This window comes from Pseudomonas sp. NPDC086251, from assembly GCF_044746405.1.
Lineage (GTDB): Bacteria > Pseudomonadota > Gammaproteobacteria > Pseudomonadales > Pseudomonadaceae > Aquipseudomonas.
In genome coordinates this window covers 1-56261 of sequence record NZ_JBIVBY010000020.1, presented here as the reverse complement: position 1 = coordinate 56261, position 56261 = coordinate 1, and the positions used below count along the sequence as shown (strand labels likewise).

Below are 56261 nucleotides of genomic sequence, written 5' to 3'. Positions count from 1 at the left end.
GTGCGCTGTACGTGCCGCAAGTCGGGATCATCAATCCGAGCGAAATGTCGCCGACCAACTCCATTGAGGCTGCGGTCTGGGTCGCACTGGGTGGTCGCGGCACGCTGATCGGCCCGTTGCTCGGCGCCGGTGTCGTGAACGGCATGAAGAGCTGGTTCACCGTGGCGTTCCCGGAATACTGGCTGTTCTTCCTCGGCGCGCTGTTCATCGTCGTGACCCTGTACCTGCCCAAAGGCGTGATCGGTCTGCTGAAGAAAAGGGGCGAACAATGAGAATCACACCCACGGCGGAATTCATGCTCGAACCAGCCTTTTTCCCAGTCGAACCCAACAAGGACGCCGGCACCAGCCGCGATACGATCGGTCTCGGCCAACGCGCCGGCCCCGGCCTGAACACCCGCCACGGCACCATCCTGACGCTTGAAGACATCAGCGTCAGCTTCGACGGTTTCAAGGCGCTGAACAATTTGAACCTGTACATCGGCGTCGGTGAACTGCGTTGCATCATCGGCCCTAACGGCGCGGGCAAAACCACGTTGATGGACGTGATCACCGGCAAGACTCGCCCCAGTCACGGCAAGGCCTGGTTCGGCGAAACCCTGGATTTGACGCAGATGAGCGAAGTACAAATCGCCCAGGCCGGCATCGGTCGCAAGTTCCAGAAGCCGACGGTGTTTGAAGCGTTGAGCGTGTTCGAAAACCTCGAACTGGCGCAGAAAACCGACAAGTCGGTGTGGGCCAGCCTGCGAGCTCGCCTGACGGGCGAACAACACGATCGCATCGCCGAAGTGTTGGAGACCATTCGCCTGACCACCTCGGTCAATCGTCCGGCAGGGTTGTTGTCTCACGGGCAAAAGCAGTTTCTGGAAATCGGCATGTTGCTGATGCAAGACCCGCAACTGCTGCTGCTCGACGAACCGGTGGCGGGCATGACCGACGCCGAAACCGAATTCACCGCCGAGTTGTTCAAAAGCCTGGCCGGCAAGCATTCGCTGATGGTGGTGGAACACGACATGGGCTTCGTCGGCGCCATCGCCGACCACGTCACCGTATTGCACCAGGGCAGCGTGCTGGCCGAAGGGTCGCTGGAACAGGTGCAGGACAACGAGCGCGTGATCGAGGTCTACCTCGGAAGATAATTTAGCTCCCGTAGGAGCGAGGCTTGCCCGCGAAGCTTTTAGCGGCCTTGAGGTCCCCTTCGCGGGCAAGCCTCGCTCCTACAAGGGATTGAGGAGATTTTGAAGATGCTGCACGTTCAGAAGCTGCACCAGTACTACGGCGGTAGTCACATCCTGCGTGGCCTGACGTTCGAGGTGAAGGTCGGTGAAGTCACTTGCCTGCTCGGGCGCAACGGCGTGGGCAAGACCACCCTGCTCAAATGCCTGATGGGTTTGCTGCCAGCGAAAGAAGGCGCGGTGAACTGGGAAGGCAAACCGATCACCACGTTCAAACCGCACCAACGGGTGCATGCCGGGATCGCCTACGTGCCTCAGGGGCGGGAAATCTTCGGCCGGCTGACGGTGGAAGAAAACCTGCTGATGGGTCTTTCGCGGTTTCCCGGTTCAGAAGCCAAGGAAGTCCCGGCGTTCATCTACGAGCTGTTCCCGGTGTTGCTGCAAATGAAGCAACGACGCGGCGGCGATTTGTCCGGTGGCCAGCAACAGCAACTGGCCATCGGACGAGCGCTGGCCAGTCGTCCACGCCTGCTGATTCTCGACGAGCCCACCGAAGGCATCCAGCCGTCGGTGATCAAGGAGATCGGCGCGGTGATCAAGAAGCTTGCGGCCCGTGGCGACATGGCGATTTTGCTGGTGGAGCAGTTCTACGATTTCGCCGCCGAACTGGCCGATCAGTACCTGGTGATGTCCCGCGGCGAAATCGTGCAGCAGGGTCGCGGCGAAAATATGGAAGCCGAGGGTGTACGCGGTCTGGTTACGATCTAATCTGTAGCGTCCTAACGATAATTAGAAACCATGAATCTACCCATTGCCACTGCCCTGTTTACCCCGAGCTGGCACGCCGAGCTGGAACTCGGCTACGCGCGTTTCGGCGACAGCACGCGCCCGGTCCAGCGTCGGCATAAAGGCCCGTTGCGTGTGCAAAAGCACCTGTATGCCGAAGGGCCTGAAGTCTGCCAACACATCATCGTGCACCCGCCGGGCGGGATTGCCGGCGGTGATCGGCTTGATATCTCGGCCAGCGTTGGCCGCGATGCCTGGGCGCAAATCACCAGCCCTGGCGCAGCAAAATGGTATCGCGCCGCCGGACCCGCTTATCAGCAGCTGACCTTGAACGTCGCGGCCGGTGCGACACTGGAATGGTTGCCACAAGAGACGATCATTTTCAGTGGCGCCCAAGCTGAACTCAGCACCTCGATCGACCTTGAAGGCGATGCCCGGCTGCTCTATTGGGACGTCGTGGCGCTGGGTCGCCCGGCCAGTGGCGAGCGTTTCGACCTCGGGCATTTCCAGGCGCATCTGGACATCCGCCGCGACGGCCAGTTGCTCTGGCACGAACGCCAGCGCATTGTCGGCGCTGATGGTTTGCTTGATTCGCCGATTGGCCTGGATGGGCAACCGGTGTTTGCGACGTTGCTGGTGACCGGGGAAATCGATAGCGATTTGCTTGAGCAGTGCCGCTCGCTGCCCCATGACGTGCGCGGGGATCTGACCCAGTTGCCTGGGCTTCTGGTGGCTCGATGCCTGGCCAGTGAGGCGCTTCTGGCCCGCGGCTGGCTGATCGATTTGTGGCGACTGCTCCGGCCGGCGTTGCTCGGCCGAGAAGCCATGCCCCCCAGAATATGGAGCACCTGAACACATTCCCCTGTAGGAGCGAGGCTTGCCCGCGAAGCTTTTGGCGGCCTCAAGGCCCCCTTCGCGGGCAAGCCTCGCTCCTACACAGGTTGAGTGACCCTTTTAACTGCCGATTATGGATTCCAACGATGGACCTGACCCCACGCGAAAAAGACAAGCTGCTGATCTTCACCGCCGGCCTCGTCGCCGAGCGGCGTTTGGCGCGCGGCGTGAAACTCAATTACCCGGAGGCCATGGCGTACATTTCCGCCGCGCTGCTCGAAGGCGCCCGCGACGGCCGGACTGTCGCCGAGTTGATGCACTTCGGCACCACCCTGCTTAGCCGCGAACAAGTGATGGAAGGTATCCCGGAAATGATCCCGGAGATCCAGGTCGAAGCGACGTTCCCCGACGGCACCAAACTGGTCACCGTTCACCAACCGATCGCCTGAGGCCGCGCCATGACTTACGACATTCGCGATGCGGTGCACGCCGACCTGCCGGCGATCCGCGACATCTACAACGACGCCGTGCTCAACACCACGGCGATCTGGAACGAACAGGCCGTGGACCTGGGCAATCGCCAGGCCTGGTTCAGCGCCCGGCAAGCCCAGGGTTATCCGATTCTGGTGATCGTCGACGGCGACAACACTGTGCTGGGCTACGCTTCATTTGGTGACTGGCGGCCGTTCGACGGTTTCCGTCATACCGTCGAGCACTCGGTGTACGTGCGCAGCGACCAGCGCGGCAACGGTCTCGGCCCACAGCTGATGACCGCGCTGATCGAACGCGCCAAACGCTGTGACAAGCACATCATGGTCGCCGCCATTGAAAGCGGTAATGCCGCGTCCATTCGCCTGCATGAACGGGCCGGTTTCGTCACCACCGGACAAATGCCTCAGGTGGGCACCAAGTTTGGCCGCTGGCTGGACCTGACCTTCATGCAACTGACCCTCAATCCTGGCGCGGAGCCGCCGCCCGCCCACAAGGAGTAACTCTCGATGAACGCCGCCCAACTGCGACGCGTCAATGTTGAAAGCTTTGCGCACTATCGTCAGGGTTTGATTGATCTGCTGCTCGACGCCGTCGGCTATGGCGCCAGCGTCGGGTTCATGGCCGATCTGGACGCGACCCAGGCCCGCGCCTATTTCGATGAGGTTCAGGACAACCTGAACAAAGGCAACGTGCTGCTGTGGGTGGTAGTCAAGGACGAACAGGTACAGGCCAGCGTGCAGTTGACCCTGTGCCAGAAGGCCAACGGCCTGAACCGCGCTGAAGTGCAGAAACTGCTGGTGCGTGAACACGCGCGTCGTCGTGGCCTGGGCCAACAGTTGATGAGTGCCTTGGAACAAGCCGCCCTCCAGCACAAGCGCGGCATGCTTTACCTCGACACCGAGGCCGGCTCCCCCGCCGAAGATTTCTACAAAGCCCTGGGTTACACCAAGGCCGGTGAACTCCCCGACTACGCCTGCGACCCGAGCGGCCGGTACAAACCGACCGCCCTCTACTACAAGATCCTCCAAGGAGCCCATTGATGATTCCCGGTGAATACCAGATCCAGCCCGGCGACATCGAACTCAACGTGGGCCGCCGCACAATCAGTGTGAAGGTGGCCAACAGCGGCGACCGGCCGATCCAGGTCGGCTCGCATTACCACTTTTTCGAAACCAACGACGCCCTGACCTTCGACCGCGCCGCCAGCCGCGGCATGCGCCTGAACATCCCCGCCGGCACCGCCGTGCGCTTTGAGCCGGGGCAGAGTCGCGAGGTCGAGCTGGTCGATCTGGCCGGGCATCGCCGGGTGTTCGGCTTTGCCGGGCGGATCATGGGTGACCTGTAAGTAATGCGGTGTCAGTTTCGGCCCCATCGCGAGCAGGCTCGCTCCCACATTGGAATGCGGTCAACTGTGGGAGCGAGCCTGCTCGCGATAGTGAGCGCAGCGAACGATTTCAAATTCAATTGAATCTCAAGGCGAACGAATGAAGATTTCCCGTCAAGCCTACGCCGACATGTTCGGCCCCACCGTCGGCGACAAGGTCCGCCTGGCCGACACCGAACTGTGGATCGAAGTCGAAAAGGACTTCACCACCTACGGCGAAGAAGTGAAATTCGGCGGCGGCAAAGTCATCCGCGACGGCCAGGGCCAGAGCCAACTACTGGCGGCGGAAGTGGTCGACACCCTGATCACCAACGCGCTGATCATCGACCACTGGGGCATCGTCAAGGCCGACGTCGGCCTCAAGAACGGGCGCATCGCCGCCATCGGCAAGGCCGGCAACCCGGACATCCAGCCCAACGTCACCATCGCGGTCGGCGCCAGCACCGAAGTCATCGCCGGTGAAGGCATGATCCTCACCGCGGGCGGCATCGACACCCACATCCACTTCATCTGCCCGCAGCAGATCGAAGAAGCGCTGATGAGCGGCGTCACCACCATGATCGGCGGCGGCACTGGCCCGGCCACTGGCACCAACGCCACCACCTGCACTTCCGGACCGTGGCACCTGGCGCGCATGCTCCAGGCCGCCGATGCATTCGCGATGAACATCGGTTTCACCGGCAAAGGCAACGCCAGCCTGCCGGAACCGTTGATCGAACAGGTCAAGGCCGGCGCCATCGGCCTCAAGCTGCACGAAGACTGGGGCACCACGCCGGCGAGCATCGACAACTGCCTGACCGTCGCCGACCAGTACGACGTGCAGGTGGCAATCCACACCGACACCCTCAATGAATCCGGCTTCGTCGAGACCACCCTCGCCGCCTTCAAGGGCCGCACCATCCACACCTACCACACCGAAGGCGCGGGCGGCGGGCATGCCCCGGACATCATCAAGGCCTGCGGTTTCGCCAACGTGCTGCCGAGCTCGACCAACCCGACCCGGCCATTCACCCGCAACACCATCGACGAACACCTCGACATGCTGATGGTCTGCCACCACCTGGACCCGAGCATTGCCGAGGACGTGGCCTTCGCCGAAAGCCGCATTCGCCGTGAGACGATCGCCGCCGAAGACATTCTTCACGACCTTGGTGCGTTCTCGATGATCAGCTCCGACAGCCAGGCCATGGGCCGCGTCGGCGAAGTCATCACGCGCACCTGGCAAACCGCCGACAAGATGAAAAAACAGCGCGGCCCGCTGCCTCAGGACGGCGCAGGCAACGACAACTTCCGCGCCAAACGCTACATCGCCAAATACACCATCAACCCGGCGATCACCCACGGCATCAGCCACGAAGTGGGCTCGGTCGAAGTCGGAAAATGGGCTGATCTGGTGCTGTGGCGCCCGGCGTTTTTCGGGGTCAAACCAACCTTGATCCTCAAGGGCGGCGCCATTGCCGCCAGTTTGATGGGCGACGCCAATGCCTCGATCCCGACGCCGCAACCGGTGCATTACCGCCCGATGTTCGCCAGCTACGGCGGCTCGCTGCACGCCACCAGTCTGACGTTCATCAGCCAGGCGGCGCAGGAAGCGGGTTTGCCCGAAGCTCTCGGGCTGAAGAAAAAAATCGCCGTGGTCAAAGGTTGCCGCGACGTGCAGAAAACCGACCTGATCCACAATGATTACCTGCCGAACATCGATGTTGATCCGCAGACCTATCAGGTCAAGGCCGATGGCGTGTTGCTGTGGTGCGAGCCGGCGGAGGTGTTGCCGATGGCGCAGCGGTATTTCCTGTTCTGAGTGTGAGCGGCTTGCCCAAAGAAAAACCCGATTGTTGGCGACAGCAATCGGGTTTTTCTACTTTATGAGTCAGCTCATTCGGCTTTGTTGCTTGGCGACGATAGCCGCCATTTCCGGTTCATCCAGATGATCCAGTGCCTTATCCACCAACAAATGCACCCCATCAGCCATGCGGCTCAGCGCCAAGGCCACGGAGCGGCTTGAGCCTTGCACATGGTCGGCGAGGTTGGCGGCGATGGCGCTGATGGACAGCAGGTCTTCCGAGGCGTTGGCCAGCAGTGATTCAGTGTTGACGTCCGTGCAGACGCTGAAGAGCTGGCCTTTGCGTTTCGGTGGTTTCTTTTCGCTGGGCGGGAAGTGATGGTCGAGGGCGCGCTCGGCGGCTTCGTGGAGCTTGTTGGAGTCGAGGGATTCGTAGGGCGAGGCCGGATCGGTGTCCGGTGGATTCGGTGTGTCTTTGAACATAGTGAAACTCCTAGTTGAGAAAACAGGAGCCATAACCCTCGCTACCAAACGAAGGGTGGCGGCCATACGCGGGTTGGTAGACCGGTAACTAGGACCCGGCGCCCCCGAAGGAGCCCTGCGCATGGCCACCATAAAACAAAGCCCTAAAGAGCTCTGTAATGGGTGACGCTATGCGCCTAGTTGACCTGGGCTACCAAACCCGATCGCTGTTTTTCAGCGACACGGAAACGATATGCCCAGGCACAAAGACGCACAAGCCAGCGGATTCTGGCGTAGCTGTAGGCAACGGCACAAAGTTTTGTAGCTTTCATCAAGTAACGTTGAGGCGGTTTAAACAAGCGCCGCCAAATAGCGTTTAATCCGCGAAGATGAACCCCTACGCGCGATGAAGCTGTTGAAAAAATTGAGGAAATATCCGACGGCATCAGCGGTCGTGTTTTTCTCGCCAAAGGCGCTACTATTCGACTCGTCGTCCCTCGATTCATGCTCAGGTAACCGCCATGCGCCTTTCCGAATTCATCGTCCAGCACGTAGACCGCATCGTCGATGAATGGGAGCAGTTCGCTAAAACTATCACCCCGGCCGCCGAATCCATGGATCGCGCCGCGTTGCGTGACCACGCAAAGTCGATCCTGCTGGCCGCTGCGCGGGACATGAGCAAGCCTCAGACCGCCAGCGAGCAACTGGCGAAAGCCCGTGGCGAAGGCCCGGAAAAAACCCCGAGCCTGGACGAGGCCGGTGCCAGCCATGGTGAGCTGCGCCATACCGTGGGGTTTGACCTGGTGCAGATGACCAGTGAATTCCGCCACTTGCGCGCCTGTGTCATTCGCCTGTGGGTCGACAGCCTCGAGTCCCCGGACATGTCCTATTTCCAGGACATGATCCGCTTCAACGAAGCCATCGACGAAGCCCTCGCCGAGTCCACCGCTGCCTATGCCGAGCAGGTCAATCGCTCGCGGGACATCTTTTTGGCCATCCTCGGCCACGACCTGCGTGCGCCCCTGCAAGCGGTGAGCATGTCCACCGAAATGCTGCTGCGCAAAACCACCCTCGAAGGCGACGCACTGACGTGCGCGAACCACATCAAGCGTGGTACCCGGCACATGGCGATGATGGTCAGCGATTTGCTGGAACTGGTGCGCAGTCGCCTGGGCAAGAACCTGCCCATCGAACCGGCCCCGATGGACCTGGCCGAAGCTGCCCATGAAGCGATAGCCCAGGCCTGTGCCGGTCATCCCGAATGTGATCCGACCATTGATATCCAGGGCGATACCCGGGGGGTGTGGGACCCAAGAAGACTCGACCAGATGCTGCAGAACCTGATCGGCAACGCGTTGCAGCATGGATCGAGCAAGCGCGACGTCACCTTGACCCTCACGGGCGATACCGACAGCGTGCGACTGACCGTGCACAACGACGGCATACCGATTCCGGCCGACGCTATCGCGACGATTTTCGACCCGCTGGTGCGCAGCGCCGACGAAGAACTGGGTGAACCCACCACCAGCCTCGGTTTGGGGTTGTTCATTGTCAAGGAAGTGGTCAACGCCCATCGAGGGACGATTGAAGTCAGTTCCAGCGAGGCCGATGGCACGTTGTTTACGGTGGTGCTGCCCAAGAAGGTGTAATCCCGGGAGACCGCATTATCGTTCTTCGCGAGCAAGCCCGCTCCCACATTAAAACGGGTTCTTACAGGTGGAATGCGGTCAAATGTGGGAGCGGGCTTGCTCGCGAAGGGGCCCTGTCAGGCGACACAAAACTATCAACGACTACTCCACCACCAACCGCCCCAACCGCTGCCTCAACATCCGGTTCTCCGCCCGCAGTTGCTGGACCTCTTCCAACAGATCCAGCGCCAAAGCCACCCCCTCCCATTCCAGTTCCAGGTCTCGGCGCAGTTTGGCGGCGCGCTTGGCCAGCGCCAGCTCATAGTCGGTGAACCGCCAATCCTTGGGCTGTGTGCCCTGAGGTTCGAGGATGCCGTGTTCGACGATTTCGATCACGTAGACGTCCGACAGGTCGGTCGCCTCACAGAATTCTGCCATGTCCAGTTGAACGATCAGGGGATTGCTCATGGTGGGCTACTCCGTCTCTGGGATCAGAAGTTTTCTCGCGGGTTGAACGCGGCTTTTTCGGCCAGTTCCTGCCACAGCGCCTTGACCTCATCGCTGGAGGTTTTCGGCATAACGGCCTTCAGTTGCACGAACAGGTAACCGCGCTCGCCGGCCTTGTTCAGCAGGCCGTGGCCCTTGGCGCGCATGCGCTGGCCGTTCTGGCTGCCGGCCGGGACCTTGAGGTTGATCTTGCCGGTCAGCGTCGGCACCGCGACTTCGGTCCCCAATGCCAGCTCCCAGGGAGCCAGCGGCAAGGTAATGATCAGGTTCTCGCCTTCCACGTCGTATTTCGGATGCGGCGCGAAACGGATGATCAGGTACAAATCGCCATTGGCACCGCCACCGACACCCGGTGCGCCCTGCCCCTTGAGGCGGATGCGCTCGCCGTCGGCGACGCCGGCCGGGATTTTCACGTTCAGGCTTTTGCTGGTGTTGCTGACATGCTGGCCGGCAGCGTTGTACTGCGGCACCTGGAAGGTGACCTTCTTCGATTCGTTCGAGAGGGTTTCTTCCAGAAAAATTCCGAGTTCCATTTCCACGTCTTGCCCTCGACGTCCGGTGCTGCGACGCGACTCTCCACCCCCAAAACCAGGACCACGGCTGCCGAAGATCGAACTGAAGAAGTCCGAAAAATCGCCCGAGTCCTGACCACCACCGAAACCACCGGCACCACGCCCCTGCCAACCTGGCGGGCCCTGGAACGGTTGGCCGTGCTGGCCGTATTTGCGCAAGTCGTCGTATTCGGCGCGCTTGTCGGCGCTTTTCAGCGCTTCATAGGCTTCCGAAGCGTCCTTGAACTTGGCCTCGGCGTCCTTTTCCTTGCTGACGTCGGGGTGGTATTTGCGCGCGAGCTTGCGATAGGCGGCTTTGATCGCCTTATCGTCCGCTGTCGGCTCCACACCGAGAATCTTGTAATAGTCTTTGAAGTCCATCGAGAGAATCACCATCCGTTATCAAAATCGCGCCACCGCCGGCAGCATGCACTTATTGCCGGCTGTCGGGTTGACCGATCTCAAGTGCCCTGCCTCATAAGTACGTTCCTTTTTGGCGAGTGGCTGTTGTTGCCAGGCAAGGCGCCGCGACGAGTCATAGCCAGCTATGGCGAGGAGCGGCAACGCAGCATGGCAGCAACAGCCGCCGTCAAAAAGGAACAGTACTTGTGAGGCAGGGCACTATTGTGACCGGGTAGCGCATCAGAAGTTTATATCGGCAGCCGTGGGCTGCCAGGGCCAATGCAGACAAGTTTGGGGCAAAGGATAGTCTTTCAAGGCGCTAATAGCTGAGATTTAGCGGATAGTCGGCCTTCGAATATTCGCCGCACTGGCATACACTGCGCGGCCGTTTTTTAACCGGAACTCGAAAGACATGAAAAACGCATCTCCAGCCCGTGCCTGCGGTATCGACTTCGGCACGTCCAACTCCACCGTCGGCTGGCTGCGCCCCGGCATGGAAACGCTGATCGCGCTGGAGGACGACAAGATCACCCTGCCCTCGGTGGTCTTCTTCAATATGGAAGAACGCCGCCCGGTGTACGGCCGGCTGGCGCTGCACGAGTACCTGGAAGGGTATGAAGGCCGGCTGATGCGCTCGCTCAAGAGCCTGTTGGGTTCCAAGCTGATCAAGCACGACACCAGCGTTCTCGGCACGGCGATGCCGTTCAAGGACCTGCTCGGGCTGTTTATCGGCCAGTTGAAGAAGCGCGCCGAGACCGCCGCCGGTCGCGAGTTCGATGAAGTGGTGCTGGGCCGTCCGGTGTTCTTCGTCGATGACGATGAAATGGCCGACCAGGAAGCCGAAAACACCTTGGTGGACGTGGCCCGTGCCATTGGTTTCAAGGATGTGTCGTTCCAGTACGAACCGATTGCAGCGGCGTTTGACTATGAATCGACCATCGAAAAAGAAGAGCTGGTGCTGATCGTCGACATCGGCGGGGGTACGTCCGACTTCTCGCTGGTGCGCCTGTCCCCCGAGCGCCGCACCCACGACAACCGTCACGATGACATCCTCGCCACGGGCGGCGTGCACATCGGCGGGACCGATTTCGACAAGCAGCTGAGCCTGCAAGGCCTGATGCCGCTGTTCGGCTACGGCAGCCGCATGAAGAGCGGCGCCTACATGCCGACCAGCCACCACATGAACCTGGCGACCTGGCACACCATCAACTCGGTGTACTCGCAGAAGTCGACGTTGGCGCTGGGCAGCATGCGCTACGACATCGAAGACACCGGCGGCATCGATCGCCTGTTCAAGCTGATCGACCAGCGCGCCGGACATTGGCTGGCCATGGAAGTGGAAGAAACCAAGATCCAGCTAACCCACGCCGACAGCCGCCATGTGCCGCTGGACCGCATCGAGCCGGGGCTGAGCGTGGAACTGAGCCGGGCGCTGTTCGAATCGGCCATCGACAACCTGCTGGAGCGCGTGCGCAACAGCGTGACCCAGCTGCTGACCGACGCCAACGTGCGGGTTGATCAGGTGGATACGGTGTTCTTCACCGGTGGTTCGAGCGGGATTCCGGCATTGCGCAACAGCGTTTCGGCGATGTTGCCGAATGCCCGGCATGTGGAAGGGAACATCTTTGGCAGCATCGGTAGCGGGTTGGCGATTGAGGCGGCGAAACGTTACGGCACGATGGATTGACCTGAAACCGAGGCGCGCCTTTCGCGAGCAAGCCCGCTCCCACATTTGACCGCATTCCATCTGGAGGAACTCGATCTAATGTGGGAGCGGGCTTGCTCGCGAAGAGGCCCTGCCAGGCACTACATCCCTGGGATCAAACCATCCCCACCTGCTTCAACTCACTCTTCAGGTACGCGTAATAAATCGGCCCCGCCACCACCCCCGGCAGGCCGAACGCGGCCTCGAACACCAACATTGCCAGCAGCAACTCCCATGACTTGGCACTGATCTGCCCGCCGACGATGCGCGCGTTGAGAAAGTATTCGAGCTTGTGGATAAAAATCAGATAACCCAGCGCGGCCATTGCCACCCAGATCGACAGCGACAGGCCGACGATGGTGATCAGCGTGTTCGACATCAGGTTGCCGATCACCGGCAACAAGCCGAGCAGGAAGGTCAGCACGATCAGGGTTTTGGTCAGCGGCAGTTTGATGCCGAACATCGGCAGGACCACCGCCAGGAAGATCCCGGTGAAGAAGGTGTTGAGCAGGGAAATCTTGATCTGCGCGAACACGATGTTGCGAAATGCCTGGACCAACAGGTGCAGGCGGTCGAACAGCGCGGCGGCCAGTGGCTTGCGCTTGGTCACGTCCGGCACGCGCTGCAAGGCAATGATCGCCCCCAATACCATGCCGATCAGCAGCGTCACGAACATGTGCGCCGCGTCCTTGCCCACCAGTTGCAAGTCACTGAGGTGTTTGCTCATCCACTCGCCGATGGCCACGCGGAACTCGGCGGCACTGGCCGGCAGATAAGCGTCGATGAACGGCGGCAGTTGCCCGCGTGCGCGGTCGACCACGTGCATGAATTTGTCGAGGGAGGCGCCGGGGTTTTCCGCTTCGTGCAGCAGAAAGCTGATGGCACCGGCGAAGATCAGCGTCAACACGCTGACCACCAAGGTGCCCAGCAACGCCACCGCCAGCCAACGTGCACGCCGACCTTCGATCAGCCGCTGCAATTGCGGGGTGAGCATGTTGACCAGTTCAAACACCAGGAGCCCGGCCAGCAGGCTGGGCAGCAGGCGCAGCGGAATCACCAGCAGCAGCCCACCGAAAATTATGACCCAACTGATTAGCAGCAAAACTTGGCGTTGAGAAAACGTTGGCATACAGCCTCAAAACGAACGGCGTAAAAGGATTGGCAGTCTGCCAGCGTTCTGATGTCAGCACTAGGGATTGTGTAGGTCGACCTTGGTGGGGGGCTCTGGCTAGTTTTTGCAGCGTCCCTGCCGGCCTCTTCGCGAGCAAGCCCGCTCCCACATTCGACCGCATTCCATCTGGCGAAACTCGATCTAATGTGGGAGCGGGCTTGCTCGCGAAGAGGCCAGTAGGGTCACCGCAAATATCTCCTACTTATTTATTCTTCAGACAGTTACTCATGAACGCCTTGCGCTCATCACCCTTCAAGGCTTTGGTGGCGGCGTCGGCGTTGCAGGTTTTCATCTTCTCTTGCTGCGGGGTCAGGGTCTTCGCGTCGTTGGCGGCGGGCGCCGCTTTCAGGCATGTGCTCATGAATGTCTTGCGCTCATCGCCCTTGAGGCTTTTTGCGGTAGCGTCGGCGTTGCAGGTGGTCATTTTGTTCTGTTGGGCCGTGGCGGCGAAGCCCTGGGAGCAGAGCAGCAAGCCGATCATCAACAAAGGGACACGCAACATCTTCATGGAGTTTTCTCCTTTTACCGCACCGAGGGGCACGGCCTCGTTGTGCAGTGTAGACAAAGCCTGTTACGCCTTCCTGCCCTCAAGCTGGCTGCGTCGGTACTGTTCCGGCGTGCACCCGGCCTGACGCTGGAACATCGCAATAAACGCCGAGCCGGTGCTGTAACCCATGTCGAAGGCGATTTCCTGGATGCTGCGTGGGCTGTCCAGCGCTTCAATCGCCGCCAGAAACCGCAAGCGCTGGCGCCACTCGCCGAAACTCATGCCCAACTCGCGGACGAACTGCCGTGCCAGCGTGCGTTCGCTGACATGGATCTGCGCCGCCCACTCCGCCAAGGGCCGGTTATCCCCAGGCTCGGCCTGCAAGGCTTCGAGTATCCCGAGCAGCCCGGCGCTACTGGCGTAGGGCAAGTAGCACTCATGCACCGGCGCCTGTTGCAGCTGATCCACCAGCACTTGGGCCAGTCGCTTGTCAGCGTCCTGCTCGGGGATCTTCACGTCCCGGGCAGCAAAGTCTTTGAGGATCGCTTTGAGGATGTCGCTGATGGCCAGGGTGCAGGCCTGTTGCGGCAGATCGCGGCACAACGGCGGATCGAGACACACCGCGCGATAGTTGATCGGCTGGTTGCTGTAGAAACTGTGCTCGGTCTGCGGCGGCACCCAAACCGCGTATTGCGGCGGCGACATGAAGCGGCTGCCGCCGATTTCCATGTGCAACACGCCGTGGGCCGAATACTCCAGCGTGCCCCACGGATGACGGTGAGCCGAGGCAAAACGGTGCGCGTCAAAGTCGGCATAGCGGAAGTACACCGGGGCCGGCAACTGGCTGAAATCCAGCAGGTCGATGTGTTTACTGGTCATGCTGTCCGTCATCAGGGGCCGATTGTCTGGATCGAAGTATAGGCTTGTATCCAGACAGGCGATAATCACCCCTCATTAACGTTCTGGTTTTATCCGATGCAATACGCTTATCCCCTGCTGGCCATTTTCATCTGGGCCGGCAACACCGTGATTACCAAAATGTCGGCCGGGGCCATCTTTCCCGCCGAGATTGGTTTCTACCGCTGGCTGCTGGCCGGGCTGCTGTTCACGCCCTTTATGCTCAAACCGGTGATCGCCCATTGGCCGCTGATCCGCCCAAACCTGGGCAAGATCTTTGTCCTCGGTGTGCTCGGTATGGCGGTCTATCAAAGCCTGGCGTATTTCGCCGCCGGCCTTACCACGGCGACCAACATGGGCATCATTCTGTCGCTGATGCCATTGATGTCCCTGGCCATGGCGATTGTCAGCCTCGGCCAGCGCCTGACTGCCGGCGCATTGGCTGGTGCGGTGTTGTCGTTCGCGGGCGTGCTGGTGGTGGTGTCGTCCGGCAGCCTCGGCGTGCTGCTGGAGCACGGGGTGAATCTGGGCGACGCGATGATGCTCATCGCGACCCTGGCCTACGCGATCTACAGCACCCTGCTGAAAAAGTGGCAGCTGCGTCTGCCGCCGCTGGTGTTGTTGTATTTGCAGGTGTGGGTGGCGGTGATGGTGCTGTTTCCGCTGTTTCTGTTCTCACAGAAAACCGGCCTGACCCTGCAAAACATTCCGCTGGTGCTCTATGCCTGCCTGCTGGCTTCGATGATTGCGCCGTTGGCGTGGATGCAAGCGGTGGTGCGCCTTGGGCCGAGCCGGACCACGCTTTTTTTTAATTTGCTGCCGTTGATTACTGCGCTGATTGCGGCGGCGGTGCTGCATGAGCAGTTGGCGCTGTATCACCTGGTGGGCGGGATGTTGACGTTGGGTCGGGTGATTCTTTCGGAGCGCTGGACCACAGTTTTAGGCCGCAAGGTTTGTGTTGCCTGATCTGGCGACTTCGCGAGCAAGCCCGCTCCCACATTTGATCGGCGTCGTCCGGATGGCTGCGGTCAAATGTGGGAGCGGGCTTGCTCGCGAAGAACGATGACTCGGTCTACCGGTTAAACCCCTGCCGCTTTCAACCGCGCCGCATGCTCGACAAACAACCGAATCGGCTCAGCCCCCTTCCCCACCAACCCCAACGACTGATTAACGATATCGAAGTGATCCATCGGGTACTCATCGCCAATCACCGTCCCCAGGTGCGAGCTGTAACGCCCGACCATCCCGTCGCAATGCCCGGTTTCCCGAACGAAGGTCTTGGCAAACAACCGGCAACTGCGATTCGTCCCATCGAACAGATTGCGCCCGCGATCGGTCTTGCCCGGCTGCAACGTCCCCGACCAGGAGTAATACCGTACGCCGTTGACCTCTTCCGGCCCATGCCCGCCCCACGTCTCGGGAAGGCCCTGTGGATAACGTTGATTGAACAGCGTCACGCCTTCCGTCGTCAGCGAATGATGGGAGGCATGGACATCCACCGGCAATTTCGGCCCGCGATAGCCGGTTTCCAGCAGGCTCATCAGCGCCGCGATCCAGCGCAGCAAAACGCTCAGGATCCGGCCCTTGGCGCTGTCTCCCGGATAGTGTTTGTGCAGGTAATCCGCCAGCTCCGACCCGTGATTGGGCCCGGCCACCGAAGTGACCGAGGCGACCCGGTCCGGGCGTTTGGCGGCGGCGTAGCGCGCGGCCAGCGAACCTTGGCTGTGGCCGATCAGGTTGACCTTCTCGGCCCCGGTTTCCCGGAGGATTTCCTCGATCCGCGCCAGCAGCTGCTCGCCGCGCACTTCGCTGGAATGCAGTGGCGAGACCTGCACCGCAATCACCGTGGCGCCATCCCGGCGCAGCGCCGCAATGATCCCGTACCAGTACGGATAGAGCAGCAGACGGATAAACCCGAGCATTCCCGGGACCAGCACCAACGGGTAACGCGTGGCGGAACCTTGCGACATGGGCGGACTTCCTTGTGGTCGGTGAGGTGACGCAAGGCTGAATGCAAGACACCCGCCAAGCATCATCACCGAAGATGACAACTCGACGACCAGTCTATGACATCCGCCCTATTTCAGCCCCACCACGCCTGCCACGATAAGTCCGACCGACACCAGTTTGACCGCCGTCAGGCTTTCACCGAGCAGCGCGAAGCCAAGAAACACCGTGCCCAGGGAACCGATCGCGGTCCAGATCGGGTAGGCAATACTGACCGGCAACTCGCGCATGGCCAGGGTCAGGAAGTAGATCCCGCCCACTGCCGCCACGACGGTGATCAGCGACGGCCAGAGCCGGGTGAAACCTTCGGCGTACTTCATGCCCATGGCGAAGGTGACTTCGAACCCGGCGGCGATCAGCAAAAACAACCAGGCCATCTAGAACTCCCTGGCCAGCGCCAGCAATCGCTGCTCGGCCTCGGCCGCCGAAATCTGGAAGGTCCGTTCGGCAGATTCTTCGCCCTCGGCGGCCACCACGGTGACGTCGGTGATGCCGATGAATCCCAGCGCCGTGCGTAATAGCGGATCGGCATGGTTCAACGCTTCCAATTCACCGCCCGGGCCAAAACCAAACCCGCCGCGACTGGTGACGATCAAGGCTTTTTTGCCTCGCACCAGCGGCTGGTACTGGGCGACGCCATTGTCGAGGGTGTGATTGAAGGTCAACCCAAGTCGCACGATCTGATCGATCCAGGCCTTGAGGCCGCTGGGCACGCTGAAGTTGTGCATGGGCGTGGAGATCACCAGCAAATCGTGACCGAGCAATTCGCCCACCAACTCATCGCTGAACGCCAGGTCAGCCTGCATCGACAGCGGCCGGGCATCGGGCTCGGGGTAAAACGCGGCGGCGACAAAAGCTTCGTTGACCGGTGGAATCAATGCCCGGCCGACTTCGCGACGAGTCAGCTGCGATTGAGGGTTGAACGTCTGCCAGGCCGACAGAAATACCTCGGCCAAACGACGGGAGTGTGAACGGTCGCCACGGGGACTGGCGTGAACGGCAAGAATTCTGCTCATCTGAATCTCCTTAAGGACTAAACTGCTTGTGGCTGTCAGCTTGAAGCTCCTTGCGGCCTCCCTTCAAATGAGTAGAAATCAGTCTGGATGAATCCATTTCATCCATGGAGTTCTCAATGTTTGCTTCGCTGCCGCTGACCGCCCTGCGTGCTTTTGAATCCGCCTCGCGCTTGTTGAGCTTCAAGGCGGCCGCTGAAGAACTCTCGGTGACGCCGACGGCGGTGTCTCATCAGATTCGTTCGCTGGAGAGTTGGTTGGGTGTGCCGCTGTTCGAGCGACTGCCCAGGCAAGTGCGGCTCACCGACTGTGGCGAGCGGCTGTTCCGCAGCTTGCACGGGGCGTTTCTGGAAGTGGCGCAAAGCGTCGACACCTTGCGCCCGCAGCGCAGCGGCGCGAGCCTGACAATCTCCACCACCGCGGCCTTCGCCGCGTTATGGCTGGTGCCGCGCCTGGGACGGTTCTACGCCCGCCACCCGAACATCAGCCTGCGGCTCGACACCCATTGCGAGGTCATCGATCTGCATCAGGACGCCAGCGTCGATCTGGTGGTGCGCTACAGCCTCGACGACTATCCAAACCTTTACGGGCTGTGCCTGTTCGATGAATCGTTTGCGGTGTATGGCTCGCCGGAGCAAGTGGCGCTCGCCGCTGATCAGGCACCCACGCTGATCAGCGTGCGTTGGCACAACTCCAAGCTCTATGCCCAAGGCTGGGAAGCCTGGTGCGCGCAGTCCGGCGAGGCCTGGCTGACAGGGCAACCGGCCGTGCGTGAATACGACGAAGAGCATTACGCCCTGCAAGCGGCGATTGCCGGGCAAGGCCTGGTGCTGGCGAGCAGTATTCTGGTGTCGGAGAGCGTGGCCAACGAGTTGCTCGTGGCTTATCGGGGCGATGTTCAGGTTGACGGTGCCGGCTATGCCGCACTGTGCGTACCGGGTCGCGAGCGACATCCGCCGGTCCGGGCGTTTTTTGCGTGGTTGCGCGAAGAGGCGGCGCTGTCAGGCCTGTTGCCCAGATCGCAGGCGGCGATCTCTGACGCTCAGCAAATTACTTAAAACTTTCGCTGCGCTCATCACTCACACCTTAAGTAGCGATCACGTCCTCAGAGGCGTGACGCCCACCGGATTAGCCTCCAGGAGATCGAGATGAGCGACATGCATTTGTCTGATGTAACCACCCTCCGCGAGCGTGCGCGCAAGAACGTCGAGAATGGCGCGGTGACCGAAAGCTACAGCGCCGACCGTGAAGAAGTGCTGCGCCTGCTCAACGCCTCGCTGGCCACCGAACTGGTCTGCGTGTTGCGCTACAAGCGCCACTACTTCATGGCGAACGGCCTGAAAGCCCAAGTCGCCGCCGACGAATTCCTCGAACACGCGACCCAGGAAGCCGAACACGCCGACCGACTGGCCGAGCGCATCGTGCAATTGGGCGGAGAACCGGAGTTCAACCCTGACCTGCTGTCGAAAAACTCCCACGCTCAGTACGTGGCTGGCAATTCACTCAAAGAGATGGTCTATGAAGACCTGGTCGCCGAGCGCATCGCCATCGACAGCTACCGCGAGATCATTCAGTACGTGGGCGAAAAAGACCCGACCACCCGGCGCATCTTCGAAGACATCCTGGCTCAGGAAGAAGAGCATGCCGATGACATGGCCGACCTGCTGAGAGATATGTAGCACCCGATAGACCGCCTTCGCGGGCAAGCCTCGCTCCTACAGGTCACTACAAAACCTGTAGGAGCGAGGCTTGCCCGCGAAGAGGCCCTCAAAGCCACCCAATCACTTGGTCGGCTTGACGGTCACTGGCGCCTTGCCGGCCTTCATCTGCTCCAACAACGGCGCACACTGATTCGGCTCGCCCCCGCTCGGCGCCACCAGCGCCAGCAACCCCGCCGCCGGCGCGGCAATCACGCCCAACGCCACCATCCCGGCCCCGCGCAACATCAATGGCACAGCCTTCACCCCCGCATCTGGCTTGATGAACTTGCCCCGCACATACAGCGGTGAACGCAACGAAATCAGGCGCCAGCCTTTCGATTCAGGGGTAATGGTCAGGTCCAGTTGCTCGGTAGCCATGTTCGCCGTGCCATCGATATAGATGATCGCGTTCTCGGTATCAAACACAAACAGCCGCGTCGTCGCCAACCCGGTCTTGATGTCGAAGTCGGCCGCCGCGCAGTTGATCTTCACTTCCTTGTCACCAAAGATCTTGCCGACCACGTAGTTACCCACGTTCAGCCCCGCCAGTTCCATCAACTCGCGGCTGATCGCGCCGTCGTTGATCAGCATTTTCAGATTGCCATTGGCGCTGCCCAGCAATTTGGCCACCGAGTTGCCGCGACCGGTGATATCGGCATCGCCATTAAGCTCGCCGAAGCTGGTTTTCATCGGTTCAAAGGTCGGGAACAACTGCTTGAGCTTGAACTTGCGCGCGGTCAGTTTGGCCCGGCCTTCCAGTGGCTCGGTGTGACCATTCAAGCGGATCTGCGCATCCAGCGTGCCCCCCGCCACGCCGAAGCGCAGCGGTTCGAGGCTGAGCACGCCGTCGGTGAGTATCAGGTGGGTGTAGAGATCCTTGAACGGCAACTTTTCGCTATGGACGATGCGCTTGCCGGTGAATTCGACATCGGCGTCCATGTCGCGCCAGCGATCGGTCTTGAACTCTTCGACCGGCAACACCTTGTCCGCTGGCTGTTTGCTTTCACCGCCACGGGCCTTTTGCTTGGCGTTGGAGTCGGCGCCGATCAGCGGTGCGAGGTCGGTAAACAGCAGCTGATTGGACACCAGCGAGCCGCTGAGTTTGGGCCGTGGCTGGCTGGCGACGTAGGCCAGGCTGCCATGGATGTCGCTCTCACCGATCTTGCCGTTGAACTCTTCATAGCGAAATTGCGCGCCGTCCGCCTCGTGCAGCTTGGCGATCAGGTGACCGTCGGTGGCATACGGCGGGGTGTCCGGCAGGGTTACGCCGGTCAGCGGATAGAGATTGCCCAGGCTGTTGCCGGCCAGTTTCAAGCGCAAATCCAATGCGCCAAGGTTCAACGGGTCGGTCAAGGTGCCGGCGAGTTCGACGCTGGTATCGGCAATCTTCACCTGGGCCTGGAGCGGGAACGGCTTGGCCGCATCCTGCAACGCCAACAGGCCGCCAACCTTGCCGTCGCCAGCCAGTTTCTGGCCGTGGTATTGGCCTTTGACCTTTATGGCAAACGCGTAATCCTGCGGCGCGGCGCCCTTCTCCTGTGCGGTTTTCGCCGCTTTGTCGCCAACGATGTCACTGAACGGAATCGGTTTGCCCAGCGGGTCGATGATCAAGTCCAGCTGAGTTTTAAGGTTCTGATCGTCGAGGGTGACGTGGCCCTTGTCGAAGCCAATCGCGCCGATGTCCACCACCCACGGTGAAGGCTCGGCGTTCGGGTCTTTCGGGTCGAACGTGAAGGTCCAGTTGGCGCGACCATCGGCCAAACGCTGCAAATCGGCATTGGGTTCGGTGAGGTCGATACGCGGGATCACCACACGCTGGGCCAGCAAGGCCAGGGGCGAGATGCGCAGCTCGACACGCTTGAGGGTGACCATCTGCGGTTGCTTCGACCAGTCCGGGTTGCCCAGGCTCAGGTCTTCGGCCACCACATGCGGCCACGGCACCCAGGCGCGCCAGCCGCCTTCATCGAGTTCGCGCCGCCAGACCACCGCCAGGTTGCCATTGATGGCGAACGGGCGGTGCAGCTCTTCGGACACTTTGGCATTGAGCGGTGGTTTGATCCGGTTCCAATCGAAGAACACGATGATCAGAACCAATACCGCCAGCAGGACAACCAGGCTGGCAAAGGTCCAGACAACAATTTTACGAGTGCGCGTCATTGCACAGGGCTCCTGATACGACTGAGCGCCCGGACTGCGACGCATCGATGAAACGTTAGGCCAGAACCGGCCTGCCATGGAATCTACGACTGAAAAACGACTCGCAGGTTTAACCGAAATACCGCTTAACGCTCAAATAATCGGCCGGGAACACCCTGCCCTCCGAATCGAGCGTTACCGCCCCCGCACTTTTGCGAGGCGCGAGTGGGTCGAAAATACCCACCTCGGCGCAAAAACATCCGCCGGAAACGCCCGTTCTAGAGCCTTTCAACGGAACAATCAATTCCGTTGATTATTACCATTGCGTTTATGAACTTTTATATCGACTTATCGAGAGTAGCATTGCCCTCGTACCCACTTTATCGCCCTCCTACGGAGCACCCAATCATGAAACGCCAATTACTGCTTAGCCTTTCCCTCTCTCTTTTAGCCAGCACTGCTTTTGCACTGCCAGCGGCTGACCAGGCTACCCCACAAGTGAAATCCACTCACTCGGTGTTCAGCCAAACCGTCGCTGAAGGTGGTAATGATCGCCTGAAAGAAAAAGGCCTGATCTCTCAAGATGGTTCGGATCGCACTCCACAGGGCCAAACCCTGGCGGCTGACGGTTCCGATCGCACCCCACAAGGCCAAACCCTGGCGGCTGACGGTTCCGATCGCACCCCACAAGGCCAAACCCTGGCGGCCGACGGTTCCGACCGCACCCCACAAGGCCAAACCCTGGCGGCTGACGGTTCCGATCGCACCCCACAAGGCCAAACCCTGGCGGCCGACGGTTCCGACCGCACTCCACAGGGCCAAACCCTGGCGGCCGACGGTTCCGATCGCACCCCACAAGGCCAAACCCTTGCTGAAGGTGGTGGTGACCGTGTAATCGAACGCAACAGCGGCCTGAGCTAAGCGCATGGCGGCCTTGAAAAAAAGCCCAATCCCCGGATTGGGCTTTTGACTTTTAAAGCGTTTGACCTTGTAGAAGTCGCATTTCCCCGCTTGATCCCCTCTATAGTCGTTCGACGCCGGCAAAGCCGATTTGCTAGAGTGCGCCGCTGTCTTATCCAGAAAACACCTTTGCGATGTTGCCCCGCGCCGAACAGAAACAACAGACCCGCAACGCCCTGATGGACGCTGCTCGCCATTTGATGGAATGCGGCCGAGGATTCGGCAGCCTGAGCCTGCGCGAAGTCGCGAAAACCGCCGGGATCGTACCCACCGGTTTCTACCGCCACTTCGCCGATATGGACGAGTTGGGCCTGGTGCTGGTCAGTGAAGTTGGTCAGACCTTCCGTGAAACCATCCGCCTGGTACGCCACAACGAGTTCGTCATGGGCGGCATCATCGATGCCTCGGTGCGGATTTTTCTCGACGTGGTGTCAGCCAATCGCTCGCAGTTCCTGTTTCTGGCCCGCGAACAGTACGGCGGCTCGCTGCCGGTGCGCCTGGCCATCGGCCGTTTGCGCGAAGACATCAGCTCGGACCTCGCGGCTGACCTGTCGCTGATGCCAAAACTGCAACATCTGGACCTCGCCGGCCTGAGCGTTATGGCTGACCTGATTGTCAAAAGCGTGTTCGCGACCTTGCCGGACATCATCGATCCGCCGGCCGAAGCGCTGCCTGAGCACCTGACACCTCAGGCGAAAATCACCCAACAGTTGCGCTTCATCTTTATCGGCCTCAAGCATTGGCAAGGCTTGGGCAGCACCGAATAACTCCTGTGGGAGCGGGCTTGCTCGCGAAGGCGCCGGCACATTCAACATCAATGTTGACTGGCACGACGCCTTCGCGAGCAAGCCCGCTCCCACATGAAACATCGACCTCGCTGCAATTTGGTGCGCCCGACATTCTCCCGCACCAAATCAATTCAAAAATCCGTGGCATTTTGAATCTCTCACTCAACTCCATCAGACATTTCCTACAGATCGCCCGATTGGCAAGCCCCTTGCTCTAGCCTGACTATTGTCTATAGCTGGAAGCCTTCCGATGCTGGTGATTCATCGCAGAATCGACCCTCAACCTGTCTGGGCCGCCGAGTTGCACCTCAACTTCGAAGCCCGGAGCAAAAGCCGTTTGCGCTGTTTCAGTGCCGAAGGTGAAGACGTCGGACTGTTTTTGGAGCGCGGTCAACCGCCGCTGTATGACGGCGAATGCCTGGAGGCAGAGGACGGACGCATCGTCCGCGTCTGCGCCCGCCCCGAACAACTGCTGCACGTCACCTGCGCCAATGCCTTCGAACTGACCCGCGCCGCCTATCACTTGGGCAACCGCCACGTCGCCCTGCAAGTCGGCGACGGCTGGTTGCGCCTGCTCGACGATTACGTGCTCAAGGCGATGCTCGAACAACTGGGCGCCAGCACCGAGCACATCGAAGCACCGTTCCAGCCAGAACACGGCGCCTACGGCGGCGGTCATCACCATTCGCGCCACGGCGACGAAGATTTCAACTACCCGCCGAAACTGCACCAGTTCGGCGTCCGTTTATGAACCCGGCCTGGGCGCTGTTGCGTCTGGCCAGTCCGCAGTTGCCGATTGGCGGCTACAGCTATTCCCAGGGCCTGGAAATGGCGGTGGATAACGGCCGCGTGGATGATGCCGGCAGTGCGCGCCGCTGGATCAGCGATCAGTTGCTGCTCAATCTCGCCCGTTTCGAGGCACCGTTGCTGCTCGCCCATTGCGTGGCCGCGTCCGAGGAAGACTGGGGCGAGCTGCTGCAACGCTGCGAAGAACACCGCGCCAGTCGGGAAACTCGCGAGCTGCATCAGGAAAGTCGGCAGATGGGCTATTCGTTGCAGCAACTGCTCAACGGTTTGCCGGAGCTGGATGCGCCGGCCCGCGCCTTTCTCGAACAACGCCCCGAGCCGCACCTCGCGCTCGGCTGGGCGCTGGCCGCGCGCGCCTGGAATATCAGCCCGCAAGACGCCTTGGCCGCCTGGCTCTGGAGCTGGCTGGAAAACCAGTTGGCGGTGTTGATGAAAACCCTGCCGCTGGGCCAGCAAGCCGCGCAGCGCCTGACCAGCGAACTGTTGCCGCTGCTGCAAGAGGCCCAGCAGAGCGCCAGCCGAATCAAACCCGAACACTTTGGCAGCGCCGCGTTCGGCCTGTCCCTGGCATGCATGGCCCATGAGCGCCAGTACAGCCGACTATTCCGTTCCTAGGGCCTTTTATTTTGGGCCCTTTAATTTGGAGAAGCACATGAACACACAACCTCTGCGCGTCGGCATCGGCGGCCCGGTCGGGTCCGGCAAAACCGCCCTGACCCTGGCCCTGTGCCTGGCTCTGCGCGACCGTTACAACCTGGCCGTCGTCACCAACGACATCTACACCCGCGAAGACGCCGATTTTCTGGTGCGCAACGAAGCCCTGGCGCCGGAACGGATCATTGGCGTGGAAACCGGCGGTTGCCCGCACACGGCGATCCGCGAAGACGCCTCGATCAACCTCGAAGCCGTGGATCAATTGAACCGGCGCTTTCCGGGGCTGGACCTGATTCTGGTGGAGTCCGGTGGCGACAACCTCTCGGCGACGTTCAGCCCGGAACTGTCCGACCTGACGATCTACGTGATCGACGTCTCGGCCGGCGACAAGCTGCCGCGCAAGGGTGGCCCGGGGATCTGCAAATCCGATTTGCTGGTGATAAACAAGGTCGACCTCGCGCCGTTGGTGGGCGCGTCGCTGGAGATGATGGACAGCGACACCCAGCGCATGCGCAACGGCAAGCCCTTCGTCTTCAGCAACCAGAAAACCGGCTTGGGCCTGGAAGAAATCATCGCCTTCATCGAGCGTCAGGGTTTGCTGACCGCCGCCTGATTCGTCATCCACAAAAAGTTATCAACAAGGAAGCTTATCCATGTCACTTAAACGCATTCTCGGCGCCATGGCCCTGCTGCTGACCCCGGCCATCGCCTTCGCCCACCCCGGTCACGGCGACAACGGCTTGATCGCCGGCATCGGCCACCCGATCGGTGGCCTCGATCATTTGCTGGCGATGGTGGCGGTGGGTTTGTGGGCGGCGCAGCAGAAAGGCGCCGCGCGCTGGGCGCTGCCGTGCGCCTTTGTTGGCACGATGTTGATCGGTGGAATGCTGGGTTTTGCAGGGCTGAACCTGCCGGCGCTGGAAGGCGGGATTGCGGCGTCGGTGCTGGCATTGGGGCTGGCGGTGGCGTTGGCGGTGCGTCCGCCGTTGAGCGTCGCAGTCGGTGCTACGGCGTTGTTTGCGCTGTTCCATGGTGTGGCGCATGGGCTGGAGCTGCCTGAGATGTCGAGCCCTTGGGCGTATGCCGCCGGGTTTGTCGCGGCGACGGCAGCTTTGCATGCGGCCGGTTATGCGGTGGTGCGCGTATTGCCTCAGGCGGCGGCGCCGTTGGTTCGGTTGGCGGGTGCGGCTTCGGCGGCGACTGGGGTGTGGTTGCTCGCAGGCTGAAAGCTTTATTGGCTTTGATGGCCTCTTCGCGGGCAAGCCTCGCTCCTACAGGAATTTTGTCGGATCAGACGACGGATAACCTGTAGGAGCGAGGCTTGCCCGCGAAGGCGGCCTATCAGGCATCACAGCTTCCAAGCCGTCCTCTCTGCTACCATGTCGCGCAATCGCCCCTGCCGTGACGACGCCAGCCAATGCCGCATGCTTCCCGCTCCGCCTCCCTGCCTGAATTGACCGCCCTGTTCGCCTCGGTGCAACAGCATTTCCTGGACGTGATCGTGCCGCTCTGGCAAGGCCCCGGCTGGAATGCCGACATGGCGTTGCCCTTTGAGGCCCTCGACGCCGAGCATCAACCGCTGCCTCCTCAACGCTACCGTGCCATGGCCTGTGCACGGCAGCTGTATCTGTTTTCCAGCCTGATCGGCCAGGTGCCGGGCGCCGAAGCGCGTGCAGCGGCGCTGTTCCGTTCCTTGCAGCAGCATTTCCACGACGCCGAGCACGGTGGCTGGTTCTACAGCATCGACCCGCACGGTGCGCCGCTGGATCAGCGCAAAGACCTCTACACCCACGCGTTTATCCTGTTCGCCTGCGCCCACTACTGGGACAAAGTGCGCGAACCGCTGGTGGAATCGGTGCTCAACGCCGCACTCGAAGTGCTTGCGCAACGCTTCGCAACAGGCGACGGCCTGTACGAAGCCAGCCTCGACCGTAACTGGTCGTCGCTGAACACCGGGCCGCTGCAGAACCCGTTGATGCACCTGGCCGAAGCCTTCCTCGCCACGCTGTCCGTGCGCGAAGACGTGGCCGTGCAAGGCGTGCTCGTCGAGTTATGCACAGCTCTGCAGCAGCGTTTTATCGATCCGCACGACGGCGTGTTAATGGAGAAGCCGCTGGGGGCTGTGGATAACTGGTTTGAACCGGGGCATCAGTTCGAGTGGTTTTTCTTGCTGGAATCGTCGCCGCTGCTGCGCGGCTCGGCCTTGCACACGTCTCTGGCGCGCGCGTTTGCGTTCACGGAACAGAGGGGTGTTGATCCACAGACGGGGGCTGTTCGGGCGATGCTCGATCTGGATGGCCAACCTAAAGACGCTACCCAAAGAATCTGGGCGCAAGCCGAATACCTGCGGGCGCTGACCTTGCGACCAGGCAGCGAGACGGCTGTGCTGCATCAGTTGCAGGCGTTGCAACAGCGGTTTCTGCATGCCGGCGGTTGGTATGAGTGTCGCGATGAGCAGGGTGAGGTGAGCCGTCAGGACATGCCTTCGACCACGCCTTATCATCTGGCAACGTGCTATCGCGGATTAGTCGACTATATTCGCTGACTGAGAGATTGCCTTCGCGAGCAAGCCCGCTCCCACATTGGATCGCGTTCCCCTGTAGGAGCGAGCTTGCTCGCGATGATCTCGAAGCGTTCACCGGAAAATCAGGCAATCCACTTCCGGTCCCCGGTAAAACTGATCGTCAGCCATCTCGCCGCATCCGGCTTGCCAAGCTTCGCCGAAATCTCCTCGCGCAAGCGGTCCAACTGCCCCACGCTCTCCAGCCGGTAATGCGCCGGCAACACCACATGAATTTCGATGAAACGCGCGCGCCCGTGCTTCTGCACGTAGGAAACGTAGTCGTCGAAACCATGCTCGAGGGTCGCCGCGTCCATCACCTGGCGCACCTTGTCGTCCAGTTGATCCGGCGCAATCCCCAGCACATCGCGCAAGGCCGGGCCGAGGATTTTGAAGGCCGGGGCGAGCATGCTCAGGGCCAGTAGAATCAGGATCAGCGGGTCGACGTATACCGCCCATCGGTCATAACCCTGCGACTTGAGCAGCAGCGCGGTCAGGAAACTCACCAGCAGGCCCACCGATAGCATCGCGTCCACCAGCCAACTGATGTTGTCGTACTGGATCAGCGTTGATTTGAGCTTTCGATTGCGATGGCGGACGTAGAAGAAATAGGCGAACTCGACAACGGTAAACACCGCCGCGTAGATGATCACCAGCCCGAGCTCGATCTCGCGGCCGCCATTGATGATGCCGAACACACCGTTGAGAAAGGCGTAGATGGCGATCAAGAACAGGAAGCTGCCTTCGATCAGCAGCACCATCGGCTCCAGGTGCCAGAAGCCGAACTGGAAGCGCTGGTTACTTTCCTTGGCGATCAGCTTGGCGGTGATCAGCATCAGGACTTTGATAAAGGTCGCGATCAGCGAAAAAAAACCATCGAACAGGATGGATTGGGCGCCCGAAATAAAACCGGTGACAATCCCGGCGATTGCCACGGCGAGCATCAGGATGGTCGATTGTTTGAGCAGTGACTGCTCACCTCGGTTACTCACGTAACCTCCTCTGAAAACCTTGAAACCGCTAGTTGCGGTGGGGGGTGTTGGGCGAGGAGTCTAGCTTATGAAGTGTTTTGCCTGTGCGGGCCTCTTCGCGGGCAAGCCTCGCTCCTACAGGGATAAGCATTCCTCTGTAGGAGCGAGGCTTGCCCGCGAACGGCCGTTACGCGGTCTTAAGCCTTGGCATTGCGCTCAATGGCAAACCCGCTCCAGGTCTGGCTCACCGGCATCAGCTCCAGGCTGTTGATGTTGATGTGCGCCGGGGCGTTGAGCACCCAGAAAATGGTGTCGGCAATGTCCTGCGGCTGGATCGGCTCGGCACCGGCGTAAGTCGCGTTGTAGCGCTCCTGGTCACCGGCGAAACGCACCAGCGAGAATTCGCTTTCGCACAGGCCTGGCTCGATGTTGCTCACGCGCACGCCAGTACCTTGCAGGTCGCAACGCAGGTTCAGCGAGAACTGTTTAACAAACGCCTTGCTCGCGCCATACACATGGCTGCCCGGGTACGGGTAGCTGCCGGCGATAGAGCCCAGGTTGATGATGCTGGCGCCACGACCATGGGCGATCAAGCGCGGCAACAGCAGACGAGTGCTGTACATCAGGCCTTTGATGTTGGTGTCGACCATGGTGTCCCAATCATCCAGATCGCACTTCGGCGCCGGGTCGACGCCCAGCGCCAGGCCAGCGTTGTTGATCAGCCCGCGCAGTTTGGCGAAGGACGGCGGCAGGTTGGCAATCGCCTCCTCCATGGCCTTGCGGTCACGCACGTCGAGCACCAGGCCATGGACTTCAGTCTGCTTCGACAACTCGGCGCACAGGGCATTGAGGCGCTCTTCACGACGGCCTGTCAGCACCAGTTTCCAGCCAGCCTCGGCAAAACGACGGGCACAAGCTTCACCAAAACCGGACGTCGCGCCGGTAATAAACAGGGTGTTGGACATCGTGTTCTCCTTGCTTCGGCTGACGGGCAGCCATTGGAATAGAAAATCAGCTGGCAGCATGCCCGGCCCGGCTTCGACCGGCAACCATTGCCCTCTGTTTGTAGGAGCTGTCGAGAGAAACGAGGCTGCGATCTTTTGATCCTGTTTTCTAGAAGCAAGATCAAGGGATCGCAGCCTCGTTTCTCTCGACAGCTCCTACAGGGATTGTGTTTTTTGTATGAAAAATGATCAACATCAGGAACGCCATACTGGCCGTGGCTTGCAGCCATGTACACGCACCTTATCCACAGGCCGGTCCACAGTTTCCGGGGGCAAGTGGAAAAGCTGAAACCCGCTGTGTACAAGGCTTTGCGAGCAATTTGGAAATTTTTTTGCTTGACCCTCAATAGCCTGCTGTGTAGCCCCATGGCAATTTGCACGATTGAGGGTAAAACCGACGATGGCGCCAAGCCAGTAACTACGGCCCTCAGCCGAGTCTTTCCAGAGTTTAACCACAGACTTATCCACAGGCCGCCCGACCTCATTTAACCGTACTTTCGTCACCAACAAAAAGGTTGACAAAGCCCGCTCAAGGTCCCGTAAAAATGCCTGATCAAAAAACAACCACATCTCTGCACACCACGGTTTACAAGGCTCTCAGCCAGCTACTCCCACGTTATTCACAGCCAGCTCCACAGCAAACGGGGACAAGTCAAAACCGTGACAAAACAACTATTTGCAGCGGCTTTATGTCGCGGTTTGAGAGCTCGTGAATATTGTTTTCCACAATTTCCCTTTACCTCAAACCACGACGCCTGTAGGAGCTGTCGAGAGAAACGAGGCTGCGATCTTTTGATCCTGTTTTAAAAGCAAGATCAAGGGATCGCAGCCTCGTTTCTCTCGACAGCTCCTACATGTCCCCTACACGTTCATGCAGCCGAGCATAAAAAAACGCCCTGAGTTCGTCAGGGCGTTTTTTATGTTCTTTGCGGCTTAGTGGCCGCCGAGATAAGCGTTACGTACCTCCTCGTTGACCAGCAATTCCTTACCGGTACCGGTGATGCGGATTTCGCCGTTGACCATCACATACGCCCGGTCTGACAGCTTGAGGGCGTGGTTGGCGTTCTGCTCCACCAGGAAGATGGTCATACCGGTGCTCGCCAGTTCCCGCAGGGTCGCGAAGATCTGTTTCACCACGATCGGTGCCAGCCCCAGGCTCGGCTCATCGAGCAGCAGCAGTTTCGGTCGGCTCATCAGCGCACGGGCGATGGCGAGCATTTGCTGTTCGCCGCCGGACATGGTCATGGCCCGCTGGGTGCGGCGTTCCTTGAGCCGTGGAAACAGCTCGAACATACGCTGCATGTCTTCGGTGGCGTACTTGTCACCGATCGGGATGGTGCCCATCAGCAGGTTTTCCTCGACGGTCATGTCGGGGAACACCCGCCGGCCTTCCGGCGATTGAGCGATGCCGTGAGACGCGATGTAGTGAGACGACTTGTGGGTGATATCCACACCCTGATAGATGATCTGCCCGTCCGCCGCCCGTGGTTGACCGAAGATCGACATCAGCAGCGTCGACTTGCCGGCGCCGTTGGAGCCGATCAGGCTGACGGTTTCCCCTTCATTGATGTGCAGCGACACTTTCTTCAGGGCCTGGATCGGCCCGTAAAACACATCCAGTTCCTTCAGTTCGAGGATGGGTTGGCTCATAGCACCACTTCCTCTTCATCGGCGCCCAGGTAGGCCGCAATCACTTTCGGATCGTTACGGATCGCATCAGGTCCGCCCTCGGCAATCACGATGCCGTGGTCCAGCACCACAATGTGGTCGGAAATGCTCATTACCATGCCCATGTCGTGTTCGATCAGCACCACAGTCAGATCATGCTCGTCGCGCAGCAGCCGGATCATCGCGCTCAGCGCTTCGGTTTCCTGAGGGTTGAGGCCGGCAGCCGGTTCGTCGAGGCAGATGATCTGCGGACGGGTGCACATGGCCCGGGCGATTTCCAGACGGCGTTGCTGCCCGTAGGACAACTCGCCCGCCAGACGGTTGGCGCAGTCCACCAGGTCCACCACTTCCAGCCAGTAGAACGCGTGGTCAAGCGCATCGCTTTCAGCCTTGCGATAGCCCTTGGTATTAAGGATGCCGGCCAGCATGTTGCGGTTGACCCACATGTGCTGGGCCACCAGCAGGTTTTCCAGTACCGACATTTCCTTGAACAGGCGAATGTTCTGGAACGTCCGCGCCAGGCCGGCACGGTTCACCAGGTGGGTACCACCGAACATTTTGTAGAATAGGCGACTGGCGAAGGATTTCGGCGAGACGAAATCAACCGGTTTGAACGACTCACCCAGCAGCTGGATGACATTAGTTCGCTCGCCGCGAATGTTCAGTTCAATCTTGCCGCCGGAGGCCTTGTAGAACCCGGTCAGGCAGTTGAACACCGTGGTTTTCCCGGCGCCGTTAGGGCCGATCAGGGCGAAGATCGAGTTGCGGTGGACTTTGAGGCTGACATCGCTCAACGCCTTGATGCCGCCGAAGTGCATCATCAGCTTCTCGACCGAGAGTACGACTTCGCTCATGGCGCTACTCCTTTACGCGGGGCCACACCGGTACGGCTGATCCGAATCAGGCCGCGCGGTCGCCAGATCATCATCAACACCATCAGGATGCCGAACAGCAGCACGCGATACTCCGCGAAGCCACGCAGCAGTTCCGGGGCGACGGTCAGCACGAAGGCTGCAATCACCACGCCGATGGTCGAGCCCATGCCGCCGAGTACCACGATGGCGAGGATCAGGGCCGATTCAAAAAAGGTAAACGAGGTCGGGTTGACGAATCCCTGATAAGTGGCGAAAAACACCCCGGCCAAACCCGCCGTCGATGCACCGATGGTGAACGCCGAGAGCTTGACCAGTACGTGGTTCAGGCCCATGGAGCGGCAGGCGATTTCGTCTTCACGCAAGGCTTCCCAGGCGCGGCCGACCGGCATGCGGGTCAAGCGGTGCTTGATGTGCAACACGGCCAGTACCACAAGGAACAACACCGCGTAGATGAAGTAGTACTTCACGTCGGGGTTATAGGCGATGCCAAAGAACTCATGGAACGGCACCCCGCCCTCTTTCGCTCGCTTGCCGAACTCGAGGCCGAAGAAGGTGGGCAACGGAGCCGCCATGCCGTTCGGGCCGCCGGTCAGGGACAGCCAGTTGTTGAGGATCAGCCGGATGATTTCACCGAACCCCAGGGTCACGATGGCCAAATAGTCACCGTGCAGGCGCAACACCGGAAAACCGAGGATGCAACCGGCAAGGCCCGCCGTGATTGCCGCCAGCGGCAGCACCGTCCAGAAACCCAGGCCGAGGTATTGGTAACCGAGCGCCAGACCGTAGGCACCGATGGCGTAGAACGCCACATAACCCAAGTCGAGCAGGCCGGCCAGGCCGACCACGATGTTCAGGCCCAGACCGAGCAGCACATAGATCAGCCCGAGAATGACCACGCCCAACAGGTAGGAGTTGGAGAAAAACGGGAACACCACGGCAACGACGATCAGCAGCGGGATAATCCAGCGCAAGCGGGATTTGTAGTCAGGTGGCAATACATGGACACCGGAGCCGGTGCTTTCAAAGCCTTCGAGAATTTTCAGGCCCTTGGGGGTTTGCAGGAACAGGCTCAGGGCAAAACGACCAGCCATGACGATGGCGACAATCCAGGCCACTCGAGTGGTTTCCAGATTGAAGCCGTAGCCGTCGAGGACCACGCCGACAATCGGGCCGAACACAATCAGGGCGACAAGGCCGGCAAGAATCGCGTCAACCAGGCTTCTTTTGATATCAATGGTTTTTTTAGTGGTTGAAGACATCGCTTACACCTTCGACACAAGAGGACGGCCGAGCAGGCCTTGGGGCCGAAAGACCAGAACGAGAACGAGCAGCGAGAAGCTGAAAACGTCTTTGTAATCCGAGTTCACCAGACCCGAGAACAGCGACTCGGAAATCCCGAGAATGATCCCGCCGAGCATGGCACCCGGTAGAGAGCCGATCCCGCCGAGTACCGCGGCGGTAAACGCCTTGATCCCGATGATGAAGCCGGCATAGAAGTCGAATGTGCCGTAGTTCATGGTGATCAGCACGCCAGCCAGGGCCGCCATGGCGGCACCGATGATGAACACATAGGAAATCACCCGGTCGGTGTTGATCCCCAGGATCGAGGCCATCTTGCGATCTTGCTGGGTGGCGCGGCACATGCGGCCGAGCTTGGTGTACTTGATGACGTAGGTCAGCAGGGCCATCCCGGCAAACGCTGCGACCAGAATGAAGATCTTGGTGTAGGTCAATTGCACAAAACCTGTGCCGACCTCGACACGCCAGGCCCCCGTGAGCAAGGTAGGAACCCCTTGTTGCTTCGCGCCTTGGGCGATCTGTGCGTAGTTTTGCAGGATCAGCGAAATGCCGATGGCGCTGATCAGCGGTGCCAGTCGGGTGGAGTTACGCAGGGGTTTATAAGCCACCCGCTCGATGACCCAGCCATACACCGCCGTGACGATGATGGTGAAGATCAGTGTGCCAAGCATCAGCAGAGGGAAGGATTCAATACCGAAGTATGCCAGCAGAGCCAGACTGATCGCCGCGAGGTACGCAGAGATCATATAAACCTCGCCATGGGCGAAGTTGATCATGCCGATGATGCCATAGACCATTGTGTAGCCGATGGCGATCAGGCCATAGACCGACCCGAGGGTCAGGCCGTTGACCAGTTGCTGCAGGAAAATACCATCCATAACGCAATCTCACGCATTTGAGAGACTGCACAGAAGCCGGGGGCAACGGACCGGGGTTCAGCCGCCGTTGCAGCACGGATTGTGTGCAGCTCTACGAGAAAAGACAGGTACTGCACGGACATGTTCTTTGATTGCCGGCGCCCAAGGCGCCGGAAATCAGCCGTTCATATCACTTCTGTTTTTCCAGTTGGTGGTATTTGCCGTCCTTGTCCCACTGGTAAACCACGTAGTCGGAGACTTTCAGGTCGCCCTTGGCGTCCCAGGTCTTCTCGCCCATCACGGTTTTGACCGGGTTCTTCTTCAACCACGCAGCCGCTTCTTCGCCCTTGTTGGACTTGGCGCCGTTGAAGGCAGCCGCCAGGGTCTGGACCGAAGCGTAGGCGTACAAGGTGTAGCCTTCAGGCTCGGTGCCTTTCTTGCGGAACTCGTCCACCACGGTCTTGCTGTCTGGCAGCAGGCGTGGGTCGGCACCGAAGGTCATCAGCACGCCGTCGACGAATTGCGGACCGCCGGCCGTGGTCACCAGTTCGTCGGTCACGATGCCGTCGTCGGACATGAACTTGACGTCTTTGAGGCCTTGTTCACGAAGTTGACGAACCAGAGGACCGGCTTCCGGGTGCAGGCCACCGAAGTAGACGATGTCGGCGCCAGCGCCACGGATCTTGGTCACGATGGTGCTGAAGTCTTTCTCGCCACGGGTCAGGCCTTCATACAGCACTGGCGTTACGCCGCGCTTGACCAGTTGCGCCTTGGTGGCATCCGCCAAGCCTTGGCCGTAGGTGTCCTTGTCGTGCAGCACGACGACTTTTTTACCCTTGAGCACGTCGACGATGTAGTCGCCGGCCACGATGCCTTGCTGGTCGTCACGCCCGCACATACGGAACATGGCGCTCAGGCCGCGTTCGGTAACGGCCGGGTTGGTGGAACCTGGAGTGATGGCGATGATGCCCGCTTCGTCGTAGATCTCGGAGGCCGGGATGGTCGACGAGGAGCAGAAGTGACCGACCACGCCGGCGACTTTCTGGTTGGTCAGGTCCTTGGCGACCGTCACAGCCTGTTTCGGTTCGCAGGCGTCATCGCCCTTGACCAGTACGATTTTTTCCCCGTTGACGCCGCCCGCTGCGTTGACCGCATCGGCCGCAGCTTGTGCACCCTTCATGTATTGCTCGCCAAATGCCGCGTTGGCGCCTGTCATCGGGCCCGCCACTCCGATTTTCACGTCAGCCTGTGCAAACGCAGAAACACCCAACGCAGCTGCCACTGCGAGGGCCAGAAAGCCTTTCTTGTAAAACGTCTGGGACATGAGGTGGTGCTCCAAGGTTTTTTTTTAGTTGGCACTGCGACTTCCTGAATGCTCAGAGCAAGGGCCGTGCCATCGGTTTTTTATTCTGAAAAAAGTCACTGCTTTATTGTTATTTTGACTGTTTCGAGCCCATTTTCATTGGGCGTGCAACCGTCTAAACCGCGGAAGGTGAAACCATTTATTTTTCAAGGCGCAACCCTAGTGCGCCATCATTGCAACCGCGGCGCGAAACGGCGTGCAACCAGCCTGTAACAGCGTGCGTCACCGAAGTGCACACTGCTGGTGCGCAACTGCTACAACCCGCACCTTTTACAGGCTAGTCGCTGCGCCGAAAAGCGCCGCTTCCAGCAACATATTTCAACAATCAAATAACGATCCGCAGGCACTGGCCTGCGTGATACAGCGAAAACCCGGCCTCGTACAGACAGCTGCGCAATCCTGCGCCAGCCAGTGGCTGCATGGGTGCGAAAGGAATCGGTAGCGCTTGCGGATTTCCGTTGCACAAGTAATCGGCAAAGGCTTTGCCGACGACAGTGCCCGTGGTCACGCCCCGACCGTTATAGCCGGTGACTGCCACTAAACCGGGCGCAGGCTCGAACAGACGCATCAGATGGTCGGGGGTGAAGGCGATGCATCCGGTCCAGGTGCACTCCCATTCCACCGGTTTGAGGTAAGGGAAATAGTGCTGCTGAACCCGATCGGCCCAGGCCTTGAGGAACCAGGCCGGCTTTTGATTGCCGTTGCCCAGGCTGCCGAGCAACAGCCGACCGTCTTTGTCGCGACGAATGCTGCTGAGCACCTGACGGGTGTCCCAGGAACCCTGGCCACCGGGAAGGATTTGCTGCGCGGCGTCTTCGGTCAGCGGGACCGAAGCGACTTGATAGTAGTAACCGGGGAAGAAATTGCGCCGAAGCTCCGTCCAGTCTCCTTCGGTATACGCGTTGGAAGCGATCACCACTTGCTCGGCCAGCACCGAACCCTGAGCGGTCTGCACCGACCAGCGCTGGCCCTGACGCTCAAGTCGGGTCACCGGAGAATGATCGAACAATTGACCACCGAGGCCGATGGCCGCTTTCGCCAGCCCCGTGGTGTAGGCCATCGGATTGAGCGTGCCAGCACGTCGATCGAGCAACGCGGCTGCAATCTTTTTGGTGCCGGTTGCTTGCTCGCAGGCTTGGCCAGTCAGTAGTTCAACCGGGGCGCCGCGACGTTTCCATTGTGCTTCACGACTGCGCAAGTCGGCTTCGCCACGGGCGTTGTGCGCCATGTGCAGCGTGCCTTCGCGGCGCAACTGGCAATCGATGTTGTATTTGTCGACCAGGCTGAACACCAGGGACGGTGCTGCACCCAGCATGCGGTTGAGCTGACTGCCAACCGCTTCGCCGAAACCGGCTTCGATCTCGTCCGGCGGTATCCACATGCCGGCGTTGACCAGCCCGACATTGCGCCCCGAACCGCCATGGCCGGCGCGATGCGCTTCCAGCACACAGACGCTTTTGCCCTGTTCCAGCAAATGCACCGCCGCCGACAGGCCGGTGAAACCGGCGCCGATGACACAGACATCCACCTTCACCTCGCCCTTGAGCGCCGAGTTGTCGGGCCTTTGCGGCGTCAGTTTTTCCCACAGACACTCTTCGCGTAACGGCATTGCCAGACTCCAACAGAAACCTAACAAACAACAAAGCAAAAGCTTCGCGGGCAAGCCTCGCTCCTACCGGGATCACATTGAACCTGTAGGAGCGAGGCTTGCCAGCGAAGGGGCCTATCAGTCGAACGTAATGCCCTGAGCCAACGGCAACTCCAGCGAATAGTTCACGGTGTTGGTCTGACGGCGCATGTACCCGCGCCATGCATCCGAACCGGACTCACGACCACCGCCGGTCTCTTTCTCACCCCCAAACGCGCCGCCAATTTCCGCGCCGCTCGGGCCGATGTTGACGTTGGCGATGCCGCAGTCGCTGCCGACCGCCGACATGAACTGTTCGGCTTCACGCACGTCGGTGGTGAAGATGCACGAGGACAGGCCTTGTGGCACCGAATTATTCAGGCGCAACGCCTCGTCGAAATCGTTGTAACCGACCACGTACAGGATCGGCGCGAAGGTTTCATCGCGGACCACGTCGCTCTGCTCAGGCATTTCAACGATGGCTGGCGAAACGTAGTAAGCGTTCGGGTATTGGTCTTCCAGCTGACGCTTGCCGCCGAACACACGGCCGCCTTCGCTCAAGGCTTGTTCCAGCGCGTCCTGCATGTTTTCGAAGCTGTGCTTGTCGATCAGTGGACCGATCAGATTGCCCTCAAGCGGGTTGCCGATGCGGACTTTGGAGTAGGCCGCCTTGAGACGGGTGACGATTTCTTCCTTCACCGACTCGTGGGCGATCAGGCGACGCAGGGTGGTGCAACGCTGACCGGCCGTGCCGACGGCGCTGAACAGAATGGCGCGCACGGCCATGTCCAGATCGGCGCTTGGGGCAAGGATCATCGCGTTGTTGCCGCCCAGTTCCAGAATGCTGCGGGCAAAACGTGCGGCGATTTTCGGCGCCACTTCGCGGCCCATGCGGGTGCTGCCAGTGGCGCTGATCAGCGCGACACGCGGGTCATCGACCAAGGCTTCGCCGGCATCGCGACCGCCGATAATGACTTGGCTCAGGTGCGGTGGCGCGTCGCTGAAGTTCTTCAGGACGCGGTCGAACAGCGCCTGGCAGGCCAGTGCGGTTAGCGGGGTTTTTTCCGACGGCTTCCAGATCACCGGGTTACCGCAAACCAGTGCCAGCGTGGTGTTCCAGGCCCAGACCGCCACCGGGAAGTTGAACGCGCTGATCACGCCGACGATGCCCAGCGGGTGCCAGGTTTCGCGCATGTGGTGGCCAGGGCGCTCGGAGGCGATGGTCAAACCGTACAGCTGACGGGACAGACCGACCGCGAAGTCGCAGATGTCGATCATTTCCTGCACTTCACCCAGGCCTTCCTGAGTAATCTTGCCGGCTTCCCACGAGACCAGCTCACCGAGGTCGGCCTTGTATTCGCGCAGGATGTCGCCCAGTTGGCGCACCAGTTCGCCACGGCGCGGAGCCGGGACCTTGCGCCACAGTTCGAACGCATGATCTGCACGACTGATGTGCTGCTCGACTTCAGCGGCACCTTCCCAGTTCACGGCGGCGATCTGGCTGCCGTCGATAGGCGAATGCACCGGCACTTTGCCGTTCTGGTACAGGGCCGGGTTCACACCAAGACGATCAAGCAATGCGGCAACCATGGGTCACTCCTCGAGCAAAAAACAGAAAACGTCCAGCCGGAAAATCACGACTGATCAGACCTGTAGTTTTAGCGCCCCTGAGGTTACCCAACAAACGACCTTTAAGAGAGATATCATTCCGTTTATTCATGCTGCGAATCTGCCGGTACAAAAAGCAGAGAGAAACAAGAAAAAGGACCACCCATGCTGAATAAACGTTACTTGCCGTCGATCACCGCGCTGCAGTGCTTCGAGGCCGTCACCCGGCACTTGAGCTTCACCCGGGCCGCCGAAGAGCTGAACCTGACCCAGAGCGCCGTGAGCAAACAAGTCGCGCAACTCGAAGAATTGTTACAGCACTTGCTGTTCCGCCGAGTGCGTCGACGCCTGCAAATGACTCCGGCCGGCGATTTGTACCTGGTGGAGGTAAGAAAAATCCTCACGCAGGTCGAGATGTCGACCCATTACCTGCGCTCCTACGGCGGTGAAACCGAAGTCTTGCGCGTATCAACGCCCCCGACCTTCGGCGCGCGCTGGCTGGTCCCTCGCCTCAAAGGCTGGCGCCTGCGGCATCCGTCGATCCATCTGGACCTGTGCAGCGAGCAAGAGGCCGACGATCTGCTGCAAGGTCGCAGTGACCTGGCGTTCTATTTTGGCCAGGGCTCACGGCCCGGCACCGAATGCCTGAAGCTGTTCGGCGAAGAACTGGTGCCGGTCTGCGCACCTGGCAGCCTGCCGGACACGCCGTTCACCGACCCGACGCAACTCACCGACCTGGTCCTGCTGCAAAACGCCTCCCGGCCCCAGGCCTGGCATGACTGGTTCGACAATCAGGGCTACCACACCGAACACAGCTACCACGGCCCGCGTTTCGAAACCTTTTATATGTGCATCCGCGCAGCGCAAGTGGGCTGTGGCGTGGCGCTGCTGCCACGGTTTCTGGTGGAAGAGGAATTGGCCGACGGCAAACTGGTCATTCCCTGGCAGCATGCCATGCCCAGTTCCGACGCCTACTACCTGGCGTACCCGGAACACTCGGCGGAAGTGCCCAAGGTGCGGGATTTTGTGAAGTGGATGCTGGAGCAAGTCGACAGCCCGGATACACCGAAAACTTGAAGGTCCACACAACCCCTGTGGGAGCGAGCCTGCTCGCGAAGGGGTCGGCACATTCAACATCCATATTGACTGACACACCGCTTTCGCGAGCAGGCTCGCTCCCACAGGGATGGCCAGCGCCTAAAAAAACGCTGGCAATCCCCACCATTGATATGCGCCACTAGCGCCATTCATTGGAACAGCTGCAACGTCGCTGCCAAGCGCCGCGGCCAGCCTGGAGAAACCCTTTATGAGCGAGAGCGTATTTGGCGATCGCATCGTGCAGAACCTGCTCGACACCGACTTCTACAAACTGACGATGATGCAGGCGGTGCTGCACAACTACCCTAACGTCGAAGTCGAATGGGAGTTTCGTTGCCGTAACAGTGAGGACCTGCGCCCGTACCTGGCGGAGATCCGTTTCCAGATCGAGCGCCTGGCCGAGTTGAGCCTGAGCGCCGACCAGCTGAGTTTCATGGAGCGCATCAGCTTCATGAAACCGGACTTCCTGCGGTTTCTCGGGTTGTTCCGCTTCAACCTGCGCTACGTCCACACCGGCATTGAAAACGGCGAGCTGTTTATCCGCCTGCGCGGGCCGTGGCTGCATGTGATCCTGTTCGAAGTTCCGCTGCTGGCAATCGTCAGCGAAGTGCGCAACCGCTATCGCTACCGGGAAATCGTCCTGGAGCAGGCCCGCGAGCAGCTCTATCGCAAGTTCGACTGGCTGACCGCCAATGCCGGCAGCGACGAATTGTCCGAATTGCAGGTAGCCGATTTCGGCACTCGCCGGCGCTTTTCGTACCGCGTGCAGGAAGAAGTGGTGAACGTACTCAAGCACGACTTCCCCGGGCGTTTCGTCGGCACCAGCAACGTGCACCTTTCCCGCGAGCTGGACATGAAACCGTTGGGCACCATGGCCCACGAGTGGATCATGGCTCACCAGCAACTCGGCCCGCGTCTGATCGACAGCCAGATTGCCGCCCTCGATTGCTGGGTTCGCGAGTACCGCGGCCTGCTGGGGATCGCCCTCACCGACTGCATCACCACCGATGCCTTCCTCGGCGATTTCGACCTGTATTTCGCCAAGCTCTTCGACGGCCTGCGCCACGACTCCGGGGATCCGGTGATCTGGGCCGAAAAAGCCATCGCCCACTATCACAAGCTCGGCATCGACCCGATGAGCAAGACGCTGGTGTTCTCCGACAGTCTGACGCTGCCCAAATCGCTGGAAATATTTCGCGCATTACGCGGTCGGATCAATGTCAGCTTCGGCATCGGCACCAACCTGACGTGCGATATTCCGGGTGTCGAACCGATGAGCATCGTGCTTAAAATGGCGGCCTGCAACGGCCAACCGGTGGCAAAGATCTCCGATGAGCCTGGCAAGACTCACTGCAAAGACCCGAATTTCGTCGCCTATTTGCGACATGTTTTCAAAGTACCTGCCGCCCTTTCCAGCACATCAAGCATTACTAGCAAGGAGTGAATTCATGCAAGCCGAACAGCGTGAGATTGCTGAGCAGCTCAAGGTTCAACCGCCGTTCGCCGACCAGGCCGCCCTCAAGGCTGAAGTCGCCCGGCGGATTACATTCATTCAGGATTGCCTGGTCAATTCCGGGCTCAAGACCCTGGTGCTCGGCATCAGCGGCGGCGTCGATTCCCTGACCGCCGGCCTGCTGGCCCAGCGCGCCATGCGCGAACTGCGCGAGCGCACGGGTGACGACCGCTACAAGTTCATCGCCGTGCGCCTGCCGTACGAAACCCAGTTCGATGAACACGACGCCCAGGCGTCGGTCGATTTCATCGCCCCGGATGAACGCCACACCGTGAACATCGGCCCGGCGGTCAAGGCCCTGGCCAGTGAAGTCGCCGCCTTCGAAGGCAAGCAGGCAGTCTCGGTGGATTTCGTGCTCGGCAACACCAAGGCGCGGATGCGCATGGTCGCCCAGTACACCATCGCCGGCGCGGCCCATGGACTGGTGATCGGCACCGACCACGCGGCGGAAGCGGTGATGGGCTTCTTCACCAAATTCGGGGACGGCGCCTGCGACCTGGCACCGCTGAGCGGCCTGGTGAAAAACCAGGTGCGAGACATCGCCCGCAGCTTCGGCGCGCCGGAATCGCTGGTGGAAAAAATCCCGACGGCGGACCTTGAAGACCTGTCGCCGGGCAAACCGGACGAAGCGTCCCACGGCGTGACTTACGCCGAGATCGACGCATTCCTGCACGGCGAGCCGGTGCGTGAAGAAGCGTTCAAGATCATCTGCAATACGTACAAAAAGACCCATCACAAACGCGTGATGCCGTTTGCACCGTAATTTCCGAGGCGTCTGATCCGACGCCTTCGCGGGCAAGCCTCGCTCCTACAGGTACAACGCTGCCCTTGTAGGAGCGAGGCTTGCCCGCGAAGAACGATGACGCGGTCAAACGTCAGGCAAAAAAAAAGCGTCCCATGTGGACGCTTTTTTTATGAGTGCGATTTGCTTACTTCAAGGTAACGGTGCCTTTCATCATCGAGATGTGGCCAGGGAACGAGCAGAAGAAGCCGTACTTCTCGGCAGCATCCAGCTTCGACACATCGAAGGTCACCGAGTCGGTTTCCTTGGCGCCAATGACTTTAGTGTGAGCGATGATGCGCGCGTCACCTTCCGGCAGGTAGTTCTTGTCGATGCCCGCGGCCAGGCCGGCGGTGGCGATCGGCTGCATGTCAGCTTCTTTGCTGAGTACCCAGTTATGGCCCATGACGTTTTTCGGCAGGCTGCCGGAGTGGGTCAGTTCAACGGTGAAGGTCTTGCAGCTTTTGTCGATTTCAATGGCTTTGGAACTGAAGGTCATCTGATCGGTGGAGTCGATCGTGGTTTTGCACTCGGCAGCCATCAATTGACTGCTGGCCAGTGTCAGCAGGGATACCGCAACAAGTTTGGCAAACATGGTGAATCTCCAAGGCAGGGTTAACAAAAGTGCGAATGGACAGAAGACTGCCTGAAAACTTCGCAAGTTCCTATGACCTGAATCAAAAATTGTATACAACTTTCGGGCTATGACACCTATCGAAACAATCTACCAGCCAGACGTCTGGGGCGGCCCTATCATCAGGTCGTCATCCCCCATCTGGAGCGCCAGTCATGTTCTTCAATAGCCTGTTGTGCAGTTTGCTCGCCGCCTACGCCTGTGGCGCCAGTGGTACCTACGAAACCCCCAAGCGCGAAGTTTAGACCTTGGAACACCGCTTGCCTGCCTTTACTCTGTGGCGATACCGACCATGGAGTAAGGCATGTCTTTAGCGTCCGTTTGTGTATTCTGCGGTGCCAGCACCGGCACCCACCCGGCTTATCGTGAAGCGGCTGTCGCCTTGGGGCGCGCATTGGCCGAGCGCAAGTTGACCCTGGTCTATGGCGGCGGCGCTGTCGGCCTGATGGGGATCGTCGCCGATGCTGCACTGGCGGCCGGCGGTGAAGTGATCGGGATCATCCCGCAAAGCCTCAAAGACAAGGAAATCGGCCACAGCGGCCTGACCCGCCTGGAAGTCGTCGACGGCATGCATGCGCGCAAGGCGCGGATGGCAGAGCTCAGCGACGCGTTTATTGCCCTGCCCGGCGGCCTCGGCACGCTGGAAGAACTGTTCGAAGTCTGGACCTGGGGCCAGCTCGGTTACCACGGCAAACCGCTGGGTTTGCTGGAAGTGAACGGTTTCTACAGCAAATTGACCGGTTTTCTTGATCATATCGTCGGCGAAGGCTTCGTTCGCGAAGCACACCGTGACATGCTGCAAGTGAGCGAATCACCGCAAACCCTGCTCGATGCCCTGGATGCCTGGCAGCCGACAGTGGTGCCCAAATGGACGGAGTTAAAACCCAGCTAACGGCTTGGCACCGATACAGGGCAGAATATGCGCCGCTCAACCTCACCTTCGACCCCAGAGGATCGCCCATGGCTAAACCTAATTATTCCTTCGCCAAACGTCAGAGAGACTTGGCCAAGGAGCAGAAGAAAGAGGAAAAGCTTCAGCGCAAGAAAGCTACAGCTGAAGAAGAAGCAGCAGCACTGAACCCGGATGCCGAAGGCGAAGTGGCTACAGACGAAACTGAAGCACCGAAAGATCAGGCGCCCGACGCCTGAGACCCTCAGGGCCCGATGATCTGATCAGGCCCACCGGATCTGTGTCCAGGGTCAGCAGTTACGCTGCTGACCCTCACAGGCCACTCTGAAATACCCCCATCCCAGAATCGCCACACATCCCGCTCTTGTAGGAGCTGTCGAGTAACACGAGGCTGCGATCTTTTGATTTTTCTTTTAAAAGATCAAAAGATCGCAGCCTCGTGTTACTCGACAGCTCCTACAAGGGGGAGTGGGTTACTCCAGTGGCATCACGGTGACGCGGACTTCCGGGTCGTGGTTGCCGCCGCCCAGGATTACCCCGCGCAACGGCGAGACGTCGGAGAAATCCCGGCCCCAGGCCAGGGTGATGTGCTCCAGCGCCGGTTGCACATTGTTGGTCGGATCGAAATCGACCCAGCCCAGCACCGGGCAAAACACCGAGACCCAGGCATGCGATGCGTCGGCGCCGATCAGCCGAGGCTGGCCCGGCGGTGGCTGGGTCAATAGGTAGCCGCTGATATACCGCGCGGCCAACCCACGGGAACGCACGCACGCGAGCATCAGGTGTGCGAAGTCCTGACAAACGCCGCGTCGGCGCTCCAGCACTTCCACCAACGGCGTCGCCACTTGGGTCGCCTCGGCATCGAAGGTGAATTCGCTGAAGATCTTCTCCATCAACGCCTGAACACCCAGCAACAGAGGTCGCTCAGCAGGGAAACAGCTCTCCGAGAACTCGACAAAGTTGCGCTTCAAGTGCACGTAGGGAGATTCGAACCGGTAGCGGCACGCTTCCAGCACTGCAGGTGTCAGCGGCTGACTGCTGTAAGTCAGCGCGCTGCGGGTTTCTTCCCAGGCCGGTGACTGATTGAAATCAAGCGCTGGCCGAGCCAGCACTTCGACGGTGAGCCGAGCGTTGACCAGCAACTCATCGTGCGGACGTTCAAACGCCAACCGTGTCAGCGGATTGCCGAACACATCCAGTTCGTCCCGACGCGAAGTCGGGTCGGGACTGATCTGCAATTGCTGCTCGGTGCAGCGCTGCCAGGCGCAGGGTCGCGGCCACAAGTGCGCCAGTTGCTGAGCCAGGGACACCGGGCTGTCGTAGTGATAATGGGTGTCGTGGAGAATCTGGTAACGGGCGTTCATCAGACGGACACCGTGCGCTGGCTGACATCATCGACATGGGCGAAATGGCGCAAGGCCAGGCGATCCGACACTTGCCCACTGGCATCGGCGATCTCTTGCAGCAGATCCGCCAGGCCTTCGATGGCGGCGCGCACGCTGTTTTCGCCAAACAACGAGTTTTCCAGACAGCCCAGATCGAAGCACGCCAGCCTTTCCACCAGCTGTGGAAGGCCTGCCTCACGGGGCACGCCAAAGTCGTCGTTCAAGCGTTTGAGCGTGCGGGTCACCAGCTTCAACTGGAACAGCACCGCGTGCGGGTTCTGCTCGTCGAGCAGCAACAGGTCCAGCACCGGAATCAGCTGCGCCACCGCCAGATACCGCGAACGGTAGGTGATGCTGCTGTTGCCCAGCTCCAGCAGCCACTCCAGCCCGGCCTGATCGAAAGCCCCGGCACCCCGCAGAAACGCCGCCAGGCTCGCGCTGAGAAACTGCAGCCGCTCGATCCGCCGGCCGATCATCAGGAAACGCCAGCCTTCGTCCCGGGTCATGTCGTCCAGGGCAAAACCGGACAGTGCCGCCAGAGACATCACCAAGCGGTTGAGGAAATCCATCAGCTCGCCGAAATCCGGCTCATCGGTTTCCAACTCCATGGCCTCGCGCTGCAACTCCACCAGCGCCTGCCAGTTTTCCCGCGAGAGTTTGCCGCGCACCTGCGACGCCGCCCACTGCAAGCGTTGCAGGTTGGAACGCAGGCTGAACGGCCAGTCATCGCCCAGCAGCGCCGCCAACAACCGCTCGGGCAGCTCGCCTTCCTCCGGCAACAGATTCAGGCGCTCGCCGAGATCGACGGCCGCCTGCAAGGCCTGCGGATCATCACCGTCGACATAGCGCGCCAGCATGATCCGCAGCAACCGCGCGCTGTCATCGCAACGTTCGCAATAGCGGCCGAACCAGAACAGGTTTTCCACCACCCGCGACGGCAGGTACGGATCACGCCTTACCAGATCATGTACACCGATCGTGCGCTGGGTTCTCCATTGCTCGCCACTTGGCGGACGGTCGCCCAACACCCAAGTGTCCTTGCTCGCGCCGCCACGCTGCATCGACACCACTTCGGCGTCAGCCTCGGCGGCCACCCGCGTCAGGCCGCCGGGCAACACCCGATAACCGTCGCGACTGGCCACCGCATACACGCGCATGCCGATGGCCCGAGGTTGCAGTTGACCGCCCTCGGCCTGCCAGATCGGCGCTTGGGACAATTGTGCGAGTTCTTGCGCGACATACGCGTAAGGCCGCGCCTGCATGCGTTCGGCCAAGGCTTGGCGCTGTTTTTCGCTCAAATCGCGGCCAAACACAGGCGTAAAGCTCTGCGAGGGGAATGCCGGTTTGATCAGCAGTTCCGGTAGTTTCTCCAATGCTTGCGCCAGCACCGGTTCTTCACCACACCACCACGTGGCAATGGACGGCAGGATCAGTTCTTCACCAAACAGGAATTGATTGATCCTGGGCAGGAAACCCAGCAACCCCGGCGACTCCAGCACGCCACTGCCCAAAGCGTTGGCCACCAGCACTCGCCCCTGCCGCACCGCTTCGAGCAAGCCCGGCACGCCAAGGGCCGAATCGGTGCGCAGTTCCAGCGGATCGCAGAAGTCATCGTCGAGCCGCCGCATGATGGCGTGGACACGCCGCAAGCCGCTCAAGGTTTTCAGGTAGACCGTGGCATCGCGGACGGTCAGGTCGCCGCCCTCCACCAGTGGATAACCGAGCTGGCGCGCCAGATAAAGGTGTTCGAAATAGCTTTCGTTGAAACGCCCAGGCGTCAGCAACACGATGAGGGGCGCTTCGTCATCGCTCGGCGCCTGACGGGCGAGCGTTTCCTGAAGCGTGCGGAAGAACCCGGCCAGATGTTGCACTTTCAAATCGCGGTACAACTCGGGAAAGGCCCGGGACACGATCGTGCGGTTTTCCAGTGCGTAACCGGCACCGGACGGCGCTTGCGTCCGATCCGCCGTCACCCACCAGCGACCGTCAGGCGTGCGCGCCAGATCCACGGCATACAGATGCAGAAAGGCGCCGTCAGGCGGCGTGATGCCCTGACACGGCCAAAGGAAGTTGTTGTGACCGAACACCAGCTCAGCCGGCAGCAGACCTTCAGCGATCAGCCGTTGCGGCCCGTACAAGTCCGCCAGCACCGCGTTGAGCAAGCGTGCGCGCTGGGCGATGCCGGCCGACAGCTGCTGCCATTCATCAGCGGCAATCACATGGGGCAACAGGTCCAGTTCCCACGGCCGATCGGCGCCCTTGGGGTCGGCGTAGACGTTATAGGTCACGCCGTTTTCCTGGATCTGCCGGGTCAGCAGCGCCTGACGCTGCGCCAGTTGCGCTGGCGTGCTGCGTTGCAATTGGTCGAACAGCCGCCGCCAGTGCGGGCGCACCGCGCCGCTGTCGTCGAGCAGTTCGTGATAAGTGCCCGCCGTCAGCGGGTAGCGGTCTAGCAGGTCAGGCATGGAAAGCTCGGCAGACAGCAAAGAACGGTCAGACTAACGCAGGCTCATGACGCCCGGATAGACGAAAAATCCGAGCGTCGCGTACGGTTTAGAAACGTCGTAAATCGAGAGTGAACGGCAGCTCGTCGTTCCTTTCCAGAATCGGTATAGGAAGTTTCCCAGGCGTGTGTCCGATACGGAAGAAACGCGCCATTCGCCGGCTCTCGGCCTCATTGGCGTTCACCGGCAGACTGTCGTAGTTGCGCCCGCCCGGATGGGCGACGTGGTACTGACAGCCACCCAGCGAACGCCCCATCCAGGTGTCGAGCAGGTCGAACACCAGCGGCGCATGCACGGGAATGGTGGGTTGCAGGCAGTTGGCCGGTTGCCAGGCGCGGAAACGCACCCCAGCGACAAATTCCCCAACCCGCCCGGTTGGCTGCAATGGCACCGGAATGCCGTTGCACGTCAGCAAATAACGCTGCGGCGCCAGGCCGGTGAGCTTGACCTGCAAGCGTTCCAGGGACGAGTCGACGTAACGCACCGTGCCACCGACGGCGCCCTCCTCGCCCAACACATGCCAAGGCTCGAGCGCCTGACGCACTTCCAGCTCGATACCGCTGACCGCGTAATCGCCGACCTTGGGAAAACGGAACTCCAGATGCGCGGCAAACCACTCGGCCCGCAGCGGATAACCGGCCGCGTTGAGGTCGACGATGACGTCGGCGAAATCCTGCTCGATAAAGTGCGGCAACAGGAAGCGGTCGTGCAGTTCAGTGCCCCAGCGCGCCAGTTTTGGCGGCGCATAAGGCTCGCGCCAGAAGCGTGCGACCAACGCCCGCAACAACAATTGCTGAGCCAGGCTCATGCGCGCGTGGGGCGGCATCTCGAAGGCGCGCAACTCCAGCAATCCAAGGCGCCCGGTGGCGCCATCCGGCGAGTAGAGCTTGTCGATGCAAAATTCGGCGCGGTGCGTGTTGCCGGTAACGTCGATCAGCAGGTTACGCAGCAGCCGATCCACCAGCCATGGCGCGCATTCCTCGCCCGGCTCGGGCATTTGCGCAAAGGCGATTTCCAGCTCGTACAGCGCATCGTTACGCGCTTCATCGACGCGTGGCGCCTGGGACGTCGGGCCGATGAACAGTCCGGAAAACAAGTAGGACAAAGACGGGTGGTTATGCCAGTAACTGATCAGGCTGCGCAACAGATCGGGCCGCCGTAGAAACGGTGAGTCCGCTGGCGTCGCGCCACCCAGTACAAAATGGTTACCGCCGCCGGTGCCAGTGTGCCGGCCATCGATCATGAATTTTTCGGTGGTCAGTCGGGTCTGGCGTGCTTCCTCGTAGAGAAATTCGGTGCGCTCGACCAGTTCATCCCACGTCGCGGACGGCTGAACGTTGACCTCGATCACGCCCGGATCGGGCGTGATGCGGAAATTGCTCAGGCGCGGATCGCTTGGCGGTTCATAGCCCTCCAGCAACACCGGGCAATGCAATTCTTCGGCAGTGGCCTCGATCGCACTGACCAGCTCCAGATAATCCTCGACGCGCTCCAACGGCGGCATGAACAGGTACAACCGGCCTTCCCGCGCTTCGGCGCAGAACGCCGTGCGCGTTAGCCAGTCGGCGGATTCGTCGATCTTCGGTGCACGCTCCTCCGTCACGGCAGCGGCGCCTTGGCTCTGAATTTGTGCCGTGTCCGGCAGTGCAGGGAATTCCTGATTCGGGTCCACTGGATGAATGAACGGGTACTCCGCCGCTTTCACCCAGGGCTGCGAGCCGAGCGGCAAGCGATAGCCCAACGGTGAATCCCCCGGCACCAGCCGACAGTGTTCCTCGCGCAGGTACCAGCGGCCGCTCTGCCACTGATCACCCTTGGCGGTGCGCGCCAGCGGCAGCACCTGGCCGATGACTTTATCGAGGCCCTGGCTGAAGACTTTTCGCAAACGCGCGCGCTCCAGCGGCTCTTCCAGACGTGAGTCTTCAGCGCTGACGTTCTGCGGCAAGGTGCCTTCGCGCCAGAGGTAATAGAAATTGTCTTCGTAGGCCGGGAATACAAAGCGCGTGGGAATTTTCAGGCGCTCGGCGACACTCGCCAGGAAACGCCCGGCCAGTTCACCGTTGGCGCCGTAGTCGTGCTGCTCATCGGCGATCAGCGCGCTGTTGTGCCAGATCGGCACGCCATCGCGGCGCCAATAGCAGTTCAGCGACCAACGCGGCAGTTGCTCGCCGGGGTACCACTTGCCTTGGCCGAAATGCACCAGGCCCTTCGGCGCGTAGTGTTTGCGCATGCGCTGGAACAGTTCGGCGGACAGACGACGTTTGTCCGGCCCCAGCGCGGCGGTGTTCCACTCGGCGCCGTCCGGGTCATCGATGGACACGAACGTCGGCTCACCGCCCATGGTCAGGCGCACATCGCCTTCGAGCAGGTCGGCATCGATCTGCCGTCCCAACGCCTGGATCGCCAGCCACTGGTCTTCGGTGTAGGGCTTGGTGACTCGTGGCGCTTCCCAAATCCGTTCAACGGACATTTCGTGGGTGAATTCGCACTCGCACGGTTCCACCAGGCCGCTGATCGGTGCCGCTGAGCCCGGATCGGGACTGCACGCCAACGGAATGTGTCCTTCACCGGCGAACAGCCCTGACGTCGCGTCCAGGCCGATCCAGCCGGCGCCGGGCAAATAGACCTCACACCAGGCGTGCAGGTCGGTGAAGTCCACTTCAGTGCCTGACGGGCCGTCGAGGCTTTTGACGTCGGCGGTGAGTTGAATCAGGTAGCCGGAAACGAAACGCGCCGCCAGCCCGAGGTTGCGCAGCAATTGCACCAGCAACCACGCCGAGTCACGGCAAGAGCCAGAGGCCTGTTCGAGGGTGTGCTCCGGCGTTTGCACGCCCGGTTCCATGCGAATCAGGTAGCCGATGTCTTCGCTCAGGCGCTGATTGAGCGCGACGAGGAAATCCACACTCGGCAGCGGCGTGCGGTCGATGCCCTGCAGATACGCCTGGAACTTCGGCGTCAGGGGCAAGGTTTCCAGGTACGGCGCCAGCTCTTTGCGCTCATCCGCCGCGTAGGCGAAAGGGATCTTTTCGGCGTAGGGCTCGAGGAAGAAATCGAACGGATTGAACACCGCCATCTCTGCCAGCAGGTCGACTTCGATCCGCAGCTCCGAGGTTTTCTCCGGGAATACTAAACGCGCCAGGTAGTTGCCCTGGGGGTCTTGCTGCCAGTTGATGAAATGCTGCTCGGGCGAGACCTTCAGCGCGTAGGACAGTATCCGTGTGCGACTGTGGGCGGCCGGGCGCAGGCGAACGATCTGCGGACCGAGCTCGACGGCGCGGTCGTAGCGGTAATGCGTGACGTGGTGCAATGCGACATGAATCGACACGGCGTGCCTCCTGCGAGCCTTAAGCGTATTCGAAAGCGCGCAAGACTTATGCCATCCAGCAGCGCTGGCGCTTTCACAGATTTGCCTAGGGCAGTACAGCACCAAAACCGGGCGATGCAGGAATTTGATTGGGGCGGATTGCACGAATATGTGGCGGTCGGGGACTGACAGCCAGGATTTGTAGCGGCTGTGCCGACCTCTTCGCGAGCAAGCCCGCTCCCACATTTGATCGCGGTCTAATGTGGGAGCGGGCTTGCTCGCGAAGAGGCCAGTAGCCCTAACCCACCTTTAGGAGCGTGGGAACGATCAGTGTATGAAACGAAAACGCCAACCCGAAGGTTGGCGTTCTGTTCAGCTCAAGCGCGGCTTAGCGCGGTACGACCGGCTTACGCGCAGGCTTGGGGCCTTTGCCTTTGGCCGCGTCCTTGCGTTCCTTGGCCGCCTGCTGGTTGCGGGCAAACGCCGCTGCCTTGGCCTGTTCACGCTTGTCCCACGGGTTGCCGCCATCGCTGGCGCGTGGTGGCAGGCCGGTGTGCTGGGTCAGGATCTTGGTGGTCTTTTCCCCAGCGACTTTGTGGCTGCCAGCCGGTGTCGAGTTCTTGCGACGGGCGCTCTGGTAGCTGTCGGTCGCTGGCTGATGCAGCGGGATCAACTGGTTCTTGCCCGGCCCGATCAGGTCGGCACGGCCCATGCGGGTCAGCGCTTCACGCAGCATCGGCCAGCCTTTCGGGTCGTGATAACGCAAGAACGCTTTGTGCAGGCGACGCTGCTCTTCGCTCTTGACGATGGTCACGGCGTCGCTCTTGTAAGTCACCTTGCGCAGCGGGTTCTTGCCCGAGTGGTACATCGCGGTGGCGGTGGCCATCGGCGACGGGTAGAACGCCTGCACCTGGTCGGCCCGGAAGCCGTTGCCCTTGAGCCACAAGGCCAGGTTCATCATGTCTTCGTCGGTGGTGCCCGGGTGGGCCGCGATGAAGTACGGAATCAGGTACTGCTCTTTCCCGGCTTCCTTGGAGTACTTCTCGAACATGCGCTTGAACTTGTCATAGCTGCCGATGCCCGGTTTCATCATCTGATTGAGCGGACCTTCCTCGGTGTGTTCCGGGGCGATCTTCAGGTAACCACCAACGTGGTGGGTCACCAGCTCTTTAACGTATTCCGGCGACTCGACCGCGAGGTCGTAGCGCAAGCCGGAAGCGATCAGAATCTTCTTCACACCCGGCAAGGCACGGGCGCTGCGATACAACTGGATCAGCGACGAGTGATCGGTGTTCAGGTTCGGGCAGATACCAGGGAACACGCACGAAGGCTTGCGGCACGCGGATTCGATTTCCGGGCTCTTGCAAGCGATGCGGTACATGTTCGCGGTCGGGCCGCCGAGGTCGGAAATGACGCCGGTGAAGCCTGGGACCTTGTCGCGGATCTCTTCGATCTCGCGAATGATCGATTCTTCGGAACGGTTCTGGATGATCCGGCCTTCGTGCTCGGTGATCGAGCAGAAGGTGCAGCCACCGAAGCAGCCACGCATGATGTTCACCGAGAAGCGGATCATGTCGTAGGCCGGGATCTTTTCCTTGCCGTACGCCGGGTGCGGAATGCGCGCATAGGGCATGCCGAACACGTAGTCCATTTCTTCGGTGGTCATCGGAATCGGCGGCGGGTTGAACCAGACGTCGACTTCGCCGTGCTTCTGCACCAGCGCACGGGCGTTGCCCGGGTTGGTTTCCAGGTGCAGCACGCGGTTGGCGTGAGCATAAAGCACCGCGTCGCCACGGACTTTCTCAACCGACGGCAGACGAATCACCGTCTTGTCGCGGGTCATTTTCGGGCTGGCCAGAATCTGCACGACCTTGGCTTCGCTCGGGTCCTCAACCGGACCCTTTTCCTGCTCGATGGCGCAGGCCTGGGTGTCCTGGGTGTTCACGTACGGGTTGATGATCTTGTCGACCTTGCCCGGACGGTCGATACGCGTGGAGTCGACTTCGTACCAGTCTTTCGGCGTGTCACGACGAATGAACGCGGTGCCGCGCACGTCGGTGATGTCTTCGATCTTGTGACCGTAGGACAGACGCTGGGCGACTTCGACGATCGCGCGCTCGGCGTTGCCGTAAAGCAAAATGTCGGCGCAGGCGTCGATCAGGATCGAGTTGCGCACCCGGTCCTGCCAGTAATCGTAGTGGGCGATGCGGCGCAGGGACGCTTCGATGCCGCCAAGAACGATCGGCACGTTCTTGTAGGCTTCCTTGCAGCGCTGGCTGTAAACCAGGCTCGCGCGATCCGGACGTTTGCCCGCCAGGCCACCGGGGGTGTAGGCGTCATCGGAACGGATTTTCTTGTCGGCGGTGTAGCGGTTGATCATCGAGTCCATGTTGCCGGCCGCGACGCCGAAGAACAGGTTCGGCTCGCCGAGCTTCATGAAGTCGTCTTTTGACTGCCAGTTCGGCTGGGCAATGATCCCGACGCGGAAGCCTTGCGACTCCAGCAGCCGGCCGATGATTGCCATGCCGAACGACGGGTGGTCGACGTACGCATCACCGGTGACGATGATGATGTCGCATGAATCCCAGCCAAGCTGATCCATCTCCTCCCTGCTCATCGGCAGGAATGGCGCTGGACCGAAACATTCGGCCCAGTACTTGGGATAGTCAAATAACGGCTTGGCTGTTTGCATGACGATGACCGGTGTTGAGATGAAAAATCGCGGGCGCGGAATATAGCACAAAAAATAACCAATTCCGACGGCTATGGTCGGAAATTGGTGGCGACCCCATTCGCGGGCAAGCCTCGCTCCTACAGGTTACGTGTTGTTCGCGCAATCGTGGCTCAACACATGACCTGTAGGAGCGAGGCTTGCCCGCGAAGAGGCCCTATCAGACGCTACACAACTTACTCGTCGTCGAAATTGTAGCTACCCGGCGCCAGGTTTTCGAAGCGGGTGTACTTGCCGATGAACGCCAGTCGCGACGTGCCGATCGGGCCGTTCCGCTGCTTGCCGATGATGATCTCGGCGATGCCTTTATGCTCGGTTTCCGGGTGATACACCTCATCCCGGTACACGAACATGATCACGTCAGCATCCTGCTCGATCGCTCCGGATTCCCGGAGGTCGGAGTTGATCGGGCGCTTGTTCGGTCGTTGCTCCAGGGAACGGTTGAGCTGGGACAACGCCACCACCGGGCAGTTGAATTCCTTGGCGAGGGCCTTCAAGGAACGGGAGATTTCGGAAATCTCGTTGGTCCGGTTATCACCGCCGGAACCCGGGATCTGCATCAATTGCAGGTAGTCGATCATGATCAGGGCGATGTCGCCATGCTCACGCACCAGGCGTCGGGTCCGCGCGCGCATCTCCGACGGGCTGATACCGGCCGTATCGTCGATGAACAGCTTGCGGTCGTTGAGCAGGTTGACCGCCGAGGTCAGGCGCGGCCAATCGTCGTCGTCCAGGCGACCGGCCCGGACCTTGGTCTGGTCGATCCGGCCGAGGGACGACAACATACGCATGATCAGCGATTCGCCTGGCATCTCCAGCGAGTAGACCAGTACGCACTTGTCGCTGCGCAGCACGGCGTTTTCCACCAGGTTCATCGCAAAGGTGGTTTTACCCATGGACGGACGGCCGGCGACGATGATCAAGTCAGACGGCTGCAGGCCGCTGGTCATCCCGTCGAGGTCGGTGTAGCCGGTGGACAGACCGGTAATGGCGTTGTCGGTGTTGAACAAGGTGTCGATGCGGTCGATGGCCTTGGTCAGCAAGTCATTCACGCTCACCGGGCCGCCGGTTTTTGGCCGGGCCTCGGCGATCTGGAAGATCTGCCGCTCGGCTTCGTCGAGAATCTCTTCCGCAGTGCGGCCTTCCGGGTTGAAGGCGCTGTCGGCGATCTCGGTCGCGATGCCGATCAGTTGCCGCAAGGTCGCCCTCGCGCGAACGATCTGCGCATAGGCCTTGATGTTGGCGACGGACGGCGTGTTTTTCGCCAGTTCGCCGAGGTAACCAAGGCCACCGACTTGCGAGGTCTGACCTTCCTTGTCCAATTGCTCGGCAAGGGTCACGACGTCGATCGGTGAGTTCCGGTCGGCCAGTTTGGCGATCGCGCGGAAGATCAAACGGTGGTCATGCCGATAGAAATCGCCGTCCGAGACTTGATCGAGCACGCGTTCCCAGGCGTTGTTGTCCAGCATCAGGCCACCGAGCACGGCCTGTTCGGCCTCGATGGAATGCGGAGGCACCTTCAGGGAAGCGGTTTGCAGGTCATATTGCTCAGGAGCGGAGATATCGTTCATGGCCACTTGGAATTAGAGGTGAAAATCAGGAACTGCAGAAAGACAAAGGGCACGACCTGTAAACAGGATCGTGCCCGATGTTACCGGCAAGCACCCGAGGGTGCCAGCCGACAAGTGCTGCTTAAGCTGCTACCACGACAACGCGTACGGTGGCTTCAACTTCGGCGTGCAGGTGCACGGCTACGTCGAATTCGCCTACGTTGCGGATGGTGCCGTTCGGCAGACGAACTTCGCTTTTTGCCACTTCAACGCCAGAGGCGGTCAGTGCATCAGCGATGTCGTGAGTACCGATCGAACCGAACAGCTTGCCTTCGTCACCAGCGGTGGCAGTGATAGTCACTTCCAGCTCAGCCAGTTGGGCGGCACGGCTTTCAGCCGAAGTTTTACGATCAGCTGCAGCTTTTTCCAGCTCAGCGCGACGCTCTTCGAACGCAGCCAGGTTGGCAGCAGTCGCAGCGGTAGCTTTGCCGTAAGGCAGCAGGTAGTTACGACCGTAACCAGCCTTAACGTTCACTTTGTCACCCAGGTTGCCCAGGTTGGTGACTTTTTCCAGAAGGATCAGTTGCATGTGAAAATCCTCTTAACTTTTAACCTTCACCGTTCGCGCTATCGGCATCTTTCGGTGCCGAACGACCGCGAAAATCAATCAGGCTGTCGACGATGGCCAAGACCACCAGCAACGGATAGATCAGCTGCATAAACAGCAACAGCGTGACGTACAACCCCACCAGCCAGAACCTGGCCAGTCGCTTTTGCGCCACCAGCCCATGAATCAGGGCTAGCCCGGCGAATACCAGCGGTACACTGCACAACGGCGTCAACATGGCCATCTGCGGGCCGATATTCGGCCCCAGAAGCATGAACGCCAGCAGCAACATCGCCGGCCCCAGCGGGAATCGGATGGCGCGAAACTCGCGACCAAAACCACCCGGGTTGTACAACAACGCCTGCCAGTAGCGCCCGACAATCAGGCTCAGCACACTGACGATTTGCAACAAGGCCGCAATCAGGCCGGTCAGGACCGGTGCAATCAGGGACGCAAAATGCGCTTGCTCGTCTGCCGACAACTTCTCGTAGACATCACCGAGTAGCGACGGCATGACTTTTATCAACGCCTGCGCCAGCATCTCGATTTGGGGACCAAAAGCCGTCCCCAGCACCACTGAAAACACCACTCCCATCGCTATGCTGACCAGCAGCACGCGGTTCCAGGACTCACTTGCGCGCAAAACCAACGCAAGGCTCCAAGACCCCAGCAACACCAGAAGTGAGCGTGGGTCATCGGCGTAAAGCCACCAGATCAATGCCGGCAGCAATCCCAGAGCAAGAACGCTCGAGGCGTCCTTCAATCCGCGCCGCAGGAGCACGAAGCATCCAGCGGCAGCACCCAACCAATACAACAACGGCAATGCCGCGCATCCAGCCACTACCAGAGTGGCCTGCATACGGCCGCGCATGATGAACTCAGCTATGGCACGCATGCTTTCAATCCTTTGCTACGTGTCGACTGCCCGGTCTCAGCGGCCGTGGCTGTCGGTGTAGGCCAGCAGGGCCAGGAAGCGGGCGCGCTTGATAGCGGTGGCCAGCTGACGCTGATAACGTGCTTTGGTACCGGTGATGCGGCTTGGAACGATTTTGCCGGTCTCGGATACATAAGCTTTCAGAGTGTT

Annotated in this window: 54 protein-coding genes (1 of these 54 running past the window's edge); 26 read left to right on the top strand and 28 right to left on the bottom strand. The window is 60.4% G+C overall.

What is annotated here, in order from left to right:
- The 9 genes from urtC to ureC form a co-directional block, all read left to right on the top strand.
- Window positions 1-272 carry the end of an urea ABC transporter permease subunit UrtC gene (urtC, locus tag ACIPL2_RS22320; RefSeq protein ID WP_401359757.1) on the top strand. Its footprint begins 808 nt before the window's first position, so only the last 272 of its 1080 coding nucleotides appear in the window; the start codon falls outside the window, past its left edge; the stop codon is at window positions 270-272.
- Window positions 269-1138 carry an urea ABC transporter ATP-binding protein UrtD gene (gene urtD, locus ACIPL2_RS22315; RefSeq protein ID WP_401359754.1) on the top strand — a complete coding sequence of 290 codons (870 nt, stop codon included), beginning with the start codon at window positions 269-271 and terminating at the stop codon, window positions 1136-1138. The genes urtC and urtD overlap by 4 nt, the downstream gene beginning before the upstream one ends.
- A gap of 105 nt (window positions 1139-1243) precedes the next feature.
- Window positions 1244-1942, top strand: a complete 699-nt coding sequence (gene urtE / locus ACIPL2_RS22310; RefSeq protein WP_401359751.1) for an urea ABC transporter ATP-binding subunit UrtE — start codon at window positions 1244-1246, stop codon at window positions 1940-1942.
- Window positions 1943-1972: 30 nt separating this feature from the next.
- Window positions 1973-2812, top strand: a complete 840-nt coding sequence (locus tag ACIPL2_RS22305; RefSeq protein ID WP_401359749.1) for an urease accessory protein UreD — start codon at window positions 1973-1975, stop codon at window positions 2810-2812.
- A 128-nt stretch (window positions 2813-2940) separates the two neighbouring features.
- A complete protein-coding gene (ureA, locus tag ACIPL2_RS22300; RefSeq protein WP_033055605.1) occupies window positions 2941-3243 on the top strand; it encodes an urease subunit gamma in 303 nt (100 codons plus the stop codon).
- A 9-nt stretch (window positions 3244-3252) separates the two neighbouring features.
- Window positions 3253-3786, top strand: a complete 534-nt coding sequence (locus tag ACIPL2_RS22295; protein WP_401359747.1) for a GNAT family N-acetyltransferase — start codon at window positions 3253-3255, stop codon at window positions 3784-3786.
- Window positions 3787-3792: 6 nt separating this feature from the next.
- On the top strand, window positions 3793-4326 hold the full coding sequence (locus ACIPL2_RS22290; RefSeq protein ID WP_401359744.1) for a GNAT family N-acetyltransferase: 534 nt from the start codon (window positions 3793-3795) through the stop codon (window positions 4324-4326).
- Window positions 4326-4631: an urease subunit beta gene (locus tag ACIPL2_RS22285; protein WP_401359741.1), complete on the top strand. Its 306-nt coding sequence runs from the start codon at window positions 4326-4328 to the stop codon at window positions 4629-4631. The genes ACIPL2_RS22290 and ACIPL2_RS22285 overlap by 1 nt, the downstream gene beginning before the upstream one ends.
- Before the next feature lie 139 nt (window positions 4632-4770).
- Window positions 4771-6471 carry an urease subunit alpha gene (gene ureC, locus ACIPL2_RS22280; protein ID WP_401359738.1) on the top strand — a complete coding sequence of 567 codons (1701 nt, stop codon included), beginning with the start codon at window positions 4771-4773 and terminating at the stop codon, window positions 6469-6471.
- Between the two features lie 69 nt (window positions 6472-6540).
- Here the strand turns inward: ureC and ACIPL2_RS22275 are convergent, their stop codons facing one another.
- Window positions 6541-6936, bottom strand: coding sequence for a DUF6124 family protein (locus tag ACIPL2_RS22275; protein ID WP_401359736.1), 396 nt, complete (start codon window positions 6934-6936; stop codon window positions 6541-6543).
- A gap of 500 nt (window positions 6937-7436) precedes the next feature.
- Here ACIPL2_RS22275 and ACIPL2_RS22270 point away from each other — a divergent pair, with 500 nt between their 5' ends.
- Window positions 7437-8564 (top strand): sensor histidine kinase, encoded by a 1128-nt coding sequence (locus ACIPL2_RS22270; protein ID WP_401359733.1) that lies wholly within the window; start codon window positions 7437-7439, stop codon window positions 8562-8564.
- 141 nt (window positions 8565-8705) lie between these two features.
- Here the strand turns inward: ACIPL2_RS22270 and ACIPL2_RS22265 are convergent, their stop codons facing one another.
- Window positions 8706-9011, bottom strand: coding sequence for a chaperone modulator CbpM (locus tag ACIPL2_RS22265; protein ID WP_401359730.1), 306 nt, complete (start codon window positions 9009-9011; stop codon window positions 8706-8708).
- A 23-nt stretch (window positions 9012-9034) separates the two neighbouring features.
- Entirely contained in the window at window positions 9035-9982 is a 948-nt protein-coding gene (locus ACIPL2_RS22260) for a DnaJ C-terminal domain-containing protein (protein WP_401359727.1), read from the bottom strand.
- 433 nt (window positions 9983-10415) lie between these two features.
- Here ACIPL2_RS22260 and ACIPL2_RS22255 point away from each other — a divergent pair, with 433 nt between their 5' ends.
- Window positions 10416-11690, top strand: coding sequence for an Hsp70 family protein (locus ACIPL2_RS22255; RefSeq protein WP_401359724.1), 1275 nt, complete (start codon window positions 10416-10418; stop codon window positions 11688-11690).
- A gap of 133 nt (window positions 11691-11823) precedes the next feature.
- Here ACIPL2_RS22255 and ACIPL2_RS22250 read toward each other — a convergent pair whose 3' ends face one another.
- From ACIPL2_RS22250 to ACIPL2_RS22240, 3 genes are all read right to left on the bottom strand, one after another.
- Entirely contained in the window at window positions 11824-12837 is a 1014-nt protein-coding gene (locus tag ACIPL2_RS22250; protein ID WP_401359722.1) for an AI-2E family transporter, read from the bottom strand.
- Window positions 12838-13081: 244 nt separating this feature from the next.
- Window positions 13082-13387 carry a PsiF family protein gene (locus ACIPL2_RS22245; RefSeq protein WP_401359719.1) on the bottom strand — a complete coding sequence of 102 codons (306 nt, stop codon included), beginning with the start codon at window positions 13385-13387 and terminating at the stop codon, window positions 13082-13084.
- A gap of 63 nt (window positions 13388-13450) precedes the next feature.
- On the bottom strand, window positions 13451-14245 hold the full coding sequence (locus ACIPL2_RS22240; protein WP_401359717.1) for an AraC family transcriptional regulator: 795 nt from the start codon (window positions 14243-14245) through the stop codon (window positions 13451-13453).
- Between the two features lie 96 nt (window positions 14246-14341).
- Between ACIPL2_RS22240 and ACIPL2_RS22235 the strand changes: the two genes are divergently transcribed.
- The gene (locus ACIPL2_RS22235) at window positions 14342-15229 is read left to right on the top strand and encodes a DMT family transporter (protein WP_401359714.1); all 888 of its coding nucleotides are present in this window, start codon (window positions 14342-14344) and stop codon (window positions 15227-15229) included.
- A gap of 113 nt (window positions 15230-15342) precedes the next feature.
- Here the strand turns inward: ACIPL2_RS22235 and ACIPL2_RS22230 are convergent, their stop codons facing one another.
- From ACIPL2_RS22230 to ACIPL2_RS22220, 3 genes are all read right to left on the bottom strand, one after another.
- On the bottom strand, window positions 15343-16233 hold the full coding sequence (locus ACIPL2_RS22230) for an alpha/beta fold hydrolase (protein ID WP_401359711.1): 891 nt from the start codon (window positions 16231-16233) through the stop codon (window positions 15343-15345).
- A gap of 108 nt (window positions 16234-16341) precedes the next feature.
- Entirely contained in the window at window positions 16342-16647 is a 306-nt protein-coding gene (locus ACIPL2_RS22225) for a multidrug efflux SMR transporter (RefSeq protein WP_034149667.1), read from the bottom strand.
- Window positions 16648-17286, bottom strand: coding sequence for an FMN-dependent NADH-azoreductase (locus tag ACIPL2_RS22220; RefSeq protein ID WP_401359708.1), 639 nt, complete (start codon window positions 17284-17286; stop codon window positions 16648-16650).
- A 104-nt stretch (window positions 17287-17390) separates the two neighbouring features.
- On the opposite strand from ACIPL2_RS22220, the gene ACIPL2_RS22215 reads away from it, so the two are divergent.
- Both ACIPL2_RS22215 and ACIPL2_RS22210 read left to right on the top strand, forming a co-directional pair.
- A complete protein-coding gene (locus tag ACIPL2_RS22215) occupies window positions 17391-18341 on the top strand; it encodes a LysR substrate-binding domain-containing protein (protein ID WP_401359705.1) in 951 nt (316 codons plus the stop codon).
- Between the two features lie 90 nt (window positions 18342-18431).
- Window positions 18432-18962 (top strand): bacterioferritin, encoded by a 531-nt coding sequence (locus tag ACIPL2_RS22210; protein WP_059405774.1) that lies wholly within the window; start codon window positions 18432-18434, stop codon window positions 18960-18962.
- Between the two features lie 102 nt (window positions 18963-19064).
- On the opposite strand, the gene ACIPL2_RS22205 is transcribed toward ACIPL2_RS22210, so the two are convergent.
- The gene (locus tag ACIPL2_RS22205; protein ID WP_401359701.1) at window positions 19065-21140 is read right to left on the bottom strand and encodes an AsmA family protein; all 2076 of its coding nucleotides are present in this window, start codon (window positions 21138-21140) and stop codon (window positions 19065-19067) included.
- A gap of 387 nt (window positions 21141-21527) precedes the next feature.
- On the opposite strand from ACIPL2_RS22205, the gene ACIPL2_RS22200 reads away from it, so the two are divergent.
- The 7 genes from ACIPL2_RS22200 to ACIPL2_RS22170 all read left to right on the top strand — a co-directional run bounded on the left by ACIPL2_RS22200 (window position 21528) and on the right by ACIPL2_RS22170 (window position 26873).
- Entirely contained in the window at window positions 21528-22040 is a 513-nt protein-coding gene (locus tag ACIPL2_RS22200; RefSeq protein WP_401359699.1) for a hypothetical protein, read from the top strand.
- A 173-nt stretch (window positions 22041-22213) separates the two neighbouring features.
- A complete protein-coding gene (locus ACIPL2_RS22195; protein WP_401359697.1) occupies window positions 22214-22846 on the top strand; it encodes a TetR family transcriptional regulator in 633 nt (210 codons plus the stop codon).
- A 271-nt stretch (window positions 22847-23117) separates the two neighbouring features.
- Window positions 23118-23618, top strand: coding sequence for an urease accessory protein UreE (ureE, locus tag ACIPL2_RS22190; protein WP_401359695.1), 501 nt, complete (start codon window positions 23118-23120; stop codon window positions 23616-23618).
- A complete protein-coding gene (locus tag ACIPL2_RS22185; protein ID WP_401359692.1) occupies window positions 23615-24289 on the top strand; it encodes an urease accessory protein UreF in 675 nt (224 codons plus the stop codon). Before ureE ends, ACIPL2_RS22185 begins: the two co-directional genes overlap by 4 nt.
- 37 nt (window positions 24290-24326) lie before the next feature.
- Window positions 24327-24941, top strand: coding sequence for an urease accessory protein UreG (gene ureG, locus ACIPL2_RS22180; protein WP_059405780.1), 615 nt, complete (start codon window positions 24327-24329; stop codon window positions 24939-24941).
- A 40-nt stretch (window positions 24942-24981) separates the two neighbouring features.
- Window positions 24982-25554, top strand: coding sequence for a HupE/UreJ family protein (locus ACIPL2_RS22175; RefSeq protein ID WP_401359689.1), 573 nt, complete (start codon window positions 24982-24984; stop codon window positions 25552-25554).
- Between the two features lie 191 nt (window positions 25555-25745).
- The gene (locus ACIPL2_RS22170; protein ID WP_401359687.1) at window positions 25746-26873 is read left to right on the top strand and encodes an AGE family epimerase/isomerase; all 1128 of its coding nucleotides are present in this window, start codon (window positions 25746-25748) and stop codon (window positions 26871-26873) included.
- Window positions 26874-26974: 101 nt separating this feature from the next.
- Here ACIPL2_RS22170 and ACIPL2_RS22165 read toward each other — a convergent pair whose 3' ends face one another.
- The 9 genes from ACIPL2_RS22165 to ACIPL2_RS22125 form a co-directional block, all read right to left on the bottom strand.
- Window positions 26975-27880 (bottom strand): cation diffusion facilitator family transporter, encoded by a 906-nt coding sequence (locus ACIPL2_RS22165; RefSeq protein ID WP_401359685.1) that lies wholly within the window; start codon window positions 27878-27880, stop codon window positions 26975-26977.
- 176 nt (window positions 27881-28056) lie between these two features.
- Complete coding sequence (locus tag ACIPL2_RS22160; protein ID WP_401359683.1) at window positions 28057-28824, bottom strand: SDR family oxidoreductase; 768 nt, start codon at window positions 28822-28824, stop codon at window positions 28057-28059.
- Between the two features lie 972 nt (window positions 28825-29796).
- Window positions 29797-30513 carry an ABC transporter ATP-binding protein gene (locus tag ACIPL2_RS22155; RefSeq protein ID WP_401359680.1) on the bottom strand — a complete coding sequence of 239 codons (717 nt, stop codon included), beginning with the start codon at window positions 30511-30513 and terminating at the stop codon, window positions 29797-29799.
- Window positions 30510-31385: an ATP-binding cassette domain-containing protein gene (locus ACIPL2_RS22150; protein WP_401359678.1), complete on the bottom strand. Its 876-nt coding sequence runs from the start codon at window positions 31383-31385 to the stop codon at window positions 30510-30512. Before ACIPL2_RS22150 ends, ACIPL2_RS22155 begins: the two co-directional genes overlap by 4 nt.
- Entirely contained in the window at window positions 31382-32665 is a 1284-nt protein-coding gene (gene livM, locus ACIPL2_RS22145) for a high-affinity branched-chain amino acid ABC transporter permease LivM (RefSeq protein WP_401359675.1), read from the bottom strand. The genes ACIPL2_RS22150 and livM overlap by 4 nt, the downstream gene beginning before the upstream one ends.
- Before the next feature lie 3 nt (window positions 32666-32668).
- Window positions 32669-33583 (bottom strand): ABC transporter permease subunit, encoded by a 915-nt coding sequence (locus tag ACIPL2_RS22140; RefSeq protein WP_076028845.1) that lies wholly within the window; start codon window positions 33581-33583, stop codon window positions 32669-32671.
- 169 nt (window positions 33584-33752) lie between these two features.
- Window positions 33753-34886, bottom strand: a complete 1134-nt coding sequence (locus tag ACIPL2_RS22135) for a branched-chain amino acid ABC transporter substrate-binding protein (RefSeq protein ID WP_401359672.1) — start codon at window positions 34884-34886, stop codon at window positions 33753-33755.
- A 364-nt stretch (window positions 34887-35250) separates the two neighbouring features.
- A complete protein-coding gene (locus tag ACIPL2_RS22130; RefSeq protein WP_401359670.1) occupies window positions 35251-36534 on the bottom strand; it encodes an NAD(P)/FAD-dependent oxidoreductase in 1284 nt (427 codons plus the stop codon).
- Between the two features lie 117 nt (window positions 36535-36651).
- Window positions 36652-38142: an aldehyde dehydrogenase family protein gene (locus ACIPL2_RS22125; RefSeq protein WP_401359668.1), complete on the bottom strand. Its 1491-nt coding sequence runs from the start codon at window positions 38140-38142 to the stop codon at window positions 36652-36654.
- A 183-nt stretch (window positions 38143-38325) separates the two neighbouring features.
- On the opposite strand from ACIPL2_RS22125, the gene ACIPL2_RS22120 reads away from it, so the two are divergent.
- The 3 genes from ACIPL2_RS22120 (at window position 38326) to nadE (ending at window position 41534) form a co-directional block, all read left to right on the top strand.
- On the top strand, window positions 38326-39237 hold the full coding sequence (locus tag ACIPL2_RS22120) for a LysR family transcriptional regulator (RefSeq protein WP_059405793.1): 912 nt from the start codon (window positions 38326-38328) through the stop codon (window positions 39235-39237).
- A gap of 229 nt (window positions 39238-39466) precedes the next feature.
- Window positions 39467-40702 carry a nicotinate phosphoribosyltransferase gene (pncB, locus tag ACIPL2_RS22115; protein WP_401359664.1) on the top strand — a complete coding sequence of 412 codons (1236 nt, stop codon included), beginning with the start codon at window positions 39467-39469 and terminating at the stop codon, window positions 40700-40702.
- 4 nt (window positions 40703-40706) lie between these two features.
- Window positions 40707-41534, top strand: a complete 828-nt coding sequence (gene nadE / locus ACIPL2_RS22110; RefSeq protein WP_401359661.1) for an ammonia-dependent NAD(+) synthetase — start codon at window positions 40707-40709, stop codon at window positions 41532-41534.
- A 166-nt stretch (window positions 41535-41700) separates the two neighbouring features.
- Here the strand turns inward: nadE and azu are convergent, their stop codons facing one another.
- Window positions 41701-42147 (bottom strand): azurin, encoded by a 447-nt coding sequence (gene azu / locus ACIPL2_RS22105; protein ID WP_401359659.1) that lies wholly within the window; start codon window positions 42145-42147, stop codon window positions 41701-41703.
- Window positions 42148-42490: 343 nt separating this feature from the next.
- Here azu and ACIPL2_RS22100 point away from each other — a divergent pair, with 343 nt between their 5' ends.
- Window positions 42491-43078 carry a TIGR00730 family Rossman fold protein gene (locus ACIPL2_RS22100; RefSeq protein ID WP_401359657.1) on the top strand — a complete coding sequence of 196 codons (588 nt, stop codon included), beginning with the start codon at window positions 42491-42493 and terminating at the stop codon, window positions 43076-43078.
- 68 nt (window positions 43079-43146) lie between these two features.
- Window positions 43147-43335 (top strand): hypothetical protein, encoded by a 189-nt coding sequence (locus tag ACIPL2_RS22095; protein WP_007947526.1) that lies wholly within the window; start codon window positions 43147-43149, stop codon window positions 43333-43335.
- 234 nt (window positions 43336-43569) lie between these two features.
- Here the strand turns inward: ACIPL2_RS22095 and ACIPL2_RS22090 are convergent, their stop codons facing one another.
- The 8 genes from ACIPL2_RS22090 to rpsR all read right to left on the bottom strand — a co-directional run.
- Complete coding sequence (locus ACIPL2_RS22090) at window positions 43570-44460, bottom strand: transglutaminase N-terminal domain-containing protein (RefSeq protein ID WP_401359655.1); 891 nt, start codon at window positions 44458-44460, stop codon at window positions 43570-43572.
- Window positions 44460-46946, bottom strand: coding sequence for a circularly permuted type 2 ATP-grasp protein (locus ACIPL2_RS22085; protein WP_401359653.1), 2487 nt, complete (start codon window positions 46944-46946; stop codon window positions 44460-44462). Before ACIPL2_RS22085 ends, ACIPL2_RS22090 begins: the two co-directional genes overlap by 1 nt.
- An 88-nt stretch (window positions 46947-47034) precedes the next feature.
- Entirely contained in the window at window positions 47035-50310 is a 3276-nt protein-coding gene (locus tag ACIPL2_RS22080) for a DUF2126 domain-containing protein (protein ID WP_401359650.1), read from the bottom strand.
- 367 nt (window positions 50311-50677) lie between these two features.
- Window positions 50678-52981, bottom strand: coding sequence for a YgiQ family radical SAM protein (locus tag ACIPL2_RS22075; protein ID WP_401359648.1), 2304 nt, complete (start codon window positions 52979-52981; stop codon window positions 50678-50680).
- Window positions 52982-53196: 215 nt separating this feature from the next.
- Window positions 53197-54591 (bottom strand): replicative DNA helicase, encoded by a 1395-nt coding sequence (gene dnaB / locus ACIPL2_RS22070; RefSeq protein WP_059405803.1) that lies wholly within the window; start codon window positions 54589-54591, stop codon window positions 53197-53199.
- A 121-nt stretch (window positions 54592-54712) separates the two neighbouring features.
- Entirely contained in the window at window positions 54713-55159 is a 447-nt protein-coding gene (rplI, locus tag ACIPL2_RS22065; RefSeq protein ID WP_003197251.1) for a 50S ribosomal protein L9, read from the bottom strand.
- 19 nt (window positions 55160-55178) lie between these two features.
- Window positions 55179-56072, bottom strand: coding sequence for a hypothetical protein (locus ACIPL2_RS22060; protein ID WP_401359646.1), 894 nt, complete (start codon window positions 56070-56072; stop codon window positions 55179-55181).
- Window positions 56073-56108: 36 nt separating this feature from the next.
- A partial coding sequence (gene rpsR, locus ACIPL2_RS22055; protein ID WP_401359939.1) for a 30S ribosomal protein S18 occupies window positions 56109-56261 on the bottom strand: 153 nt, incomplete at its 5' end.

What these genes read in the sequence shown, in the direction of transcription:
- urtD (WP_401359754.1), top strand. Translation starts at nt 269, where the DNA reads ATGAGAATCACACCCACGGCGGAATTCATGCTCGAACCAGCCTTTTTC.
- urtE (WP_401359751.1), top strand. Translation starts at nt 1,244, where the DNA reads ATGCTGCACGTTCAGAAGCTGCACCAGTACTACGGCGGTAGTCACATC.
- ACIPL2_RS22305 (WP_401359749.1), top strand. Translation starts at nt 1,973, where the DNA reads ATGAATCTACCCATTGCCACTGCCCTGTTTACCCCGAGCTGGCACGCC.
- ureA (WP_033055605.1), top strand. Translation starts at nt 2,941, where the DNA reads ATGGACCTGACCCCACGCGAAAAAGACAAGCTGCTGATCTTCACCGCC.
- ACIPL2_RS22295 (WP_401359747.1), top strand. Translation starts at nt 3,253, where the DNA reads ATGACTTACGACATTCGCGATGCGGTGCACGCCGACCTGCCGGCGATC.
- ACIPL2_RS22290 (WP_401359744.1), top strand. Translation starts at nt 3,793, where the DNA reads ATGAACGCCGCCCAACTGCGACGCGTCAATGTTGAAAGCTTTGCGCAC.
- ACIPL2_RS22285 (WP_401359741.1), top strand. Translation starts at nt 4,326, where the DNA reads ATGATTCCCGGTGAATACCAGATCCAGCCCGGCGACATCGAACTCAAC.
- ureC (WP_401359738.1), top strand. Translation starts at nt 4,771, where the DNA reads ATGAAGATTTCCCGTCAAGCCTACGCCGACATGTTCGGCCCCACCGTC.
- ACIPL2_RS22275 (WP_401359736.1), bottom strand. Translation starts at nt 6,936, where the DNA reads ATGTTCAAAGACACACCGAATCCACCGGACACCGATCCGGCCTCGCCC.
- ACIPL2_RS22270 (WP_401359733.1), top strand. Translation starts at nt 7,437, where the DNA reads ATGCGCCTTTCCGAATTCATCGTCCAGCACGTAGACCGCATCGTCGAT.
- ACIPL2_RS22265 (WP_401359730.1), bottom strand. Translation starts at nt 9,011, where the DNA reads ATGAGCAATCCCCTGATCGTTCAACTGGACATGGCAGAATTCTGTGAG.
- ACIPL2_RS22260 (WP_401359727.1), bottom strand. Translation starts at nt 9,982, where the DNA reads ATGGACTTCAAAGACTATTACAAGATTCTCGGTGTGGAGCCGACAGCG.
- ACIPL2_RS22255 (WP_401359724.1), top strand. Translation starts at nt 10,416, where the DNA reads ATGAAAAACGCATCTCCAGCCCGTGCCTGCGGTATCGACTTCGGCACG.
- ACIPL2_RS22250 (WP_401359722.1), bottom strand. Translation starts at nt 12,837, where the DNA reads ATGCCAACGTTTTCTCAACGCCAAGTTTTGCTGCTAATCAGTTGGGTC.
- ACIPL2_RS22245 (WP_401359719.1), bottom strand. Translation starts at nt 13,387, where the DNA reads ATGAAGATGTTGCGTGTCCCTTTGTTGATGATCGGCTTGCTGCTCTGC.
- ACIPL2_RS22240 (WP_401359717.1), bottom strand. Translation starts at nt 14,245, where the DNA reads ATGACCAGTAAACACATCGACCTGCTGGATTTCAGCCAGTTGCCGGCC.
- ACIPL2_RS22235 (WP_401359714.1), top strand. Translation starts at nt 14,342, where the DNA reads ATGCAATACGCTTATCCCCTGCTGGCCATTTTCATCTGGGCCGGCAAC.
- ACIPL2_RS22230 (WP_401359711.1), bottom strand. Translation starts at nt 16,233, where the DNA reads ATGTCGCAAGGTTCCGCCACGCGTTACCCGTTGGTGCTGGTCCCGGGA.
- ACIPL2_RS22225 (WP_034149667.1), bottom strand. Translation starts at nt 16,647, where the DNA reads ATGGCCTGGTTGTTTTTGCTGATCGCCGCCGGGTTCGAAGTCACCTTC.
- ACIPL2_RS22220 (WP_401359708.1), bottom strand. Translation starts at nt 17,286, where the DNA reads ATGAGCAGAATTCTTGCCGTTCACGCCAGTCCCCGTGGCGACCGTTCA.
- ACIPL2_RS22215 (WP_401359705.1), top strand. Translation starts at nt 17,391, where the DNA reads ATGGAGTTCTCAATGTTTGCTTCGCTGCCGCTGACCGCCCTGCGTGCT.
- ACIPL2_RS22210 (WP_059405774.1), top strand. Translation starts at nt 18,432, where the DNA reads ATGAGCGACATGCATTTGTCTGATGTAACCACCCTCCGCGAGCGTGCG.
- ACIPL2_RS22205 (WP_401359701.1), bottom strand. Translation starts at nt 21,140, where the DNA reads ATGACGCGCACTCGTAAAATTGTTGTCTGGACCTTTGCCAGCCTGGTT.
- ACIPL2_RS22200 (WP_401359699.1), top strand. Translation starts at nt 21,528, where the DNA reads ATGAAACGCCAATTACTGCTTAGCCTTTCCCTCTCTCTTTTAGCCAGC.
- ACIPL2_RS22195 (WP_401359697.1), top strand. Translation starts at nt 22,214, where the DNA reads ATGTTGCCCCGCGCCGAACAGAAACAACAGACCCGCAACGCCCTGATG.
- ureE (WP_401359695.1), top strand. Translation starts at nt 23,118, where the DNA reads ATGCTGGTGATTCATCGCAGAATCGACCCTCAACCTGTCTGGGCCGCC.
- ACIPL2_RS22185 (WP_401359692.1), top strand. Translation starts at nt 23,615, where the DNA reads ATGAACCCGGCCTGGGCGCTGTTGCGTCTGGCCAGTCCGCAGTTGCCG.
- ureG (WP_059405780.1), top strand. Translation starts at nt 24,327, where the DNA reads ATGAACACACAACCTCTGCGCGTCGGCATCGGCGGCCCGGTCGGGTCC.
- ACIPL2_RS22175 (WP_401359689.1), top strand. Translation starts at nt 24,982, where the DNA reads ATGTCACTTAAACGCATTCTCGGCGCCATGGCCCTGCTGCTGACCCCG.
- ACIPL2_RS22170 (WP_401359687.1), top strand. Translation starts at nt 25,746, where the DNA reads ATGCCGCATGCTTCCCGCTCCGCCTCCCTGCCTGAATTGACCGCCCTG.
- ACIPL2_RS22160 (WP_401359683.1), bottom strand. Translation starts at nt 28,824, where the DNA reads ATGTCCAACACCCTGTTTATTACCGGCGCGACGTCCGGTTTTGGTGAA.
- ACIPL2_RS22155 (WP_401359680.1), bottom strand. Translation starts at nt 30,513, where the DNA reads ATGAGCCAACCCATCCTCGAACTGAAGGAACTGGATGTGTTTTACGGG.
- ACIPL2_RS22150 (WP_401359678.1), bottom strand. Translation starts at nt 31,385, where the DNA reads ATGAGCGAAGTCGTACTCTCGGTCGAGAAGCTGATGATGCACTTCGGC.
- livM (WP_401359675.1), bottom strand. Translation starts at nt 32,665, where the DNA reads ATGTCTTCAACCACTAAAAAAACCATTGATATCAAAAGAAGCCTGGTT.
- ACIPL2_RS22140 (WP_076028845.1), bottom strand. Translation starts at nt 33,583, where the DNA reads ATGGATGGTATTTTCCTGCAGCAACTGGTCAACGGCCTGACCCTCGGG.
- ACIPL2_RS22135 (WP_401359672.1), bottom strand. Translation starts at nt 34,886, where the DNA reads ATGTCCCAGACGTTTTACAAGAAAGGCTTTCTGGCCCTCGCAGTGGCA.
- ACIPL2_RS22130 (WP_401359670.1), bottom strand. Translation starts at nt 36,534, where the DNA reads ATGCCGTTACGCGAAGAGTGTCTGTGGGAAAAACTGACGCCGCAAAGG.
- ACIPL2_RS22125 (WP_401359668.1), bottom strand. Translation starts at nt 38,142, where the DNA reads ATGGTTGCCGCATTGCTTGATCGTCTTGGTGTGAACCCGGCCCTGTAC.
- ACIPL2_RS22120 (WP_059405793.1), top strand. Translation starts at nt 38,326, where the DNA reads ATGCTGAATAAACGTTACTTGCCGTCGATCACCGCGCTGCAGTGCTTC.
- pncB (WP_401359664.1), top strand. Translation starts at nt 39,467, where the DNA reads ATGAGCGAGAGCGTATTTGGCGATCGCATCGTGCAGAACCTGCTCGAC.
- nadE (WP_401359661.1), top strand. Translation starts at nt 40,707, where the DNA reads ATGCAAGCCGAACAGCGTGAGATTGCTGAGCAGCTCAAGGTTCAACCG.
- azu (WP_401359659.1), bottom strand. Translation starts at nt 42,147, where the DNA reads ATGTTTGCCAAACTTGTTGCGGTATCCCTGCTGACACTGGCCAGCAGT.
- ACIPL2_RS22100 (WP_401359657.1), top strand. Translation starts at nt 42,491, where the DNA reads ATGTCTTTAGCGTCCGTTTGTGTATTCTGCGGTGCCAGCACCGGCACC.
- ACIPL2_RS22095 (WP_007947526.1), top strand. Translation starts at nt 43,147, where the DNA reads ATGGCTAAACCTAATTATTCCTTCGCCAAACGTCAGAGAGACTTGGCC.
- ACIPL2_RS22090 (WP_401359655.1), bottom strand. Translation starts at nt 44,460, where the DNA reads ATGAACGCCCGTTACCAGATTCTCCACGACACCCATTATCACTACGAC.
- ACIPL2_RS22085 (WP_401359653.1), bottom strand. Translation starts at nt 46,946, where the DNA reads ATGCCTGACCTGCTAGACCGCTACCCGCTGACGGCGGGCACTTATCAC.
- ACIPL2_RS22075 (WP_401359648.1), bottom strand. Translation starts at nt 52,981, where the DNA reads ATGCAAACAGCCAAGCCGTTATTTGACTATCCCAAGTACTGGGCCGAA.
- dnaB (WP_059405803.1), bottom strand. Translation starts at nt 54,591, where the DNA reads ATGAACGATATCTCCGCTCCTGAGCAATATGACCTGCAAACCGCTTCC.
- rplI (WP_003197251.1), bottom strand. Translation starts at nt 55,159, where the DNA reads ATGCAACTGATCCTTCTGGAAAAAGTCACCAACCTGGGCAACCTGGGT.
- ACIPL2_RS22060 (WP_401359646.1), bottom strand. Translation starts at nt 56,072, where the DNA reads ATGCGTGCCATAGCTGAGTTCATCATGCGCGGCCGTATGCAGGCCACT.